Origin of the sequence: Inquilinus sp. CAU 1745, assembly GCF_039839375.1 — a bacterium.
In the GTDB taxonomy this organism is placed as follows: domain Bacteria; phylum Pseudomonadota; class Alphaproteobacteria; order DSM-16000; family Inquilinaceae; genus JBDOQU01.
Map to the genome: position 1 here is coordinate 112,494 of NZ_JBDOQU010000004.1, position 54,367 is coordinate 166,860.

Genomic DNA, 54,367 nt, shown 5'->3' on the forward strand with positions numbered 1-54,367 from the left:
CGTGCTGCGCGGCTACAAGGGGGCGGGGCTGCCGGCGGTCAATCCGAACATCAAATCGATCATCTGCCCGTTCACGGGGGAGGAACTGGCGGCCGTGCCGTCTGTACAACCGGACGTGACCTTCATCCACGCCCAGAAGGCCAGCCGGCGCGGCGACGTGCTGATCGAAGGCATCATCGGCGTCCAGAAGGAGGCGGCCCTGGCCGCCGCCCGCGCCGTCGTGACGGTGGAGGAGATGGCGGAGGATTTCGACGACGTTCACCCCAACGCCTGCGTGCTGCCGCACTGGGCGATTTCCGCCATCGCTGTCGTTCCGGGCGGCGCGCATCCCTCCTATGCCCATGGCTACTACTCGCGGGACAATGCCGATTACCTGGCATGGGACGAGATCGCGGCCGACCGCGACCGCTTTCAGGCCTGGATGAAGGAGAACGTGCTCGATGCCGGGCCGGAAACCTTCGCGGCTCGCGTGGAAAAGCTGAGGACCGCATAATGGCTGACTTCACGCCCGACGAGATGATGACTATCGCGGCCTCGCGCGCACTGAAGAACGACGATGTCTGTTTCGTCGGCATCGGCGCGCCGTCCGCCGCCTGCAACGTCGCGCGCCTAACCCATGCGCCGGACATCACGCTCATCTACGAAAGCGGCACCATCGGCACCGCGCCTTCCGTGCTGCCGCTCTCCATCGGCGACGGTGAGCTGTGCGAAACGGCGGCCACCACCGTCTCGGTGCCGGAGATGTTCCGCTACTGGCTCCAGGGCGGGCGGGTCACCGTCGGCTTCCTGGGCGCGGCGCAGCTCGACCGGTTTGGCAACATCAACACCACCGTCATCGGTCCCTATGACAGGCCGAAGGTGAGGCTGCCGGGCGGTGGCGGCGCGCCGGAGATCGCCTCCTCCTGCGGGGAAATTTTCATCACTATGAAGCAGAGCCGGCGCGGCATGGTGGAGAAGATCGACTTCTTCACCTCCTTCGGCCATGGCGACGGCGGCGCGGCGCGCGAACGGCTCGGCCTTCGGACCAAGGGGCCGACGCTCCTGATAACCGATCTCTGCCTCTGGAAGCCGGACCCGGAGACGAAGGAATTCACCGTCACCTCCCTCCATCCCGGCGTCACCGCCGATCAGGTGCGGGAAAGCTGCGGCTGGCCCGCCCGGTTCGCCGACCGGCTGGAGGAAACGCCGCCGCCGACGGAGCTGGAACTGACCACCTTGCGCGAGCTGAAGGCGCGGACGGCGGCGGCTCATGGAAGGGCGGAGGCGGCGGCATGACCGAAGCCTTCATCTGCGATTATGTCCGCACCCCGATAGGCCGCTTCGGCGGCGCGCTCGCGTCCGTCCGCACCGACGATCTGGCCGCCATCCCTTTGAAGGCGCTGATGGCGCGCAACGGGTCGGTCGATTGGGACGCGGTGGACGACGTGGCTCTGGGCTGCGCCAATCAGGCGGGGGAGGACAACCGGAACGTCGCCCGCATGGCCCTGCTGCTGGCCGGCCTGCCCGTCTCCGTTCCGGGGACCACCGTCAACCGGCTTTGCGGCTCCGGCATGGACGCCGTCATCGCCGCCGCCCGCGCCGTCAAGGCCGGCGAGGCCGACCTGATGATCGCCGGCGGCGTCGAATCCATGAGCCGCGCCCCCTTCGTCATGCCGAAGGCGGAAACCGCCTTCTCCCGTCATGCGGAGATCCATGACACCACGATAGGCTGGCGCTTCGTCAACCCGCTCTTGAAGAAGCAGTACGGCGTGGATTCCATGCCGGAGACGGGGGAGAATGTCGCCGGCGATTACGGCATTTCCCGCGAGGACCAGGACGCCTTCGCCCTGCGGTCCCAGCAGCGGGCGGCGGCGGCCATCGCCTCTGGACGCATGGGCCAGGAGATCGTTCCCGTCTCCATCCCCCAGCGCCGGGGCGATCCGGTGACGGTCGACAGGGACGAACATCCGCGCGGCGACACGACGCTGGAGAAACTGGCCCGCCTGCCGACGCCCTTCCGGGCCGGCGGCAGCGTCACCGCCGGCAACGCGTCCGGCGTCAATGACGGCGCGGCGGCGCTGGTCGTGGCGTCGGAGGTGGCTGCCCGCCGGTATGGGCTGACGCCGGTCGCGCGCATTCTCGGCGGGGCTGCGGCAGGTGTGCCGCCCCGCGTGATGGGCGTCGGGCCCGCGCCTGCGACGCGGAAGCTCTGCGACAGGCTGGGGCTGGAGCCGTCGGATTTCGATGTCGTGGAACTGAACGAGGCCTTCGCCAGCCAGGGGCTGGCGGTGCTGCGCGATCTCGGCCTGCCGGACGATGCCGGCCATGTGAACCCGAACGGTGGAGCCATCGCGCTCGGCCACCCGCTCGGCATGTCGGGCGCGCGCATCGCCGGCACGGCGGCGCTGGAGCTGGCGCGGCGGAAGGGCCGGCTGGCGCTGGCGACCATGTGCGTCGGCGTCGGGCAGGGCATCTCCATCGCGCTGGAGCGGGTGTGATGCAAAGCGGCCTGCTGCGCGCCCTTACCGGCGACCCGGAGGCGGAGGCGCTGTTCGACGATTCCGCCGACATCGACGCGATGCTGTCCTTCGAAGCGGCGCTCGCGGTGGCGGAAGCCGATGCCGGGCTGATCGGGACGGACGCCGCCGCCGCCATTGCCGCCGCAATCGAGGGTTTCTCCCCGGACCTCCCGGCGCTCGAACGCGGGATGACCAGGGACGGCGTTGCGGTTCCCGAGCTGGTCCGGCAGTTGCGCCGCGCGGTCGGCGCGCCGCACGATTCCTCGGTCCATCTGGGTGCGACCAGCCAGGACGCGGTGGACACCAGCCTGACGCTGCGGCTGTCCCGGCTCATCCCTCTTCTCGATGCCAGGCTGGGCGACCTTCTGGCCGCTCTGCAAAGGCTGACCGACCGGCACGGCGCGCAGCCCCTTGTCGCGCATACGCGGATGCAGCGCGCCATACCCTTCACCGTGACCGACAAGATCGTCACCTGGTCGAAACCGCTGGAGCGCCATCGCGCCGCCCTCGCCGATCTCTCGCCGCGCCTGCTGGTCGTCCAGCTCGGCGGGCCAATTGGCACGCGTGACGGGTTCGACGGCAAGGGAGAGGAAGTTGCCCGCCGACTGGCGGAGCGGTTGGGGCTGGGCGTCGCGCCGCCCTGGCACAGCCAGCGGGACGGGATCGTGGCCTTCGGCTCGCTTCTCTCCGCCCTTTCCGGCTCGCTCGGCAAGATCGGGGCGGACGTGGCGCTGATGGCGCAGAATGAGGTCGGCGCGGTCGCGATCGAAGGCGGCGGCGGGTCCTCCTCCATGCCGCACAAATCCAACCCGGTGAATGCGGAGGCGCTGATCGGCCTCGCCCGCTTCAATGCCGGGCTCTGCGGCGCCCTGCACCAGGCGATGGTTCATGAGAACGAACGGTCGGGCGCGGCCTGGACGCTGGAATGGCTGACCCTGCCCCAAATGGCGATAGCGACGGCGGCCGGCCTGCGCCTCGCGCTCGCTCTCGCCGGCCAGCTATCCTTTCCCGCCGGGGATCGGCCGTGACCGCCAGACGGGTGCAGGTCGTCATCATCGGGGCCGGGCCGGCGGGCCTCACGCTGGGTCGCCTGCTGGAGCGGGCGGGGGTCGAGGCGGTGATCCTGGAACGGCGCAGCCCCGACTATGTGCTGGGCCGCATCCGCGCCGGCGTTCTGGAGCAGGGGACGGCCGACCTTCTGGAAGGTGCCGGTGTCGGCGACCGGATGCGCGCCGAGGGGCTGATCCATGACGGGATAGAGATCGGCTTCGACGGGGAGACCCGCAGGATCGATTTCGACGCGCTGATCGGCCGCCATGTCATCGTCTATGGGCAGACGGAGGTGACGCGCGACCTGATGGCGGCGCGGGCGGAATCGGGCGCGGAGACGGTCTATGAGGCGGCGGACGTGTCGATCGCGGGGTTCGACACGGTCCGCCCGATCGTGCGCTACCGCAAGGACGGCGTCGCCCATGAGATCACGTGCGACTTCATCGCCGGCTGCGACGGGTTTCATGGCGTCTCCCGCGCCAGCGTCCCGCCCTCGGCCCTCCGCACGTTTGAACGGATTTACCCCTTCGGCTGGCTCGGCGTGCTGGTCGACCGACCGCCGGTCGCCGAGGAACTGATCTACGCCCACCATGAGCGCGGCTTCGCCCTATGCTCCATGCGCTCCCCGCGGCGCAGCCGCTATTACGTGCAGGTGCCGGCGGAGGAGAAAGCAGACGCCTGGTCGGACGACCGCTTTTGGGATGAGTTGCGCGCGCGCCTCGACCCCGTCACGGCGGAAAAGCTGGCGACCGGCCCGTCCATTGAGAAATCCATCGCGCCGCTGCGCAGCTTCGTCGCGGAGCCGCTGCGGTTCGGGCGGCTGTTCCTGGCCGGCGACGCGGCCCATATCGTGCCGCCGACCGGCGCGAAGGGGCTGAATCTCGCCATGGCCGACGTCCGTGCGCTGGCGCCCGCCCTGATCGAATTCTACGATGACCGGTCGGAAGCCGGCATCGACGCCTATTCCGCCAAGGCGCTCAGCCGGATCTGGAAGGCGGAGAGGTTCTCCTGGTGGATGACCTCCCTGCTTCACGTCTTCCCCGAAACCGGCGATTTCGGCCGCCGCATACAGCGCGCCGAATTCGACTACCTCTCCGGCTCCCGCGCCGCGCAGGAAAGCCTGGCGGAGAACTATACCGGCCTTCCCTGAAGCGGGCGGGAGGGTGAGCGGAGCGAGCATCCTCTACAATCGCATCCGATATCGGTTGTATATCGATTCCGGATGCGCTAACTGTCCCCATCCCATCACCAATCAGAGTCACATCCGATGAAGCCGAACGGAATGGATATCCGCGCCTGCTCCTCCCCCTTCATCGGATGCCCCCGCCATGACCGCCTCTTCCGGCAGCCTGATCGTCGCCGACGGGATTTCCGCCACCCTGCCTGACGGCCGGGTCCTTTTCTCCGGCGTCACCCTTTCCTTCGGACGGGAACGAACCGGTCTTGTCGGCCCGAACGGCGTCGGCAAGACGACGCTGGCGCGGCTGCTCACCGGCCTCCAGCCGCCATCCGCCGGCAGCGTCCGCCGCAACGGCGCTATATTCCATCTGGCGCAGGAGATCCCGCACGACCCGTCGGCGACCCTGGCGGGCCTGTTGGGCGCGGAGGAGCGGCTGGCCGCGCTGGACCGCGCTGAGGCTGGCCGCGCCACGGTCGCGGACATCGCCGTGATCGGGGAGGATTGGGACCTCCGGGATCGCGCCCTGACGGCGCTTCGGGCTGTCGGCCTCGACCATCTACCCCTCGACCGGCCGGTCCCGGGCTTGAGCGGCGGCGAGGCGACGCGGGCGGCGCTCGCCCGGGCGCGGCTGGAAGCGCCGGACTTCCTGGTGCTGGACGAGCCGACCAACCATCTGGACGCCGAAAGCCGCGACGCGCTCTACCGCTTCCTGGAAGGCTGGGAAGGCGGCTGTCTCGCCATCAGCCATGATCGCGCCCTGTTGCGCCGGATGGACCGCATCCTGGAACTGACGACGCTGGGCCTCGCCACCTATGGCGGCGGCTACGACGCCTATATGGAGCAGCGGACGGCGGAGGCCGAAGCCGCCGCCCGCGACCTGGCCGCCGCCGAGGGGCAGTTGCGGCGCACCCGCCGGACGATGCAGGAGGACAAGGAGAAGAGCCAGCGGCGCGACGCGCGTGGCCGGCGCGAGCGGGCGTCGGGCAGCCAGGCAAAAATCCTGCTGGACGCGAAGAAGGAGCGGGCCGGACAGACGCGGAAGCGCACCGCCGCCGCCGCGGACCGGCGGCTGGAGGAGGCGGCGGCGACGGTCGCCGAGGCGCAGGAGCGGATCGAACGACGGCGCGTCCCCGCCTTCCATCTGCCGCCCACCGGCCTGCCGGGGGGCAGGCTGGTGCTGGAACTCGACCGGGTGACCTATACCCCGCCGGGCGTGGCAACGTCCCTGATCGACAATTTCAGCCTGACCGTCACCGGGCCCGAACGCCTCGCCATCACCGGCCCCAACGGCAGCGGCAAGACGACGCTTCTGAGGCTGATCGCCGGGCATCTTCACCCCAAGGCCGGCGTCGTCCGGCGGGCGGGAGAAGCGGCCTGGCTCGACCAGCAGGGCGGCGGCCTCGACCCCTCCGCCAGCGTGCTGGAGAATTTCCGCCGCGCCCATCCCGATATCCGGGAAGAGGCGGCGCGGGGCCTGCTGGCGCGCTTCCTCTTCCGGAACGACGCGGCACTCGCCACTGTCGGGACGCTCAGCGGCGGCCAGAAGCTGCGGGCGGCGCTGGCCTGCGCGATCGGCGCCGGGCATCCGCCGTCGCTCCTTCTGCTGGACGAGCCGACCAACCATCTGGATTTGGACAGCCTCGCGGCGGTTGAAACCGCTCTCTCCTTCTATGACGGCGCGCTGATCGTCGTCTCGCACGATCGGGACTTCCTGAACGCCATCGGCATCGAACGGGAGGTGCGCCTTCCGCCGGATGCACACCCCGATCCGCCGTACGCGGACACACATGGTTCGACAGGCTCACCATGAGGGTTTCCCCTTATTCGTCATTCCCGACTTGATCGAGAATCCATAGGCCGTCACCGCTTCACCGGCGGCGAAAGACCGAGTCCGCCATCCTCGGCATCCCGGCTTTCACAAATTGTTAAGCAGGCAAGCGCCTCTATCTTGGAGCGAGTGACCTGTTGGCGCACCTCGCGCGGGGAAGGTGGCGGAGTTTGGAATGTGATCCCGAAGGTCGCAGTAAGTCTGTTCCTGGGCGTACTGACGCTTCATGTCGAGGCGAGAGCCCAGACCGTCACAGCTTGTGACGAACTGGCATCCCACCCTGCCGATTCGGGCTCCGTCGGATCGGGCATTGAATTCTCGGAAATCGACGCCCCGTCAGCTATTTCCGCTTGCGAACAAGCAAGGCGGGAATATCCCGATCAGCCCAGATTCACCTATCTCCTTGGCCGGTCGACGCATGCCTCGGGTGATGTTGCCGAAGCCGTCAGGCTTTATAAGGTCGCGGCCCGCGAACATTATCCATTCGCAGTATTCACGATGGCGAAAATCTACGCCGGCGGCGCCACTGGCTACGACGATCCGGAAGAGGCATTCCATTGGAATCTCAGGGCGGCGAACCTGGGTTTTCTGGAACCGAAAGGATATGTCGGGATAGCCCTTATCGAGGGGCGTGGCGTCGGGAAAGATGAGGAAGAAGGGATTCAGTGGATAAAAGAGGCTGCGGAAGAAGGCTACGCCGATGCGCAACTGTTTCTCTCCACGGTTTTCGCGAACGGTGAACTGCTTCCCAAAGATTTGGATGAATCAGTGCGTTGGCTTGAAGAGGCTGCGGAGAGCGGACATCCAGTCGCGATCGACATCCTGAATGCCTTTGGTGACTAGCCGTCGCCCCTTGTCCGCCAGGCATCCCAGCTTTCCCCGATGACGGCGCCGGAGCCGACATAGCCCTGCAGGGCCGCTGTGACGGCGGCGACATCTCCCCGCAGCGTGTCCGGGTCGATCCGTTCTCCCACCGTCAGGCGCAGCGTCCGGCCGCGCTTGTTCAGCATCTCGTTGAAGAGGGTGATGTCCCGAAGCTCCGTGCTGAGGCGCGAGGCGGCGTAGAAGAAGGCGGAGTTGCGGGCCTTGAGGTGCAGCGGGATCACCGGCAGCTTGAACTTGGTCGCCAGCTTGACGATGGTCGGCAGCCATTCCCGCTCCTTGAGGCCGCCCATGGTCAGGTAGGAGATCCGGCCCGACGGGAAGACCGTGATCGCCCGCCCGGCCTTGACCGCCTGCTGGATCGCGACCAGGGCGTCGCGTGTCCTGGCGGCGCTCCTGATGTCCTTGTTCCATTCCACCGGCAGTACGATCTCGTTCAGGCGCGGGGAGACGCGCAGCGCGTCCCGGTTGGCGAGGAAGCAGAGATCCGGCCTCTTCTCCCTCAGCGCCTGCCATAGCGCGACACCGTCGGCGATGCCGGTCGGATGGTTGCAGATCAGGAAATAGCTGCCGTCCGCCGGAATGCGGTCGAGGCCGGTGACCTCCACCTCCATCGCCAGCTCCCGCGCCACATGGTCCATCGTCTCCGCCCCCGGCAGGGCCTGGATGGCGTCGGCCAGGCACTTCGCCTCGCGGTAATGCAGCAGCGGGAACAGCACCTGCCGCACCGCCCGCCAGACCAGCGGGTTGCGGCACAGGCCGCCCGCCCGCTCCGCGATCAGGATGTCGACGATGTGCGGCGGCTGGGCCAGGCTGGTCGAGCCCTTCACGGCCTCTCCCTGGAAGGAGGTCGTCCGGTATCTCATGCTGTCGTGCGGAAAGGCTATGGTCGCTCTCCCGCCGCTAGTACAGCGTTTCCTTGAGGGTCGCGTCATGGTCCGCGTCGTAGGAGGCGGCCTCCACCGCGCCGCCGGTATGGGCGGCCAGGATCGTGCCGAAACTCGGCAGTTCGGAACGCTTCAGATGGCGGTCCGGGTTCCACAGCTCCGACCGCACCAGCGCGCGGGGGCATTGCATGAAAGCCTCAGAGACGGTGACGATCACGACCGTCCTGGGCAGGGCGCCTGAGGTCTCGAACCGGGCGCAGAGCGCGGGATCGCTGGATATCCTGGCTTCGCCGTTGATCCGCAGCGTCTCGTTGACGCCGGGGACGAGGAACAGCAGGCCGACTTGCGGATTGTCGATGAGGTTCCGCAGGCTGTCGATGCGGTTGTTCCCGCGCCGGTCGGGGATCAGCAGCGTCTTGTCGTCCGCCGCCTCCACGAATCCCGGCCGGTCGCCGCGCGGCGAGCAATCGACGCCGTCGCGTCCGGCCGTCGCCAGCATCAGGAAGGGCGACGCCGCCACGAAGGCACGGCAATGCTCGTCCAGCCGGTCGATCTGCTTCAGGATGGCCCGCTCGCTCGGCGCGGCGTAGAGCGCCTCGAATTGGTCGGCGGAGGTGAGGAGGAAGTCGGGATCGGGGGTCATGACGTCCTGATGACGGTTCGGGATGGCGCAACGATAGCCGCATCGGCGATGCTTTGGCATCAACTGTCTTCCGCACGCCGCCCTACTCCAGCACCTTGCCCTCGAACGGATGCCGGCCCTGGCGGTCCTCGATCTCGATCACCCAGAGGTCCGGGTCGCGGGAGATGGCGCGGGCGATGTAGGCGTCGGCGTCGGCTTCGGGCATGAACGCGCCCTTGTTGGCCGGCATCCAGCCCAGCCTGCCGTCCAGGTCGCGGACCTGGCTCAGGATGCGGCACCCCTGTTCAAGCTGGTTCAGCTTCAGCAGGATGACCCCGCCATGGGCGTCGCCCTTATGGGCGACCGTGGCGGGGATGCCTTCGACGATGCAGCGCCTGATATGGGCGCGGATCACGAGTTCGGTGGGCAGGCGGTCGTCGGTCAAGCACGGATCCCGGTCGTTAGGGTAGGGGCGTCAGGGAAGGGGGACGAGCCACCGCACCAGGGCGACGACGGCCACGCCGAGCGCCAAACTTAGGGGAAGCGGCCCGCCAAGGCGAGCGATCAGGATCGTGGCCGCCGCCCCGCCCCAGAGCGCGGGTCCACCGGCGAACACCGTCGGCACCACCAGCGCCACGAACATCGCGCCGGGGATGTGCTTCAGCCATGCCTCCAGGAACGGCCCCGGCGTGGCGCGGGAAAGCAGGAACAGCCCGCCCGCGCGGATCGCGTAGGTCGCCGCGGCCATGCCCAGGATGGCCAGGAGGACGTCAGGGGCGATAGACATCGCGGATGCCTCCGACAAGGCTGCCGACCAGGCCGCCCAGCAGCAGATACCAGAAACCCGGCAGGAATTCGTGGCCCAGAATGCCGACGATTGCCGCCGCGGCCCAGGGCAGCAGGTCCCGACGGTCGCGCCACATATTGGCCAGCAGCGCTGCGAAGACGGCCGTGGCGACGAAATCCAGCCCGAAGCGTTCGGGCGATCCCACATAGGCCAGGATCAGTTCCCCCGACGTGCGGCCGAGGATCGTGGAGGAAACCCAGAAGGTCCAGAGCGCCAGCCCCGTGCCCAGAAGGAAGCCGGCGTCCCGGCCGCCGGACCGGAACTCGGCGATCGACATCGCCCAGTTCTCGTCAGCGGTCAGGAATATGCTGCCATAGGCGCGCAGTGGCCCGACAGGCTTCAGCCAGGGCGCCAGCGCGGCCGTCATCAGCAGGTAGCGCATGTTGATGACCAGCGCGGCCAGCGATGCGGCGACGATCGGCGCGGGGCTGGTCCATAGGTCCATCGCCATGATCTGGCTCGCTCCGGCGAAGACCAGCGCGCTCATCAGCGCAGATTCCAGGAGCGACAGGCCCTTCTGGCCGGCCACGAGGCCGAACACGATGCCGAAGATCGCGACGCCCGCGGCCAGCGGAACCGTGCGGCGATAGCCGGCGCACACGCCGGCGAAGGTGAAGACGATGGGGGCGTTGGCCTTCATGGGACCCGCTCTGATCGATGAACGGGTGAATCGTTACAGCCGATCGGGTCCGCCCGTCTTGTACGATCCTGACCTGTAGCGCCCCGGCGTCACGCCGGTCAGCCGCTTGAAGGCGCGGGTGAAATGGCTCTGGTCGGCGAAACCGCAATCGATCGCGACATCGGCGATCGGCCGCCCCTGGCGCAGCAGGCCCTGGGCGTGGCGCAGGCGGCGCTGGCCCTGCCAGGCGTGCGGCGGCAGGCCGGTCGCCTGCCGGAACGCGCGGATGAGATAGAGAGGCGCGACGCCCGCCGCCTCCGCCAGATCGTCGAGTTGCACCGGATGGGGGAACGCCGCCTCCAGCGCCTCCCTCGCACGCGCCACCGCGCGCGGTTCCCGCCGTCGCGGCGCCGGCGTCGCGGGGCCGGAGGAATGCCGTCGGACCAGATCGTCCGCCGCCAGCTTCATGAGGCTCTGCCGGCCCAGCCCTTCCGGCGCGTCGCCCAGCGCGTCGTGAAGGCCGATGAGGCGGCGGGCGAGTTCCGGGTCGCGGATGACCGGCGATGGGAAGAAGGGCAGGGGCGCGGTCGGGGAAGCGTCCTCCGGCGTCAGTACGCCGGGCGGCAGGTAGAGCATCTTGTAGCTCCATCCCTCATCGATAGCGGCCTCGCCATCATGGATCTCGCCGGGATGGACGACGACGATGTCGCCCTTCCCCGCGACATGGACGCCGCCGCGATAGGCGAATCGCTCGCTCCCGCGGGTGATGACGCCGATCGCGTAGCAATCATGGTCGTGACGGCCATAGCAGTGGGTGAAGAAGTCGGCGTCCAGCAGGTCGGTTCCGCCGCCTTCGGGCGCCGTCCAGAACCGCGCCCGCTCGCGCCTGTTTTCCAGAAGGAGGGGGCCGCTCACGCCGGCTCGTCGCCATCATCGTCGCGACGATGGCTTTCCAGAATCCGGTCCCGCCGCTCGACCTCGTCCGAATCGCGCCGCTTCTCGTCCTTGCCGCGGCCGAAGCGGGCGCGGTTGGCCTTGGCCTCGCGCTCCTTCTCAAGGCGGGCGCGCTCCTTGCGGAATTTCTTCAGGTTGACGATGTCGCCCATGGCGTTCCGCGTCCCATCGTTCACATCATAAGACCGACAGAGGCACGGCCTGTTTGCACCGATCCCGTCCTGTCGTTAGCTTCCCACGTGAAGCATATTGCCGTCCGTTAGCCGAATCACAAGTCGCCGCGGGCCCGACGAAACGGAAAGACCGGTTTCACCAGTGAAAAAAATCCTCATCGGTCTCGCGGCCCTGCTCGCCCTGCTGGCAGTCGCGCTGGTCGCGGCGCCAAGCCTGATCGACTGGACCAGCTATCGGGAGACGATCGCCCGCCAGGTCTCGGCGCTTACCGGCCGGACGGTGACGATCGAAGGGCCGGTGGATTTCTCGCTCCTGCCGACGCCAACCCTGTCGGCGGGCAGGGTGACGGTGGCGAACGCGCCGGGCGGGTCCGCGCCCCACATGTTGACGCTGGAGGCGCTGGATCTGCGTCTGGCCGCGCTGCCGCTGCTGACCGGAACCATAAGGGCCGAACGGATCGCGCTGGTCGAACCGACCCTGCTGCTGGAAATCCTGCCCGACGGTACGGCCAATTGGGAAGGCGACGGGCTGGAAACCGTCGGCGCGCGCGACATAAGGCTGGATCGTGTCAGCATAGAGAACGGGACGATCATCTGGCGCGACGCCGTCGCCGACCGTGAGGTGCGGGTCGATTCCATCTTCGCCCAGCTTTCCGCCGCCAGCCTGGAAGGCCCCTACCAGCTTATCGGCAGCGCCGGGTTGCACGGCCGGTCGGTGACTGTCGATTTGACAGCCGGGCGGCTGGGCCAGGCGGGGAACGCGCAGGTCAACATGGTGCTGGGTATGGACGGCGTGGCCGGCGAAGCGCGGTTCGCCGGCACCGTTTTCCCCGGCCTGTTTCGCGCCCAGGGCGACGTGACCGCCAGCGGCGGCGATCTCGCCTCCGCGCTCGGCACGCTCTATTCCGGCTGGTCTCCACCGCCCGCCGCCCGTGCGCCCTTCAACATTTCCGCCGCGCTGACGGCCGCGCCGGAGGGCATAGACCTCAACGATCTGGCGCTGACGGTGGGCGACGCCCGCGCCGCCGGCGCGCTCAACATTGTCCTGGGGCCGTCGCCGCGCGTCGATCTGGCGCTGACCGCCAACCGGCTGGATCTCGATGGCTGGCTGCCGGACGCCGTCAGGGAATTCGATTTCCTCGCCTGGCTCCGCACGGAAGGGGCGGGATTCCCGCGCGACGCCGTCGCCACGGTCGATTTGTCGGTGGAGGCGCTGACCTGGCGCGGCGACCTGATCCGCGACCTGCAATTGATCGGGATGATGGAGGATGGCGTCGTCGCCATCAGCCGGCTGACCGGCCAGCTTCCCGGCGGCACGCAGGCGTCGGCGGTGGGCACTGTCCGGACGGAGGAAGGACTCCCGTTTGCCGATCTGACGCTGGACGCGACCTCCAGCGATCTGCGCCGGCTGCTCACCTGGGCCGGATGGAATCTGGAACAGGTGCCCAGCAACCGCCTGCGCGGCTTCGACGGCAAAGCGACCGTGACCGGCACCGCGCGGGAGTTTCAGGTTACCGGAGTCGATTTGCGGATCGACGGCGCTGCCGTCACCGGCGGGCTCGCCTTCATCGACCGGGGGCGTCCCGGATTGGGATTGCGGGTCGAAATCGACCGGCTGGATCTGGACGGCTATCTGGGAACCGGCGCGTCGGACGCGACTCTTGGGACGCTCCTGGAATCCGGAATCCTCCCGCGATGGATCGAGGCGGCGGGGACCTTCGACGCCAATGTCGACGCCGCGATCGGCCGCCTGACCGTCGGCGGCCGGACCTTCTCCGGCCTCCGGCTCGACGGGACGCTCCAGGGCGGCGGCCTCACCCTGCGCCATGCGGGGGTGGAAGATGCCGCGGGCGCGTCGCTTGCGGTGACGGGAACCCTGCCGTCGCTGGACCCGGTGTCGAACGCGGACCTCTCCCTCAATCTATCCACCGAAGCGCCCGCCGACCTGTTCGAACTGCTGGGCTGGGCGCCGCCCGTCGCCGCCGGAGAACTGGGCGACATCGATTTGACCGGGCGTGTCAGGGGCGGCGTCGACCGGCTGGAGCTTCAACTCGACGCCGACATCGCCGGCGGCGCGCTGGCGCTGGGCGGCGCGGTGACGGAACCGGCGGGGGAGCAGCCGGCCTACGATCTGGCGGTCCGCGCCACCCATCCGGACGCCGCCCGGTTGCTGGGGCTGCTGGGCGGCGGCTACCGGCCCCAAGGGCTGGAGGGCGGCCTGGACATCTATGCGGAGATTGCCGGAACGCCGCGCGACCTCGCCTTCCGGAACCTCCAGGGGACGATCGGGGCCATGACGGTCGCGGGCACGGTCGATTGGCGGGCGGGGGAGGAACGGCCGTTCATCGCCGCAGATCTCAGGGCCGACAGCGTCGATCTTGCCGCCCTGCTGCCGGCCGGATCGGCCCGGCCGCCGCGGCCCGGCGCGTTCTGGTCCGACGCGCCCCTGCCGCTCCACGGGCTGGCCGCGATCGACGGCACGCTGGCGCTGACCGCGAACACGCTCACCGCCGGCGGGCTGACCATCGCCGACCCGACCCTCCGGGCGTCGCTCGACGATTCCCGGCTGACGCTCGACCGCCTCACCGGCCAGATCCATGGCGGCGCGCTGGGGCTGGAAGGCGCGATCGTCGCGCGGGAGGGGCAGCCCCCGGAGATGAACGCCACCATCGACCTCGTGGGCGCGGATCTCGCCGCCGTCCTCGGCGGGCTGGCGGAGGAGCCGGGGCTGGACGGAACGCTCGATTTCGGCGCTGCACTGAGCGGCCAGGGGACGACTCCGGCCCGCATCGCGGCCACCCTCTCCGGCGAGGGGCTGGTCGCGGTCCGCGACGGGACGGCGCGCGGCTTCGATCTCACCGCCATGTCGGCGGCGCTGGAGGAGCCGGCGGGCCCGACCGAATTCCTCGCCCTTGTCAGGGAGGCGCTCTCGGGTGGCCGGACACCCTTCGCGGCGCTGAACGCCACCTTCGAGGTGGAGGAAGGGATGGCGCGGACGGACGATTTCCGCCTGGTCGCGGAGGCCGGGGTGGGAGAGGGCGAAGGCGAGATCGACCTGGCGCGCGGCCGGATGGATATGGCGGTCAGCTACAGCCTGCACGCCCACCCCGACGCCCCGCCCTTCACAATCCACTATGTCGGCTCGCTGGACGCTCCCCGTTCCCGGCCGGAGATCGACGCGTTGCAGAGCTACATGGCCGACCGGCTGGCGGAGGCCATAACGGAGCCGGCCGCTCCGGAAAACGATCCGGAAACGCCCCCCGCCCCGGCCGGGACGGAGGGCGCCGTTCCGGAACCGGCTGACGGCTAGTCGGCCGCGCCGACCGCGGGCCGTCCGGCGGTGGCCTTGGTCTCCTGCTCCAGCGCGAATTCCTCTTCCGGCGACAGGACCAGCTTGTGCCGTCCGGCGATCGCGAAATAGGCGACCCCCGCCGCGTACCAGATGGCGGCGCCGTAGACGCCGTTGCGGTAGACCGGGTCCTGGAGCTGGTAGTAGATGGTCACGGCCGCGATCACGATCGTCACCACCGCTCCCGGAATTCCCAGCGGCGACCGGTAGGGCCGCTCGATATGTGGGTAGCGGGTCCGCAGGCGGATGAAGGACGCCGCCTGCATGATGTAGGACAGCATCGCCCCGAACACCGCCATGTTCAGCAGCGTGCCGCCGATCAGCGCCGAACCGGCCTCCGAACCCCGCACGATCCAGATGATCATCATGACCGTGAAGCCCATGACCGCGCCGGTGATCAGCGCGATATGCGGCGTCTTCCGGGTGCCATGGGTGACCGACAGGACATGCGGGAAATAGCCCGCGCGGGACAGCGAATAGATCTGCCGCCCATAGGCGAAGATGATGGTGTGGAAGCTGGCGATCAGCCCGATGACGGCGGCCAGGGCCAGCAGCTTGGCGATATCCGCCCCGTAGATGGTCCTGAATCCGTCCAGCAGCGGTTCGCCGGAGGTCGACAGGCCGTAGGCGCCGGGGCCGATGCCGGTGTTCAGGAACAGGATCATGTAGGCTGAGAAGATCAGCGTGGCGATGCCCAGCAGCAGCCCCCTGGGCATGTCGCGCTTCGGGTCGTGGCTTTCCTCCGCCGCCAGCGGAAGCTGCTCGATCGCCAGGAACAGCCAGACCGCGAAGGGCAGGGCGGCCAGCGCGCCCGACCAGCCGAACGGGAACAGCGGTCCGCCGCCTTCCGGCAGTTCCACGGCCGCCCCGTCCGGGCCGACGCCGATATTGAGCGCCCAGCGGCTGAAGTCGAAGCTGGGGATCGCGCTGACCCAGAAGATCGCCAGCACCGCCAGCGCCGCCAGCGTGACGATCACTGAGAAGCGGAACGACATCTCCACGCCGATCAGGTTCAGCCCCACGAACACGATATAACCGGCGATCCACCAGATCGGCATGAAGGCTGTTCCCGTCTCGAATATCCCGCCCAGATATGAGCTGATGAAGAAGACGATGACGGCGGGCGTCAGCACATACTCGATGTTCTCCGCCAGGCCGGTGACGAAGCCGCCCCACGGCCCCATCGCGGTGCGGGCGAAGGAATAGGCGCCGCCCGTATGGGGCAGGGCCGGGGACATCTCCGCCAGGCTGAAGCAGAGGCCCAGATACATGGTCATGATCAGAAGCGTGGCGACGAACATGCCGCCGAATCCGCCGGCCCCCAGCCCGAAATTCCAGCCGGAGAAATGGCCGGAGATGACGGCGCCGACGCCCAGCGCCCAAAGCGACCAGACGCGGGCATGCTTGCGCAGGCTCCGGCCCTCGAAATAGGTGGCGTCCACCTTCCGGTACTGGACGCCAGAACCCTTATCCGCCTGACTCATCCTTCGTCCCCCTTGTTGGTGGGACCCAAGATCAAGGCCGCTCCGGCGCGAAAGCCCTGCTGGCCGGGGGCGGCAGGCCCCGTTTCCGCGAAAACGCTGGCCTTCCGCCGGATCGGCGTCAATCGCAATTATGGAATATTATGAGTTATCAGGAGGTTGGATCGAAAGATCGCTAGGCCGCTGTTGCGCCTCCAGCAGCACGAAGACGCGAATCGCGCTGGAAAGGTTGCGGTCCCGGTCGGCGTCGATCGCCTCGACAAGCTGGTTCAGCGACTGCCCCCGCCGCTCCGCGATCGCCCTCAGCGCGGCCCAGAACTCCGGCTCCAGCGATATGCTGGTCCGATGCCCCGCAATGGTGACGGATCGTTTGACGGAGGCGTCAACCACCCATTGCTCCCCCTGTTAGCCCTCTCCCCTCGTGGGAGAGGGTTGGGTGAGGGGGAGTTGGTTTTTAAGTCCCCTCACCCTCCCGCTTCGCGGGCCCCTCCCTCTCCCACAAGGGGAGAGGGTGAACTTACGCCCTCGGCCCGACCATGTTCTCCGGCCGGACCCATTCGTCGAACTGCTCTTCGGTCAGCAGGCCCAGCGACAGGGCCGCCTGCTTCAGGGTCGTGCCCTCGGCATGGGCCTTCTTGGCCGCCTTGGCGGCGTTGTCGTAGCCGATATGCGGATTCAGCGCGGTCACCAGCATCAGGCTTTCATGCAGAAGCTGGTCGATGCGCGGCCGGTTGGCCTTGATGCCGACGACGCAATTGTCGGCGAAGCTGCGGGCGGAATCGGCCAGCAGGCGGATCGATTGCAGCAGATTGTAGATCATCACCGGCTTGAACACGTTCAGCTCGAAATGGCCGGTCGCGCCGGCCACGGTGACGGCGGTGTGGTTGCCGATCACCTGGGCGGCCACCATCGTCATAGCCTCCGACTGGGTCGGGTTGACCTTGCCCGGCATGATCGACGATCCGGGCTCGTTCTCCGGCAGCAGCAACTCCCCGATCCCGCAGCGCGGGCCGGAGCCCAGCATGCGGATGTCGTTAGCGATCTTCATGAAGCTGGCGGCGATCGTGTTGGTCGCGCCGGACGCCTCCACGATGGCGTCATGGGCGGCCAGCGCCTCGAACTTGTTCTCCGCCGTGACGAAGGGGAAGCCGGTGATGTCGGCGACCTCCGCCGCGAACTTCTCCGCGAAGCCCACCTTGGCGTTCAGCCCCGTGCCGACGGCCGTACCGCCCTGCGCCAGTTGCAGAAGACGGGGCAAGGCGGTCCGCACGCGCTCGATGCCGTACTTCACCTGCGTGGCGTAGCCGGAGAATTCCTGCCCCAGCGTCAGCGGCGTCGCGTCCTGGAGATGGGTGCGGCCGATCTTCACGATCTCCGCGAACTCCTCTGCCTTGGCGTCCAGCGCCGCATGCAGGTGCTCCAGCGACGGCACCAGCTCGTGCTCGATTTGCTCCACCGCCGCGATGTGCATCACCGTCGGGAACGTGTCGTTGGACGACTGGCCCATATTGACATGGTCGTTGGGATGGACCGGCGACTTCGACCCGATCTCCCCCTCCAGCATCTCGATCGCGCGGTTGGAGATGACCTCGTTGGCGTTCATGTTGGTCTGGGTGCCCGATCCGGTCTGCCAGACGACCAGCGGGAAATGATCGGCCAGCGTGCCGTCGATCACCTCCTCCGCCGCCGCGACCATGGCGTTGCCCAGGCGCGGGTCCAGCACGCCCAACGCCATGTTGACCCGCGCCGCCGCCTTCTTCTGGATGCCCAGCGCGCGCACCAGCGGCTGGGGCATCCGCTCGCCCCCGATCCTGAAATTCTGCAGCGACCGCTGGGTCTGCGCGCCCCAATAGCGGTCGCCGGGGACTTCCATCTCCCCCAGACTGTCGGTTTCGATGCGGACGGACGGCTTGTCGGCCATGGGTGCTGGTTCTCCGGCGGACTGATGAATGGGCGCGCTCGCGCGCGTGGGGCTAGTAGCATATCGGCGGCCGATTGGGCAGCCCGGATTGTCCCGGCACAATCCCGGCGAAGACAGGGCTGCACGCTTCGCGCTAGATGGCGGGATGATCGCACGATGGCTTTCCGCGCCGCTGGCGCGCCTGTGGGCGTCGCCCTACATCCTCCTGTTCCTGCCGCCGCTCTTCTGGTCGGGGAACTTTGTGCTGGGGCGCGGGCTCAACGATGTCTTTCCGCCGGTCTCGCTGGCCTTCTGGCGCTGGGTGCTGGCGCTTATCATCCTCGCGCCCTTCGTTGCCCGGCCGCTCTGGCGGCAGCGGTCCGTGCTGGCGCGGGACTGGAAACTGCTGCTGCTGTTCGGCGCGCTCGGCGTCGCGGGCTACAACGCCTTCATCTATATCGCGCTCCAGACCACGCCCACGGTCAATGCCGCCGTCGTCAATTCCGCCATCCCGATCCTGATCCCGCTCTTCGTCTGGGCGGTGGCGCGGGAACGCGTGGCGAAGGCGCAGATTGCCGGCATCGCCCTGTCGGTCGCCGGCGTCCTCTGGATCGTCGCGCGCGGCGATCTGGCGACCTTCCGGACGCTCGCCTTCCAGCCGGGCGATCTGTGGATCCTGGCCGCCGTCTTCGACTGGGCGCTCTATTCCGCGATCCTGCGCTTCAAGCCGAAGGAGCTGGAGCCGCCGGTGTTCCTCGCCGCGACCATCATCTTCGGTCTCGTGGTTCTGACGCCGTTCTGGCTGTGGGAATGGCGCTCGGGCGCGGTGATGCCGACCGATCCGATGGCGCTCGTGGTGGTGTTCTATATCGGGCTGTTCGCCAGCGTGCTGGCCTTCATCTGCTGGAACCGCTGCGTGCAGTTGATCGGCGCGACAACGACCGGGCTTTCCATCCATCTGATGCCGGTCTTCGCCACGACGCTGGCGCTCCTCTTCCTGGGGGAGCGCATCTTCGCCTACCATTTGCTGGGGGCGGGCCTGATCCTTGTCGGGATAATCCTTTCCGCCCTCGGCGGCCGGCGGGCCGTCAGGATGCCCGCGGGATCAGCCGATTGACATGGCCCATCTTCCGGCCGGGGCGGGCCTCCGCCTTGCCGTAGAGATGCAGCCGCGCCCCCGGCTCCGCCAGGATCGCCGGGACCTCCAGCACATCGTCGCCGATCAAATTGGTCATCACGGCGTCGGCAACCCGTTCCGTGCCGCCCAGCGGCAGGCCGCAGATCGCGCGGACGAACTGCTCGAACTGGTCGGTCGCGCAGGCGTCCATCGTCCAGTGGCCTGAATTGTGCGGCCGGGGGGCCAGTTCGTTGACCAGCACGCGGCCGTCCAGCGTGACGAACATCTCCACCGCCAGAAGCCCCACCAGATCCAGCGCCTCGGCCAGCGTCCGGGCGATCCGCTCCGCCTCCGCCGCCAAAGCGGGCGTGATCGGGGCCGGGGCGATGGTCTGGGAAAGGATATGGTCGCGGTGCCGGTTCTCGACCGCCGGATAGCATACGACCGCGCCGTCCGCGCCGCGCGCCGCGATGACGGAGACCTCCATCGCGAAATCGACGAATCCCTCCAGCACCGCCGGCTTGCCGCCGATCTTCTCCCATGCGCCGCCGGAATCCCTCATCTGGTCCAGCCGGGTCTGGGCCTTGCCGTCATAGCCGTCGCGCGTGGTTTTTAGAATCGCGGGCAGCCCGATCGCCATCACCGCCGCTTCCAGCGCCGCCTCGGTCGGAACGGCGCTGTAGGGCGCGGTCCCGATGCCCTGCGCTGTGACGAAATCCTTCTCCGCCAGCCGGTCCTGGCACACCGCCAGCGCCTTCGCCCCCGGCCGTACCGTCGCACGCTCCGCCAGGAAGGCGACGGTGTCGTGGGGGATGTTCTCGAATTCGAAGCTGATCACGTCGACCGACCGGGCGAAGGCTTCCAGCGCCGCCTCGTCGCCATAGGAGGAAAGGGTCGCCCGGTCGGTGACCTGCGCGCAGGGGCTGTCCTGATCGGGGCAGAAGACATGGGTGCGGTAGCCCAGCTTTGCTGCGGCCAGCGCCGTCATGCGGCCAAGCTGCCCGCCGCCCAGCATCCCGATGACGCTTCCAGGAGGCAGGGGGCCGGCCGGTAGCGGGCGGTTCGCGGCGTCAGTCATTCTTCGGGACCTCCGCCACGCTTTCGGTCTGGCGGGCCCGGTAAGAATCCAGCGCTCCGGCCACGGCCGGATCGCCCAGCGCCAGGATGGAGCCGGCGAGAAGCGCCGCGTTCACCGCGCCGGCGCGGCCGATGGCGAGCGTGCCTACCGGCACACCGGCCGGCATCTGGACGATGGACAGCAGGCTGTCCTGCCCCTTCAGCGCCCGGCTTTCCACCGGCACGCCCAGCACCGGCAACGGCGTCATGGCGGCGGCCATGCCGGGAAGGTGCGCGGCCCCGCCGGCCCCGGCGATGACGATCTTCAGCCCGCGCTCGCGCGCCGTGCGGGCGTAGTCATAGAGCCTCTCTGGCGTCCGGTGGGCGGAGACGATGCGGGCCTCGAAGCCGATCCCCAGCGTCTCCAGCGTCTCGGCCGCGTGGCGCATGGTTTCCCAGTCCGACTGGCTGCCCATGATGAGGCCGACGGAGACGGGAGGCTCTGGGGAAATAGATGACATGAACAGCTTCCGCAGTATCGTCCGGCGCCTGCCGGCTCATAGGAAAGCGCGGAGTATAGGCACGGCGGCCGCGCAGGCAAGACGGGCGACCTTTCCGCGTTAGCAAGTTTTTGATCTTTTTGCGATGTACTTCCCTCGCGTCTCCGCTATTGGGAAGGCGCGAACGCCATGCAGGGATAGTTCGGGACCATCATGAAGATCACCAACGACAGGAAGTCGACGGTCGCCGTCCGCGCCCGGAACGGCGTCGCCGCCAGGGTGGCGAAGCAGGTCGACGGGCCCCTCCCGCGCCGGACCGTCGCCGACGTCGCGCAATTCCTGGGCATCACCGACGGGGAACTGACGGAAAACGTGAAGCGCGGCCTGTCGAAGCTGATCGAGGAGGTCGACCGCCTCAATACGGACAACGCCGGCAAGGACCAGCGCATCGCCTACCTGGAGCGGCTGGCCGACGAGGATTCGCTGACGCCGGTGCTGAACCGCCGTGCCTTCGTGCGCGAGCTGTCGCGTATGATGGCCTTCGCCCAGCGTTACGGCTCGCCCTCCAGCGTGCTGTTCCTCGACGTGAACGGCATGAAGGAGATCAATGACGGCCTCGGCCACGGCGCGGGCGACGCCGCGCTCAGCCATGTCGCGCAAGTGCTGGTCGACAATGTCCGCGCGACCGACGTGGTCGGGCGGCTCGGCGGCGACGAATTCGGCGTCCTGCTGGCCCAGGCGGATCAGGAGAACGCGGTGGCGAAGGGGGAGAAGCTGCGCTCGCTGATCGAAGCCGCTCCCGCCACCTATGAAGGTCAGCCGATAAGCGTGTCCGTTTCCATCGGCGCCTACGCCTTCCAGGGGCCGGGCGAACCGCAGGCGGTCCTCCAGGCGGCCGACGCCGCGATGTATCAGCAGAAGCGAAGCGCGCGGACCGGCTGAAGGCGCGGCAACGTCAGGCGATGATGTCCGGCAACAGCCGGCTCTCCAGCCGCGTGATCTGGTCCTTCAGCGCCAGCTTGCGCTTCTTCAGCCGCTGGATTTGAAGCTGGTTGACCGGACCGCCCTCGGCCAGCCGGTCGATGACGTCGTCCAGGTCGCGATGCTCCTCCCGCAGGCTCGTCAGTCGCTCGCGCAGGCTTTCGGTGTCGTCGTTCAGGCTGGTGTCCAAGGATGCCCCTCCAGATCGGGCGGGAGTATAGCAACTTTGCCGCCGGGGCAAAAACGTCCCGTGCGCGGGTGGTCCGCGCATCGCGCGGGTTGCGGGAGATTTCCGATCTGGTAACACTACGCGCCGTTTTGTTCTCCCCCCAACATCGAGACGAAAATAATATGGCAGGCGAGAAGCGAATCGGCATCCTGACCAGCGGCGGCGACTGCGCGGGTCTCAACGCCGCGATCAGGGCCGTGGTGTTCCGGGCGGCGGAGCTGGGGTGGACGGTGATCGGGATCAAGGAGGGGACCATGGGTCTCCTCTCCCGTCCGCTCCAGTACGAGGTGCTGAGGCCGGAGGATTATACCGGCAACGTGCTGCGGCAGGGCGGCACCATCCTGGGCACGACCAACAAGGGCAACCCCTTCGCCTTCCCGATGGCCGACGGCTCGATCAAGGACCGGTCGGAGGAGATCATCGGCGGCTGCCGCGAGCTGGGGCTGGACGCGCTGATCGGCATCGGCGGCGACGGCAGCTTCGCCATCCTGCGCAAGCTGGCCCAGCAGGGCGGCATCAACCTCGTCGGCATCCCGAAGACCATCGACAATGACGTCGGCCTGACGGAGGTCGCGGTCGGCTTCGACACGGCGGTCGCCGTCGCGACGGAGGCGCTGGACCGCCTGCAGCCCACCGCCGCCAGCCACGCCCGCGTGATGGTGCTTGAGGTGATGGGCCGCGATGCGGGCCATATCGCGCTGCATGCCGGCATCGCCGGCGGCGCCGACGTGATCCTGATCCCCGAACTCACCTATTCCATCGAAGGCATCGCGGCCAAGATCAGCAGGGTCCGCCAGGACGGCCGCAACTTCGCGCTGGTCGTCGTCTCCGAAGCCGTGAAGACGCTGGAAGGGTCGGCCCGCCAGAAGGAATATCATGGCGGGGAGAAGCGGTTCGGCGGCATCGGCGACTATCTCAGCGAGAAGATCGCCGGCGCGACCAACGCCGAAACGCGGGTGACGGTGCTGGGCCATGTCCAGCGCGGATCGATGCCCACCTGGCGCGATCGCCTCGTCGCCTCGGCCTTCGGCGTCCACGCCGTGGATTTGATCCGGGACGGCAAGTACGACCGGATGGTCGCCTGGTCCAACCGCCAGGTCATCGACGTGCCGATCGAAAAGGCGATCAAGGAATACCAGCAAGTCCAGATCAGCGATCCCCTGGTCACCACCGCCAAGGGCCTCGGCATCTATCTGGGCGATTGAGGGGGCGCTTCCGCCGCCGCCGTCACGGCATCTTCCGCGCCGCGTGCTTCACCGCGATGATCTCCACAATGCGGGCCGTGCTTTGCACGCGGTAGAAGATGACGTAATTCCGGTGCGCGATCAGGACACGCACATGATCCGGCATCCCCGGTCCACCGGCGCGGCCAAGTTCGGGGTGCCGGGCGAGGGGTTCGGTCTTCGCGCGCAACTCTTCGCCGAATGATCGCGCCCTGGAAGGATTGTCCCTGCCGATATGGCGGATGATGGCGCGCAGATCCTCGCGCGCTTTCGGCCGCCATTCGATCCGATAGGGCGGTTTTTCTCCGGCCACGAATCAGCCGGCCCTAGACAGCCGGATCATGCCCGTTTCTTCCGCCCCGGCCCTTGGCGGGTTGTCAGCGCGGCCAGGTCGGCTTCCATCTCCGCCATGACATCGTCGTGCGAAAGGTTCGGCCGGGCGTCGTCGACGGCATCCTGGAGTTCCGCCACCAGCCATTCGGAATAGGCGGCGGCCCTGTGCGCCTTGCGCATCGCCTCGGCGCGGCCCCTGTTGCCGGCACTCTCCTCTTTGTTGGCCGGATCCCATTCGGTAGCGTCGAACCGGCCGACTGTGATGCCGATATCGCGCAGCACGTTCAATGCCGCAGCCGGATTGCCGAAGCGGCGCGGCTCGGTGCTGCGAGCCTTCGCCAGCACGGCGTCCGAGCCGCTGCGGGTGGCGATCAGGACGAGGAAGGCTCCGCCGCAGCCCTTCAAGGTCACGCCGGTCACGCCCCCGGCGTTGCTGGCAGCGCGAAGCTGTTCAAGGGTTATGCTTTGCATGCCGCGGTCCTTGATAGTCCGGAAGACCAACAAGGTGGATTGTGCATGATTTATAGGATGCCTGAAAGCTGATTCCAGCCGCCTCGGCATCTGGGGAGTTGAGGGGTCAAAAACCCAGCTTTGCGGCCATCTTCATTGGGAGGATGAGGCGGCTGCTGTTGGGCAGTTGCCGGAAATCGTATCGTCCGTACCAGTCCGCCAGCCTCTGGTTCTTCGGGTCCACGACGACGGCGAACGAGGCGACCTGTCGCGACGCCTGCAAGGACCGGCTGAGCGCGTCCATCAGCAGGATTTCTCCCGATCCTCGCGCGGCCGTTTTCGAACGCGCCATCCGGCCCAGCAAGGTGACGGGAAGGCGTGGATAGCTTGGCAGTCTTTTCGACAGGTCCGAAGTCAGCGCTGTCAATTCGATGGAGAGGCTGGAAAGTGTGTAGTAGCCGAGGATGCTCTCCGGAGTTTCCGGCCTGGCCATGACCCAGACGACGGCGATATTGGCGCGGACATCCTGCCCCGCCCGTTGCCGCAGATAGATGTTCAGTTCCTCGACTTCGCAGGAAAACCCCGCCCGATCATGGTTGGGACCGAGAGGCGAAAACGCGTACTCCGCCGTCATCGGTCTTTGTTGCTCGTGACCTTCCTGTAGCGGGCGGCGGCCTCGTTCAGCTTTTGCCCGGGTTGCCCGTCGTCGAGCATGGCTTCCGCGAAAAGGCGGCTTTGAGCGCGGCTCAGTGTCCAGATGGCATTCTCGGAGATAATTTTCCGGGCTGCTTCATGGGCGCTGGAGATCACGAAATCCGACATCGACCGGCCGGTAAGCCGCGCCGCCGTCTCGATGATTTCCTTTGTCTCACCGGAAATGCGAGCATCGAATCGTTGATTCGAAGCCCTGCCGGAAAGAGCGTTCCCGGGCATGATTTCCCCCATCTGTTTCTGTGGACGAGAATGATATCGTACGGTTGATTTCCGTACAAGCATCTGTAACGCCAGTTCCAATTTACCTAAAATTGCCGGACCGAAGATTGCTTTTTGACAGGGGTCGGCGTTTGTCGCTTGAACCCCCATGCCGGCATCAGCAACTCTGGTAAGGTAGCTGATGACAGCTTGATGACGGACCAACGATGGGGGTACGCATGTCGCTGAAAGAGCGTATGGACTCTTTGAAATCCAAGCACGCCTTCCTGGACACCCAACTTCATCAGGAAGGCCTACGCCCTTCTCCCAGCGCAGAAGAAATCGGTAGGCTCAAACGCGAGAAACTCAAGATCAAGGATGAGATCGCCCGCCTGGACGGCAATGGCGGGAGCGCGACAATCCATTGAGCACGGAAATCCGGAACCGGAAATAAAAACGGCGCGGCCTTTGAAGGGCCGCGCCGTTTAATTTTCAGGGATTGCCCCGTCAGTTGAATGTGCCCGTCAGTTGAATGTGAAAGCGGGCAATTCGTCCTCGACCGGGCGATGCTCCGCGGTCGGGTCGTCGGCCAATGGCAGCGGCGTTACGGGCGCGCCGGCGGGACGCGCCTTCTTCAGCGCTTCGGTCAAATCGTTCTGGGTGCAGAGGCCCAGAAGGACCGGGTTGCGTGTCTTTATGTTGGTCGCGTTCCAGTGGGTCTTCTCGCGGATCGCGTTGATCGTCGGCTTGGTCGTGCCGATCAGGCGGGAGATGGCGGCGTCGCTCAGCTCCGGCGCGTGCTTCAGCAGCCAGGCGATGCCGTCGGGCTTGTCGCCGCGCTTGGTCACCGGCGTATAGCGGGGGCCCTTCTGGCGCGATGTCGGCGCCGGCAGGTCGGACTTCGCCATCTTCAGCCGCGCGGCCGGGTCGCCGGAGCAGCGGTCGATCTCCTCCTGCGTCAACTGGCCGTTGGCGATCGGGTCCATGCCGACCATGCCGACCGCGACCTCCTGGTCAGCGATCGCCTTCACCTCCAACTCGTGCAGGCCGCAGAACTCCGCGATCTGGCGGAAGGTGAGGGCCGTGTTCTCGACCAGCCACACGGCGGTAGCCTTGGGCATGAGGGGCTGGGCCATGGTCTTCTCCTACGAAAAATAGACGCGACGCCGCTTCGCCCTCGCGTCTCTCCGGAACACCGGTTCCAGGAGCGCGGCGCCTGATGGCGTCTTCAGGTTGTCAGCTTATCCCTCCGTATATAGGGAAAACCCGCACCGGCGCAAACGGTAAAGCCCTTCGATAGTGTCTCAGTTTGAATTTCGGCTTTCGACGCGAACAGCTCAAACCGAGAATAATTCGAACTCATGTCGTGAGATCCGTCGGTCGTTCGTCCTCTGAGGCGAAACAAGTGAACCTGGAGAGAAACGATGGCTAAAGTCATCATCGAAATGAGCATGTCGCTCGACGGTTTCTGCGCAGGGCCGGATGACGGAGAAGAGTTTCCCAACGGCCGGGACGGCATCAAGCATGTCTTCGGCTGGCTTTCGAGAGCCAGGGAGGAAGGCGGCGCCAACAAGGCTGAGGTCGACCGCATGTATGCCCAGTCCGGCGCCTACATTTTTGGCCGGCGAACCTACGACATCACCAATGGCTGGGGCGGCTCGCATCCGCTGAAGGGCGTTCCGCTCTTCATCCTCACCCACGAACCGCCGGCGCCTGAAACGGTACCGAAGGGCGATTCCAGGATTACCTTCGTCACCGACGGCATCGAGAGCGCCGTCTGCCAGGCGAAGGCGGCGGCCGGAGACAAGGACGTCGTCATCAGCGGCGCATCGCCCTCCCAGCAGGCATTGGACGCCGGTGTGGTCGACGAAGTTGTGGTTCATCTCGCACCGAGCCTTATCGGCAGCGGAATTCGACTGTTCGATAACTTCAAAGGGCCGATCTTGCTCGAGAAGATCTACTCGACCGATGGGCCGATGGCGACCCATGTCCGCTACCGCGTCTCCAAACACTAATTCGGAAAATAAACATGGCGTCCGGAGCGTCACGTTAGAAGATCGCTTCGGATTTGCGCCAGTAATGGGCGGCAATCTTGCTCGCGGATGACCAGAGCAACGGGTTGTCGCGTAACTCCTCACTCATTCAGCCGGTCGGCTAGTCGCGTTATCAAGTCCATACGCTCATGAAAAATCGCCACGATCAACGCGGGCGCACCTTCACGCGGCAGGCAAAACACGTAGTGACGTTCACAATGCGCCATGCGCAGCGCCGGGAAGAGCGCGCTCATGTCCTTGAAAGGGCCTTGACCGGCGGCGAGGTGCGCAATGCCTTGTTCCAGCGTGGTGATGTAGCTGCGCACCTGTGTAAGGCCCCATTGCTTGCGCGTGTAGCGGATAATCCCTCGCAAATCGGCTTCGGCCGCATCCGTCAGTACATAGTCGATCAAGGACGACCGCCCTCGGTAAGTTCTTCGCCGAGAATTTCGCCGATGCTCTTACCGGACACCTTCCCCGCCATCCCCTCATTGATACGCGTACCCAACAGGGTTTTCAGTTCCTGCCATGCCTGATCGCTATCGGGAACGTCGGGGAACAACCGTTCGAGTGTGTATTGTTTGATCGTCTTGCCTTGCAAGGCGGCCAACGCCTTCAGGCTTTGATGCTGCTGATCGGTTATGTCGATGGTTAGGCGGCTCATGTGACAACTCCCTCAGATTCCCACAAACCCACATTAGCACATATGATGTTTTGTAGCTACTTGCCGGGCTTGGATTGCTCATCCAAACGGACGCCAGGCGCTCGTGAGTTTCGCAAAAATCCTGACATTCGCGTCAGTCGGAGCGTTCTTGAATATCCAACGGAAATGCGGTCGCGAAAGTCGCTCGCGAAAGATCGCGGGTCGCTGCCGACTTTTGCGACAAGCGGCGAGGTGGGGAGGACTCTGAAGGTCAGCCTTCGCTGAGTTTTCTCCGGAAGCGGACCGACCTCTTCCCAGCCACTTCAGAAATTTAAACCGAGAGACTACCAGCCCTTCAACGGGGCATCGTCAGCACGATCTTTCCGACATGCGTGCTGGATTCCATCAGCGCCTGGGCGTCCGCCGCCTGTTCCAGCGGGAAGGTCTGGTGGATCAGCGGCCGGACCTTCCGGCTCTCCAGCAGCGGCCAGACCTTCTGCTGCAGCGTCTGTGCGATCGCGCCCTTCTGCGCGACGGTGCGCGCCCGCAGCGTGGTGCCGGTCAGCGTCAGCCGCTTGGCCATGATCTTCTGGATGTTGATCTCCGCCTTCGGCCCCCTCATGAAGGCGATGGAGACATGCCGCCCCTCGGTCGCCAGCGCCTCGATATTGCGCGGCAGGTAGTCGCCGCCGACCATGTCCAGGATCAGATCGACGCCCCTGTCGCCGGTTGCTGCCTTGACAGCCTGGACGAAATCCTCCGCCTTGTAGTCGATGGCGCGGTCGGCCCCCAGCTCCTCGCAGGCCCGGCATTTCGCCGGCCCGCCGGCGGTGGCGAAGACGGTCGCCCCGAAGGTCTTGGCGAGCTGGATCGCCGTGGTGCCGATGCCGCTCGTCCCGCCATGGACCAGGAAACTCTCCCCCTCCTTCAGCCGCCCCCGGTCGAACACGTTCGCCCAGACGGTGAAGTAGGTCTCTGGCACCGCCGCGGCCTCGACCATGGAAAGGCCCTTCGGGACGGGCAGGGTCTGCGGCGCGGGGGCGACGCAATAGGGCGCGTAGCCGCCGCCGGACACCAGCGCGCAGACCTCCTGCCCCTCCTTCAGGTGCCGGACGCCCATGCCCAGCCTGACGATCCGCCCGGCGACCTCCAGCCCCGGCAGAGGGCTGGCGCCCGGCGGCGGCGGGTAGAGGCCCTTGCGCTGCAGCACGTCCGGCCGGTTGATGCCAGCGGCCTCCACCTCGATCAGCACCTCGTTCTCCCCCGGCTCGGGCACCGGCGCTTCGGTCGGGCGGAGGGCTTCCGGACCGCCATATTCGGCGATCTCGATCGCGGTCATCGTGGAGGGGAGGGGAGAGGCCATGGCGTCGGACTCCGGCGTCGGAGGGCGGAAAGACCCTTGAAGGTGTAGCGGCCGTCGCCCAGACTGACAAGGAAGCCGGAGCAGGACCCATGGATTTCGACGATCTGGAGCCGCGCCAGAAGCCTAAGGCGCCCAAGCCGCTCGACCGCCATTCGGTGGAGGAGCTGAACGACTATATCGCCGCCCTGGAGGCGGAGATCGAACGGGCGCGGGCGGAGATCGCGAAGAAGCAAGGGCACCGATCGGCCGCCGACGCGTTCTTCAAATCCTGACCCGCTTCGCCCTCTCTTCCGACTCCCCCGACATCAAGGAATCCCCATGCTCAAAGGCAAGGTCGCCCTCGTCACCGGCTCGACCAGCGGCATCGGTCTCGGCATCGCCCGATCGCTTGCGGAAGCCGGGGCCGACATTATCCTGAACGGCTTCGGCGACGCCACGGAGATCGATGACGCCAAGCGCGCGATCGAATCGGAGTTCGGCGTGAAGGCGCGCTACAACGGCGCGGACATGACCCAGCCGGAAGCGATCGCCTCGATGATCTCGGCGGCGGAGGAGATGGGCGGCGTCGACATACTGGTCAACAATGCCGGCATCCAGCACACCGCGCCGGTGGAGGAATTCCCGCCCTCCAAATGGGACGCGATCATCGCCATCAACCTATCCTCCGTCTTCCACGCCTCGCGGGCTGTCCTGCCGTCGATGCGCAAGAAAGGCTGGGGCCGGATCATCAACACCGCCTCGGCTCACGGGTTGGTCGCCAGCCCCGAGAAATCGGCCTATGTGGCCGCGAAGCACGGCGTGATCGGGCTGACCAAGGTGATCGCGCTGGAGACGGCGGGCAGCGGCATCACCTGTAACGCCATCTGCCCCGGCTGGGTGCGCACCCCGCTGGTCGAGAAGCAGATCGAGAAGATCGCCGAGGAGGAGGGCATCTCCATCGACGAGGCCGCCGGCCGCCTGCTGGGCGGCAAGCAGCCGTCCAAGGCGTTCGCCACGCCGGAACAGATCGGCGCCTTCGCCGTCTTCCTCTCCGGCAGCGCCGCCGACCAGATCACCGGCGCCTCCCTCCCCATCGACGGCGGCTGGACGGCGCAATAGGGAAACCACCCTCACCCCCAACCCCCTCTCCCGCAAGGCAGGAGAGGGGGCTATTTGGCTCCGCTGAACTCCCTCTCCCGCTTGCGGGGGAGGGCCGGGGTGGGGGTAACCCCCCTGGACGACGCAGTCGTCGCTACCGGTCGTCCATTCCACCCGTGAAGGCCGGTGCGGCCAGCGCCCGCGCGTGATCGCGGACGTCCGTTGGCCACGCCGCCAACAGCTCATCGAACCTCATCCCGTCGCCGGCATAGAGCGCGCGGGCCGCTTCTTCGTAACCGGGTCGGTTGCCGGCCATCGCGGACATGAAACGGTCGGAGGCTTCCATGGCCCGCCTCGCCCTGTCCTGGCCGCCGCCGGCCGCGCGTGCGGTTTCGACCAGCCGACGAAGGGTCGCGGACGCGCCGCCGGGTTGGCTGGCCAGCCAGTCCCAATGGCGGGGCAGCAACGTGACTTCCCGTGCAACGACGCCCAATTTCGGGCGACCCGGCGAACGGGGCGGCGGCTCCTTGCCGCCGGCCTGGGAGAATCTCTCGATCACCTCTTCGTCCGTGCCGCGCAGATCGAAATCGACCGACCGGCCGGTGTTGTCATCGAACGTCAGCACCGCGCCGTGGTCTGCGCGCTCCATGACTTTCCTTAACGCCAGGGCGACATCCTGAAGGCGGCCGGCGACGATCCGGCGGTCGCCTTCAAAGGCCGTATATGTCGATGAAAGATCCATGGCTCCGCTTTCCTTCATATTTCGTCGGACCGACTTTTACCCGGGTAAATATAAAACGTCAATATCGTCCGGGTAAAATTTGCGGAGTCGAGCTCCTTCGAAATATTTGCCGCCCTGTCGGCACCGGGCATACTCGTTCGTCCTTGGGAAAGATCGGGAACGAACGAACATGCTCTACGCCATCCTCTGCTACGATTCCGAAGACGTCGTTGGCTCCTGGACGAAGGAGGAGGACGCGGCCGTCATGGAAAGGCTGGGCGCGGTCCAGCGGAAGCTGGCGGACCAGGGCCGACTGGGCCCGGTCGCGCGGCTGCTGCCGACGACCGCGGCGACCACCGTCCGGAAGGGCCGGGAGCCGCTGGTGATCGACGGCCCGTTCGCCGAGACCAAGGAACAGCTTCTGGGCTTCTACGTGATCGACTGCGATTCGCTCGAACATGCCATCGAGGTCGCGAGCGAGCTTGGACAGGCGAGCGGCTCGGCCGGCGCTCACGAGGTTCGTCCGCTCGCTGTCTTCCGGCCCGGAGAAGTCGCCACATGACGGACATCGCCTGGATCGACGCGGCTCTGACCTCCGCCCGCCCCCAGGCGGTCGGCGCGCTCCTGCGCTACTTCCGCGACCTGGACATAGCGGAGGAAGCCTTCCAGGACGCCTGCCTACGGGCCTTGAAAAACTGGCCCCGCAACGGTCCGCCGCGCGATCCGGCAGCCTGGCTGATCATGGTCGGGCGGAATGCCGCCATCGATTCCGTCCGGCGCCGGGGCCGGCAGGAGGCGCTGCCGGCGGAGGAACTGCTGTCGGATCTGGAGGATGCGGAGGCCGCGCTGGCCGAAAGCCTGGACGGGGCGGATTACCGGGACGACGTGCTGCGCCTGCTGTTCATCTGCTGCCATCCCGAACTGCCGGCCACCCAGCAGATCGCGCTGGCGCTGCGCATCGTTTCCGGCCTGTCGGTGAAGCAGATAGCGCGCGCCTTCCTCGTCGGTGAAAGCGCGATGGAGCAGCGCATCACCCGCGCCAAGGGCCGCATCGCCGGCGCGGAAGTCGCTTTCGAGACGCCGGGGCCGGTCGAACGGTCCGAACGGCTGGGCGTGGTCGCGGCGATGATCTATCTCGTCTTCAACGAGGGCTATTCCGCGACCGGCGACGCGGCCGAGGTGCGCGGCCGGCTCTGCGATGAGGCGATCCGGCTGGCCCGCCTGCTGCTGCGGCTTTTCCAGACGGAGCCGGAGATCATGGGCCTGGCCGCCCTGATGCTGCTCCAGCACGCCCGCATGGCAGCGCGGTTCGACGCCGGCGGCCAGATCGTGCTGCTGGACGATCAGGACCGGACGCTCTGGGACCGGAAGATGATCGTCGAGGGGATGGCCCTGATCGACAAGGCGATGCGCCATCGCCGCCCCGGTCCCTATCAGGTGCAGGCGGCAATCGCCGCGCTGCATGCCCGCGCCGCCCGGCCGGAGGACACCGACTGGGCGCAGATCGACCTGCTCTACGCGACGCTGGAACGCCTGCAGCCCTCGCCGGTCGTCACGCTCAACCGCGCGGTGGCCGTCTCGAAGCTCCAGGGCCCTGCCGTGGCGCTTGAGATGATAGAGCCGCTGGCCCCGCGCCTGTCGGGCTATTTCAACTTCTTCGGCGTCAAGGGCGCGCTGCTGATGCAGCTCGACCGCCCGAGAGAGGCGCGGAACGCCTTCGACCGCGCCATCGCGCTGGCGAACAATGCGGCGGAGGCCGCCCATATCCGCCAGCATCTCGATCGGCTGTCCCGGGATTGTGGGACGGCCGTCGCTGACAGCGCGAGATAAAAACGCTACGCCCCCTTGTCGGTCTTCCGCTCCCTTGTTCGTCCTCTGGGCATAACCAAGGGAGAAAGCCATGAACATCGCCGCTTCCGATGAATTGCGGATTCGCGAGATCATCGATGACCGTATCGTCGCCATCCGCGCCAAGGACGCCGATGGCGTTCTCAGCCATTACGCGCCGGATCTGGTGACGTTCGACCTGGCGCCGCCCCTGGCCTATGCCGGCGAAGCGGCGCTCGACCGGCAGGGGCTTGAAGGCTGGTTTGCCACCTGGCAAGGCCCGATCGGGCTGGAGGCGCGGGACGTGTATGTCAGGGTCGGCGGCGATATCGCCTTCGCCCGCGGCTTCTACAGGATCAGCGGGACGAAGACGGACGGCGAACGGCCCGATATCTGGGTCCGCGGCACCCTCTGCTTCGCCAAGGCGGATGGGGGATGGAAGATCGTGCATGAGCACATGTCCGTGCCGTTCTACATGGACGGCAGCTATCGGGCGGCGATCGACCTCAAGCCCTGATTTCCGCTATCCCGTCGCGCGCCGGAGCATCTCGTCCAGCCGGCGGACGCGGACATAGAGCCGGAGCGACCGGTCCAGCAGGCTGGCGACGGCGGCGGGCAGGTCGCTCCGGGCGCTCCAGGTCTCGTCCATGCAGACTTCCTCGCCGCCGATCGCGAATTCGTCGGACAGCGCCCGTTCGCGAGTCATCTCGCCGGTCTGCACCGCCCGCTGGCACAGCATCCAGGCCATCACCTGGGTCAGCCGGCAGGTGACGCGCATGTTCTCCTGGCTGACGATCAGGCGCAAATCGGAGGACAGGTCGCGCATGTCCGCCGCCTCCTGATAGGCGATGTAGTTCCGCGCCTCGATCAGCAGGCCGAGCGCCTCCTCGTAGGTCTTGTTGAAGAACGCCGTCGTGGCGACGAGTTCGGTCACATTCTGGGCTCCCCTTTCGGGAGAGGATCGGGCGCGAGAGCGAACGCGGTGCTTGTTATGAGCCGACGCTACCTCCGGCTGATTAACGAAGGATGGAGGGGACCGGTTTCAGCGGCGACCCTTCTTTCATTCCGAAAGCGGGCCTCTTGACGCCGATATGGGGGTTCACCAAATGAGATCAGCCGGACGCCGATGACGGGTCCGGCATGACGAAACGGGGGCTTGGCCATGGTGGCGGGCCCCTCCAGCGACGGTATCGCTCAAAGGAGGATATCCATGCGTACGTTCGACCTGACTCCGCTTTTCCGCTCGTCCGTCGGCTTCGACCGGATGACGCGTCTTCTGGACACCGCCTCGCGCCTTGACGACGGCTCGCTGTCCTACCCGCCCTACAATATCGAGAAGCGAGGCGACGACCTCTACCGGATCAGCATGGCGGTCGCCGGCTTCGGCGAATCCGACCTGGAGCTGACCCAGACCGAGAACACGCTTGTCGTGAAGGGCAAGGCCGAGAAATCTGAAGCTGAGGGCTCGTTCCTCTACCGCGGCATCGCCGGCCGGGCGTTCGAGCGGCGCTTCCAGCTCGCGGACTATATCCGCGTGACGGACGCCAGCCTTGAGAATGGCCTGCTCCACATCGACCTGGAGCGCGAGGTGCCTGAGGCGCTGAAACCCCGCACCATCCAGATCGCCGGCGGTTCGGCGAAGCGTCTGGAAAAGAAGGCGGCCTGATTGGCCAATAGGCGCGGCGGCGACGGTTTCCGTCGCCGCGCTGCCTTTATGAAGGGGTTCAAAAGCCCTTTAAAAGAAACGAGGGCCGCTTTTACGCGGCCCTCTTTTTCTTTGATGCCTCACCTGCTCAACCCGAGCGTGGGCGGCAGGGTATGCACTGCGCCATTATCCGTCAAGGCGAATCCTGAAGGTGATTCCAGGAACTGCAACTGTCTGACAATAAAAGAAAAAGAGCCGTCCAAAGGACGGCTCAGGTTCAACAGGGAGGCATCAACAATGGACCACAAAGATCGACGGCGACACGAAATCCACCGCCGATGTAACCATCCTAAAGGACGGCCTATTAAATAATGGTTAACGGCATTAGTCGATCCCATTTCTTTTTGATTTGTTTCTGACCGATTATCGCACCAATACGGATCAAATCCCGATCATCCGGCACGATTACCATAGCCGACCTTCGCCAGCGCTTCCTCGACCTCTCCCAATATCGCCGGATCGTCGATGGTCGCGGGGGCGGTGTAGTTCTCCCGGTCGGCGATCTTCTTCATGGTGCCGCGCAGCACCTTGCCCGACCGCGTCTTGGGCAGCCGATCCACGACCACGGCGGACTTGAAGGCCGCGACCGGGCCGATCTTGTCGCGGACCGACTGGACCACCTCCGCCACGATCTCCCCGTGCGGCCGGTCGACGCCGCTCTTCAGCACCAGCAGCCCGACGGGAAGCTGTCCCTTCAGATCGTCGGCCGCGCCGATGACGGCGCATTCCGCGACGGCGGGATGGGCGGCCAGGATCTCCTCCATCGCGCCGGTCGACAGGCGATGGCCGGCGACATTGATGACATCGTCGACCCTGGCCATGATGTGGACATAGCCGTCCTCGTCCACGAAACCGGCGTCGCCGGTCTTGTAGTAGCCCGGGAACTCCGTGAGATAGGCCTGCCGGTAGCGTTCGTCCGCCTGCCACAGGGTGGGGAAGGCGCCCGGCGGCAGCGGCAGCTTGCAGACCAGCGATCCCACGTCGCCGCGGCTGACCTCCTTTCCGTCCGGGGCCAGCGCCTTGATGTCCCACCCCGGCAGCGCCTTGGTGGCCGATCCGGGCTTGATCGGGAAGCGTTCGATGCCCAGCGGATTGCCGGTCATCGGCCAGCCCGTCTCCGTCTGCCACCAATGGTCGATCACGGGCACGCCCAGCATCTCCTCCGCCCAGGCGATGGTCGCCGGGTCCGACCGTTCGCCGGCCAGGAACAGGGCGCGGAAGCCGCCAAGGTCGTAGCTCTTCAGCAGCGCGCCGTCGGGGTCTTCCTTCTTGATCGCGCGGAAGGCGGTGGGCGCGGTGAACAGGGTCACCGCCTTGTGGTCGCGGATCACTCGCCAGAATGCGCCGGCGTCCGGCGTCCCGACCGGCTTGCCTTCATAGAGGACCGTGGTGCAGCCGGCCATCAGCGGCGCGTAGACGATATAGGAATGGCCGACCACCCAGCCCACGTCCGAAGCGGTCCAGAAGACCTCCCCCGGCTTGATGTCGAAGAAATATTTCATGGTCCAGGTCAGCGCCACGGCATGGCCGCCATTGTCGCGGACCACGCCCTTGGGCTGCCCCGTCGTGCCGGAGGTGTAGAGGATATAGAGCGGATCGGTCGCCGCCACCGGGACGCAAGGGTGCGGTTCGGCGTGCGCCGTCAGAGCCTCCCAGTCATGGTCGCGGCCGGGCGTCAGCGCCGCCTCCTGCTGCGGCCGCTGGGCGATGACGCAGGCTTCCGGCTTGTGCGTCGCCTGGGCTATGGCGGCATCCAGCATCGGCTTGTAGGGGATCACCCGCTTGCCCTCGATCCCGCAGGAGGCCGACACGATCGCCTTGGGCTTGGCGTCGTCGATCCGCGTCGCCAGCTCATTGGCCGCGAAACCGCCGAAGACGACCGAATGGATCGCGCCCAGCCGCGCGCAGGCCAGCATCGCGATCACCGCCTGGGGGATCATCGGCATATAGAGGACGACCCGGTCGCCCTTCGCGACCCCCAGCCCGGCCAGCGCGCCGGCGAAGCGGGCGACCTTGTCGGTCAGTTCGGCATAGGTGAAGTGCTCCACCGCGCCGGTTACCGCGCTGTCGTAGATCAGCGCGGTGCGCCCGCCGTTCCCGGCCTCGACATGCCGGTCCAGCGCGTTGTGGCAGGTGTTCAGTTCCCCGCCGGCGAACCAGCGGTAGAAGGGCGCGCGGCTGTCGTCCAGCACGCGATCCCATTTTCGGGTCCAGTCGATCGCCTCGGCCGCCTCGGCCCAGAATCCTTCCGGGTCGGCCAGCGACCGGCCATGCATCTCGTCGTAACGCCCCATTGCTCTGGTTCTTCCTCCCGGTTTGGCGGGCCCTCTGAAAGGCCTCTTCTCTTCCGGATCGAGTGTGCGACAGCGGGGGCAGGGTTGGCAAACTCCGCCGATTGACGCCGGGATGTAGCGCGCTACGCTCTGGCGGCGAAAGAAGGGAAGGGGAGGACGATCAGCCGATGACAGAGGGCAGCGCCTATGACCGCGATCTCGACCGCAATCCGGCGAACCATGTCCCGCTGAGCCCGCTTTCCTTCCTGCCCCGGACGGCCTCCGTCTTCCCGGACCGGACGGCAGTGATCCACGGGTCCGTCCGGCGAAGCTGGGCCGAAACTTATGCGCGGTGCCGGCGGCTGGCTTCGGCCCTGGCGGCGCGGGGGATCGGCGTCGGCGACACCGTCACGGTGATGGCGCCCAACATCCCGGCGCTGTTCGAGTCGCATTTCGGCGTGCCGATGGCCGGCGCGGTGCTGAACGCGCTCAACATCCGTCTGGACCCGGCCGGCATCGCCTTCATCCTCGACCATAGCGAGACGCGGGTGCTGATCGTCGACGGGGAGTTCGCCGACACGGTCGAACGGGCGCTCGACCTGGCGACCGTCAGGCCGCTGGTCGTCGACATCGACGACCAGCTGTTCCCCGAGGGGAGGCGCATCGGCGCCCTGACCTATGACGATCTGCTGGCGGAAGGCGACCCGGAGGCCGGCTGGGCGCCGCCGGACGATGAATGGCGCGCGATCTCGCTCAACTACACCTCCGGCACCACCGGCGATCCCAAGGGCGTCGTCTACCATCATCGCGGCGCTTATCTGAACGCGGTCGGCAATTCGATGGTCTGGGCGATGCCGCACCACCCGGTCTATCTCTGGACCCTGCCGATGTTCCACTGCAACGGCTGGTGCTTCCCCTGGACCGTGACGGCGATGGCGGGAACCCATGTCTGTCTTCGCCGGGTGGAGGCCGGCGCGATCTACGATGCGATCGCCGACCACAAGGTCACCCATCTCTGCGGCGCGCCGATCGTGATGGGGCTGATCCTGAACGCGGCCGATGACAAGCGCCGGATCTTCGACCACAAGGTGGCGATGATGACCGCCGCCTCCGCCCCACCGGCGGCGGTGATCGAGGGCATGGAGGCTCTGGGCTTCTCCATCACCCATGTCTACGGACTGACGGAAGTCTACGGCCCCGCCGTCGTCTGCGCCTGGCATGAGGAATGGGACGCGCTGCCGATGGCGGAGCAGGCGCGTTTCAAGGCCCGGCAGGGCGTGCCCTATCCGGTGCAGGAAGGGCTGATGGTCGCGGACGCGGAGACGATGGAACCCGTGCCGCCGGACGGCGAGACGATGGGCGAGGTCTTCATGCGCGGCAATATCGTCATGAAGGGCTACCTGAAGAACCCGACGGCGACGAAGGCCGCCTTCAGGGGCGGCTGGTTCCGCACCGGCGATCTCGGAATCGCCCATCCCAACGGCTATATCGAACTGAAGGACCGGTCGAAGGACATCATCATCTCCGGCGGGGAGAACATCTCGACGATCGAGGTCGAAGGCGCGCTCTACCGTCATCCGGCGGTGATGGAGGCGGCGGTGGTCGCCCGGCCGGATGAGAAATGGGGCGAAAGCCCGTGCGCCTTCGTCACCCTGAAGCCGGGCCGCACGGCGACGGAGGAAGAACTGATCGCCTTCTGTCGCGAAAACCTGGCCCACTACAAATGCCCCAGGACCATCGTCTTCGGCGATCTGCCCAAGACCTCCACCGGCAAGGTCCAGAAATTCATCCTGAGGGAGCAGGCGAAGGGGCTTTGAAACCGCCTTCCTTCCTCATGGTGAGCCCGTCGAACTATTCGGGCAGAGACCCTTCGACGGGCTCGCCATGAGGGGAAGAAGCGAAGACTTTCCCTTCTTCGTCATTCCGGACTTGATCCGGAATCCATGGGCCGTCGCCGCTTCACCGGCGGCGAAGGACCGGGCGCGGTCCCGAATTCCATCGACATCCTATGGATGCTGGATCAAGTCCAGCATGACGATAATTCCACCCGACTTCCTGAACGCAATCGGCATCGAACGGGAAGTCTGTTTCCGCAGGACATCCGCGCAAAACAAAAGGACGCCGAAAGGCGTCCTTTGTCCGTATCGCGCGGGAGTGCGCGGTTACTTGATGCCGAAGCCCTTGAAGCGCTGGTTGAACTTCGCGACCTGGCCGCCCCGATCCGACAGGCGGTGGACACCGGTCCAGGCCGGGTGGGACTTCGGGTCGATGTCCAGGCGCATGCTGTCGCCCTCCGCGCCCCAGGTGGTGCGCGTCTTGAACTCCGTGCCATCGGTCATGATGACCGTGATCTCATGGTACTCGGGGTGGATGTCGGCTTTCATGGCGCTCACGCTCCGGAAAATCAGGCGCGGTGTATAGCGAAGGCCGCCAGCGGATGCAACCCCGTTCTCCGCTTCGGGACGGGTGAGTCTCGCACCCGCGACGATGCGCCCCGCCCGCAGGGTGGCGGGTCGCTTGTTGGGGAAGATGACCGTTGCTATACCACGCCCGGCCGCTGGAACGGCCGGCAGGTCCGCAACCGGGTTGGCGCAAAGCTCTTGTTCCGTGAAAGCACCTATATGGAGGGCGATGCCCGGAAGCGCCGCCAGGACGGCGATGCGGGCCCGCGGCCCGGCCGCGCCGACCTGAAGCCACTGCGCCGCATCCTGCCCTATCTCGCGCCCTACAAGGCCGCCGTGGCGGGCGCGGTCGTGGCGCTGTCGGTCGCCGCCGGAACCGTTCTCGGCCTGGGGGCGGGCCTGCGCCTCCTGGTCGATCGCGGCTTCGCGGCCGGCGACGCCTCGCTGCTGAACGGCGCGCTCCTGGTGTTGCTCGGCGTGATCGTGGTGCTGGCCGCCTCCAGCTATGCGCGGTTCTACCTCGTCTCCTGGATCGGGGAACGGGTGATCGCCGATCTGCGCCGCGACGTCTACGACCATGTCGTGCGGCTGCATACCGGCTTCTTCGAGACGAACCGGACGGCAGAGATCATCTCCCGGCTGACGGCCGACACCACGGTCCTCCAGGTTGTGATCGGGTCTTCCGCGTCGGTCTTCCTGCGCAATCTGCTGATGTTCCTCGGCGGCACCGTGCTGCTGGTCGTGACCAGCCCGAAGCTGACCGGCCTCGTCGCGCTCGTGGTGCCGCTGGTGGTCGTGCCCATCATCGTCTTCGGCCGGCAGGTGCGCGGGCTCAGCCGCGACAGCCAGGACCGTATCGCCGATATGGGCGCGACGGTGGACGAGACGCTCTACGGCATCCGCACCGTCCAGGCCTTCGGGCGGGAGGGGCTGGAGCGAGACCGCTTCGCCGACAGGGTGGAGACCGCCTTCGCCACCTCCGTCCGCCGTATCCGGGCCCGCGCGCTCCTGACCGCGATCGTCATCCTGATGGTGTTCGGCGCGGTCGGGATCATCCTCTGGATCGGCGGCCATGACGTGCTGTCCGGCCGGATCACGCCGGGAGAGCTTTCCGCCTTCGTCTTCTATGCCGTGCTGGTCGCCGGCTCCGTCGGCGCGCTGTCGGAGGTGGTGGGCGACCTGCAACGGGCGGCGGGCGCGACAGAGCGGCTGTTCGGCCTGATGGAGACGCCGTCCGACATCACCGCGCCGGCAAGTCCGACGCGGCTGCCGACGCCGCCGCGCGGCGCGATCGGTTTCGACGGCGTGTCCTTCCACTACCCTTCCCGGCCCGACCAGTCGGCGCTGGAGGATTTCACGCTGGATATCGCGCCGGGGGAAAGCGTCGCCCTGGTCGGCCCTTCCGGCGCCGGGAAGACCACCGTCTTCCAGCTCCTGCTCCGGTTCTACGATCCCCAGGCCGGATCGATCCGTATGGATGGGATCGACATCCGCGACGCCGATCCGGCCGATCTCCGCTCCCGCATCGGGCTCGTTCCGCAGGACCCGACCATCTTCTCGACCAGCGCGTGGGAGAACATCCGCTACGGCCGGCCAGACGCCAGCGATGCCGAGGTCAGCAAGGCGGCGGAGGCGGCGCACGCGCTGGAGTTCATCGAGGCGCTGCCCGAAGGCTTCTCCACATATCTGGGGGAGAGGGGGGTGCGCCTCTCCGGCGGCCAGCGGCAGCGGATCGCCATCGCCCGCGCGATCCTCCGCGACCCGGTGGTGCTGCTGCTGGACGAGGCGACCAGCGCACTGGACGCCGAAAGCGAGCGGCTGGTGCAGGACGCGCTGACCCGCCTGATGGCCGACCGCACGACGCTGGTCATCGCCCACCGGCTGGCGACCGTCCAGAATGTCGACCGCATCGCCGTGCTGGATCAGGGCCGGCTGGTAGCGGCCGGCGCCCATGACGCCCTGATGGCCGAAGGCGGCCTCTACGCCCGCCTCGCCGCCCTCCAGTTCGATGCAGCCAGAGGCGCGCACCCTCCCTCGTACGTCATTCCGGACTTGATCCGGAATCCATAGGCCCTTGCCGCCTCGCCGATGGTGAGGAAACGGGCGCGATCTGTCGTTCACCGACGCCGCACGGATACTGGATCAAGTCCAGCATGACGGTTGTGAGAAGGAAGCCTCGGCCCCACCCCCTCAGTGCAGCGCGGCTTCTTCCTGCGTTGATTGCGCGCCCGGCTGCTTGCCCAGGATAATCATGCCCAGCACCTCGTCCTTGGTCACGTCCTGGGTCCGGCAGGTGCCGACCAGCTTGCCGTTCTTCATGACGCTGACCCGGTCGGAGAGGTCGAACACGTCGTGCAGATCGTGGCTGATGAGGAAGATGCCGATGCCTTCCTTCTTCAACTGGAGGATCAGCTCCGCCACCTGCTGGGTTTCCTGCGGGCCGAGCGCGGCCGTCGGCTCGTCCATGATCAGGATCTTGGCGTTGAAATGGATCGCGCGGGCGATGGCGACGGACTGGCGCTGGCCGCCGGACAGCGCGCTGACCGGGGCCTTGAACTTCTTGAAGTTGGGGTTGAGGCGATTCATCACCTCCCGCGTCGCCGCCTCCATCGCGCCGTCGTCGAGCGTGCCCATCGGGCCCATGATCTCGCGACCCAGGAACAGGTTCCCGGCGGCGTCGATATTGTCCGCCAGCGCCAGCGTCTGATAGATCGTCTCGATCCCGTACTTCTTGGCGTCGCGCGGATTCTCGATGGTCGCGGGTTCGCCATTGATGAAGATCTGGCCGGCATCGGGGCGGTAGGCCCCCGACAGCATCTTGATCAGCGTCGACTTGCCCGCGCCATTGTGGCCCAGCAGGCCCACGACCTCGCCCGGATGCAGGTCGACAGACACCTTTTCGACCGCGTGGACGCCGCCGAAGCTGATCGACATGTCGCGCATTTCGACGAGGGGAGTGGTCATCGCTTTCCCGTCCTTGTCTGGATCAGCGGGAACGGCCGGCGGATCACCGGCGCTTCCGCTGATAGACCGTATCGATATAGACCGCCGCGATCAGCACCAGCCCGATGACGATCTGCTGCAGCGGCGTGTCGATGTTCATGAGCAGCATGCCGCTCTGCAGGCTCTGCATCACCAGCGCGCCCAGCAGCGCCCCGACGATCGTGCCGACCCCGCCGGCCAGCGACGTGCCGCCGATCACCGCCGCCGCGATGGCGCTCAGCTCCAGAAGCGCGCCGGTGGCGTTCGCGCCGGCGTTCAGCCTCGCGGTCTGCACCGCACCGGCGATCGCCGCCAGCACGCCCATCAGCATGAAGACGTAGAGGATCACCCGCCGCGTGTTGACGCCGGCCAAGAGCGCCGCGTCCGGGTTGCCGCCGATGGCGAAGACGTAGCGGCCGAATTTCGTCCGTCCCGCCAGGAAGTTCATCGCCAGCGCGACGCCCAGCATGATCAGCACCGGGATCGGGATGCCCTGCGGAATGTCAGGCAGCCCTTCCCAATCCTGCAGCAGGCGGACCAGGTCGGCGCGGGAATCGGGAAGCTGGGCGATCATGCCCTCGGCTTCCGCCGGGAAGGTGGCGGCCAGGTCCTGGACCTTCGCCGAAACCTCGCCATCGCCCTCCGCGCCCTGAACCAGCTCCGCCACGATCTCCATCGCCACCGTGCGCTCCGGCCGGTATTGGGAGTTCATAACCAGGACGAATCCGACCACGGCGACGATCCCCGCGCCGACCACCAGCAGTTCCGCCCAGACCGGCTTGGTCGGGAAGCCGTAGCGGCCGCGTAGCTGGCGCGCGCGCAGGGTGGAGGCCAGGAGGTAGAGGATAGCGATGGCGCCGACGGCCCAACTCCAGAACGCGCCGATCGACCCGTCGATGCCGCCGCCCAGAAGCTGGAACGTGTCGTCCATCGGCGCCACCGTCCGGCCGGAGGTGATCCACCATGCCGCGCCGCGCCAGATCAGCAGACCGCCCAGCGTCACGATGAAGGACGGCACCTTGCCGTAGGAGATCCAGAAGCCCTGCAACGCCCCGATCAGCGCGCCGCCGACGATGCCCGCGACCAGCGCCGCGATCCAGATGATCGGATGGCCGTAGCCCAGATAGTTCGGCAGCCATTCGGTCTGGACCACCGCCATGACCATGCCCAGCACGCCCAGCACAGAGCCTACGGAAAGGTCGATGTTGCGGGTAACGATCACCAGCACCATGCCGGTCGCCACGATGGCGGTGACGGCGGTCTGGACCGACAGGTTCCAGAGGTTCCGGGCGGTCAGGAAGGTGCCGCCGGACAGGAAGTGGAACCCGATCCAGATCACGATCAGCGCCGCGGCCATGCCCAGCAGACGGGTGTCGATTTCAAGCGCGCCGATGAGATCGGCCGGCCGGCGGGAACCCCTGCCCAGGGATCGTCCGTTCCGGGGGCGGGCGGTGTCATTGCTGGTCATATTCGCGTCAACTCTCGTCCCGAAGGCGGAAGGACGCTCCCGCCGGAGGGCATGGAAGCCGCCCGGCGGGACGCATCTTCAGTGAGACGACCTCAGGGGCAGGCATCCACCCGGCCCGAGGGAACACCCTGGCAGAGCGCTTCCTCGGTGATCCAGCCGGCATCCACCACCACGCCCAGATTCTCTGCCGTGATCGGAATCGGCTCCAGGAAAATTGAGTGCAGCTCCACGCCACTGGGGCTGGTCCACATCTCCGCGCCCTCGATCTCTTCCATCGTCGCGCCTTCGGCCATGGCGATCGCGATCTCCGCCGCCTTGGCGCCCAGGTCGCGGGCGTCCTTCCAGACGCTAACGGTCTGGGTGCCCAGCGCGATGCGGTTGAGCGCCGCATGGTCGCCGTCCTGGCCGGAAACCGGCACGGTGCCTTCCATGCCCTGCGCGGTCAACGCCGCGATGACGCCGCCGGCGGTGCCGTCGTTGGAGGCGACGACCGCGTCGACCTCATTGTTGTTGGCGGTCAGGATCTGCTCCATGTTCCGCTGCGCATTCTCCGGCAGCCAGCCGTCGGTATAGGCTTCGCCGACGACGGTGATGTCGCCGGAATCGATCGCCGGCTGGAGGACCTCTAGCTGCCCGTCATGCAGGAAGTCGGCGTTGGGGTCGGCTGAGGAGCCCTTGATGAACACGTAGTTGCCCGTGGGCTGGACGTCATAGACGGCCTGCGCCTGCATCCGGCCGACCTCGACATTGTCGAAGGTCAGGTAGAAGGCGTTGGGATTGTCGATCAGCCGGTCGTAGCCGACCACGGGGATGCCGTTGGCCACCGCTTCCTCGACCGCCGGGCCGATCGCCGCGGCGTCCTGGGCCAGGATGATCAGCGCGTCCGCGCCCTGGGAGATCAGGGCCTCGACGTCGGAAAGCTGCTTGGCGGCCGAACTCTGCGCGTCGGCGCTGATATAGGTGCCGCCGGCTTCCTCGATCGCCGCCTGCATCGCCGCCTCGTCGGTCTTCCAGCGTTCTTCCTGGAAGTTGGACCAGCTCACGCCGATCACCGGGCCGTCCTGGGCAAGAGCCGGGGATACGGCCGCCACGCTCATCGCCAGGCAGGTACCCAGCAGAGCGGTCTTTACCATTTTCATAGAGTTACCTCCCTTGTTCGAACGCGCCTGACACCACGTTAGGCGCGCAGCGCACGGCCCGCAATCGGCCGAGGCGTCTCTTTTGGACTTTCATTGCCGCCAGTATCGCATAATCGCAACACGGTTCAAGAATTTGTTCGACTGTCAAACAAAACTTGTCTCAAAAACCGCGGCGGCCTGTGGAGGTTCCGAAAGTTCCCGGGGGAGTTCGATGAATTGACCCGCGCGCGCCGCTCAACGAGGATGGGGCCCTGTTTCATCGGGGCGGCCGGGGCATGAGCGGGGAAGATCGGCAGAAGGACATCGTGGAGCTGGTCCACCGGGAAGGTTTCGCGACCATCGATTCCCTGGCCGGCCGATTCGGCGTGACCCCCCAGACCATCCGCCGCGACATCAACCGGCTGTCGGCCGAAGGGCTCCTGGCCCGCTACCATGGCGGCGCGGGCGCATCGCCGGGCGGCCGCAACGCGGACTACGCCGCCCGGCGGGACAGCCTGGCGCGGGAGAAGACGTCGATCGCGGAGCTTGCCGCCGCCCATATCCCCGACGACGCCTCCCTATTCATCAATATCGGCACGACGACGGAGGCCGTTGCCCGCGCGCTGGTCCGCCATTCGGGCCTGCGCATCATCACCAACAATCTGAACGTCGCCGCCACCCTGGCCGGCCGGACGGATTTCGAGGTCATCATCGCCGGCGGGCTGGTGCGCAACAGCGATGGCGGCGTGGTGGGGGAGGCGGCGATCGACTTCATCAACCAGTTCAAGGTCGATTACGGGATCATGGGCATCAGCGGCATCGACCTGGACGGCACGCTCCTGGATTTCGACTATCGGGAGGTGCGGGTGGCGCAGGCCATCCTGAGGAACAGCCGTCGGGCCTTCCTGGTCGCCGACCACACCAAATTCGGCCGCGCCGCGATGGTGCGGCTGGGTTCGGTCGGCCAGCTCTCCGCCCTGTTCACCGACCGGCGTCCGCCGCAGCCGCTGGAAAAGGCCCTGGCGGCCGGAAAAGTGGCGCTCCACATCGCCGATCGGGACGAAAACGGAGCGGCGCCGGAACCCTCCTCGAATTGATCGCGAGGGTGCTCCGCCCAGCTAAAACGCCACAAATTGTCTCGACACGCCGCCTGGAACGCGGCTATCAACCGCTTGCTCTTTGCAGGGGCTAAGAATATTCACAGGGCTTTTCAAGGCCCGGACGCAGGGTACGGGGAACAGCGGAACCGCCACGCCGACGGCGGCCGCCAGGGGAGCGTGAATGGAATATTTCGTCCAACAGCTCATCAACGGGCTGACGCTGGGGGCTATCTACGGGCTGATCGCGATCGGCTACACGATGGTCTACGGCATCATCGGCATGATCAACTTCGCCCATGGCGACATCTACATGATCGGGGCGTTCATCTCGCTCATCACCTTCCTGGTGCTGGGCTTCGGGGGCGCGCCGCTGGTCGCCGTGCCGGTCGCCATCATGATCGTGCTGCTCGTCTCCATGGTGCTGACCAGCGTCTATGGCTGGGCGGTCGAACGGGTCGCCTACCGGCCGCTGCGCGGGTCGTTCCGCCTGGCGCCGCTGATCTCCGCGCTCGGCATGTCGATCTTCCTCCAGAATTATGTCCAGCTCGTCCAGGGCGCGCGGGTGAAGCCGCTGCCGCCGGTCGTCACGGGCGGGTTCACGGTCATGGAGCGGGCGGACGGTTTCACGGTCTCGCTCTCCTATCTCCAGATCATCATCATGGTGCTGACGGTGGTGCTGATGGTCATCTTCAGCCTCCTGATCGCCAAGACGCCGCTGGGCCGCCAGCAGCGTGCGTGTGAGCAGGACAAGACGATGGCGGCGCTTCTCGGCGTCAATGTCGACCGGACCATCTCGATGACCTTCGTCATCGGCGCGGCGCTGGCCGCCGTCGCCGGCCTGATGGTGACGATGTATTACGGCGTGGTTCACTTCTATATCGGCTTCCTGGCTGGCGTTAAGGCGTTCACGGCGGCGGTTCTGGGCGGCATCGGATCGGTCCCCGGCGCCATGCTGGGCGGCGTGCTGATCGGCCTGATCGAAGCGTTCTGGTCGGGCTATTTCTCGGTCGAATACAAGGACGTGGCGGCGTTCAGCATCCTCGTGCTGGTGCTGATCTTCCGGCCGAGCGGCCTGCTCGGCAAACCCGAGATCGAGAAGGTCTGATCCGATGAGCAGCAACGCCGCCACCGCCCCCGCCCGCTCGATCCCGTGGGGCGCGGTGTTCAAGGAAGCGCTGATCGCCGCCGGCATCGCCTTCCTCCTGACCGTCGTCATGGTCGGCCTGTTCGCGGCCGACGATGTCGGCGGTCTCCAGATCGTCACCCGCTACGATTCGGTCGCGGTCGCCGTCTTCCTGGTGTTCGTCGGCCGGCTGGGCCTCGCGCTCACGCGGGAGGGCATGCCCCTGCCGGTGCTGGTCGGTGGCATCGTCGTCGCGGCGGCCGGATACTTCCTCGACCTGCCCAGTGAGGCGCTTCGGGTCATCACCATCGCCGGCGGCCTGCTGCTGTCGATTCGCGCCGCCGTCACCTTGTGGACCCATCGCGCCTCGATCGACCGGGAGGAACGGGACCGCGCGATGGACCGGATGGGCGCGCGCGTCCAGCGGGCCACGATCTATATCGGCCCGGTCGCGATCGTGCTGGCGCTGGTCCTGCCGTTCCTGCCCTTCTCCGACCGGACGACGGTCGACACCGCGACGCTCATCCTCACCTACATCATGCTGGGCTGGGGGCTGAACATCATCGTCGGGCTGGCCGGGCTGCTGGACCTCGGCTACGTCGCCTTCTACGCCATCGGCGCCTATTCCTATGCGCTGCTGGCCTTCTATTTCGACCTCAGCTTCTGGGTCTGCCTGCCGCTCGCCGGCATCCTGGCGGCCTGCGGCGGCCTGATCCTTGGCTTCCCGGTCCTGCGCCTCCGCGGCGACTATTTCGCCATCGTCACGCTGGGTTTCGGAGAGATCGTCAGGGTCATCCTGCTGAACTGGTACGAATTCACCGGCGGCCCCAATGGCGTCGGCGGCATCCCGGAACCCAGCTTCTTCGGCTTCGCGGTGTTCACCCGCCGGCCACAGGAGGGGGAGACGGCGTTCCACCAGCTCTTCGGGCTGGAATATGATTCCATGCACGAGATGATCTTCCTCTACTACCTGATCCTCGCGCTGGCGCTGGTCGTGAACCTGTTCACCATGCGCATCCGCCGGCTGCCGATCGGACGGTCGTGGGAGGCGCTCAGGGAAGACGACATCGCCTGCCAGTCTCTCGGCATCAACCGCCGGAACATCAAGCTGGCGGCCTTCACCATGAGCGCGATGTTCGGCGGCTTCGCCGGGTCCTTCTTCGCCACCCGCCAGGGCTTCGTTAGCCCGGAGAGCTTCACCTTCATCGAATCCGCCATCATCCTGGCGATCGTGGTGCTGGGCGGCATGGGCAGTCAGGCCGGCGTGGTGCTGGCGGCGATCCTGGTCATCGGCCTGCCGGAGATCTTCCGCGAACTGGCTGAATACCGGATGCTGACCTTCGGCGGCGCCATGGTGCTGATCATGGTCTGGCGGCCGCGCGGCCTCTTGGCCCATCGCGACCCGACGATCCGGCTCGACGATCCCAAGATCAGGAAACGAACGTTGGGCGAAGCGCCCTCCGGCGGGGAGGCGCGCGCGTGATGACGGCGAACCCGCTTCTCAAGGTCGAACATCTGACCATGCGCTTCGGCGGCCTGGTCGCCGTCGACGACGTTTCCTTCGAAGCCGAACACGGCTCCATCACCGCGGTCATCGGCCCCAACGGCGCCGGCAAGACCACGATGTTCAACTGCCTGACCGGCTTCTACAAGCCGACCGAGGGCCGGCTGACGCTCGATCGCCATGGCGACTCCTTCCTCCTTGAGAGGATGGAGGGACATGAGATCAGCCAGAAGGCCAGCGTCGCCCGCACCTTCCAGAACATCCGCCTGTTCGGCCGGATGAGCGTGCTGGAGAACCTGATGGTGGCCCAGCACAACAAGCTGATGAAGGCTTCGGGCTTCTCCATCGCCGGCCTCTTCGGTCTGCCGTCCTTTCACAGGGCGGAGGCAGGGGCGCTCGATCTCGCGCGCTATTGGCTGGACAAGGTCAACCTGACCTCGCTGGCGGACACGGAGGCGGCCAACCTGCCCTATGGCGCGCAGCGCAGGCTGGAGATCGCCCGCGCCATGTGCTCCGAACCCGTGCTCCTGTGCCTGGACGAGCCAGCCGCCGGGCTCAACCCTAGGGAGACGGCGGAACTCAACGAGCTGCTGCTGACGATCAGGGAGGAGCACAAGTGCGGCGTCCTCCTGATCGAGCACGATATGAGCGTGGTGATGAAGATTTCCGACCATGTGATCGTCCTGGACTACGGCAGGAAGATCTCCGACGGCACGCCCGCCTTCGTGCGGGACGACCCGAATGTCATCCGCGCCTATCTGGGCGAGGAGGAGGACGAGGAACTGCCGCCGGAGGTGGCGTCCGACGTGGGGCTCGACCCCGCCGCCGGAACGGAGGGCCGCAACTGATGCTGTCGGTTCAGAAAGCCCATACCTTCTACGGCTCCATCGAAGCGCTGAAAGGCGTGGACGTGGAGGTCGCGCAGGGCGAGATCGTCACCCTGATCGGCGCCAACGGGGCCGGAAAGTCCACCCTTCTCATGACCATCTGCGCCAATCCGCAGGCGCGGCAGGGCCGGGTCGTCTTCGAGGGCGAGGACATCACCCGCACGCCGACCTTCGAGATCAGCCGCAAGGGTATCGCCCATTCGCCCGAGGGGCGGCGGATCTTCCCGCGCATGACGGTGATGGAGAACCTCCAGATGGGGGCCATCACCACCGATGAGAAGAATTTCGACGACGACCTCAAGAGGGTCTTCGACCTGTTCCCCCGCATGAAGGAGCGGCAGGGGCAGCGCGGCGGCACGCTCTCGGGCGGCGAACAGCAGATGCTGGCGATCGGCCGGGCGCTGATGAGCCGGCCTCGCCTGTTGCTGCTGGACGAACCGTCCCTCGGCCTGGCGCCGCTGGTCGTCAAGCAGATATTCGAGGTCATCCGGGAGATCAACGAGCAGCAGGGCGTGACGGTCTTCCTGGTGGAGCAGAACGCCTACCATGCGCTGAAGCTGGCCCATCGCGGCTATGTCATGGTCACCGGCAATATCAGGATGTCCGGGACGGGCGAGGAACTGCTGGCCAACAGCGAGGTCCGCGCGGCCTATCTGGAGGGAGGTCACTGATGTTCACCGATTTCTATGCCGGCTATATCGGCGTCTTCATCGGCCTCACTGTCGTCATCTCCGGCGGTGCTGCATGGCTTTCCGGACAGGCGCTGGCGAAGAACTGGAAGACTTTCGAGCGGACGGGGATCTTCTATTCCCTCCTGCTGGCGGCGGGGAACCGCTTCCTGGTCTTCGCGCTGTTCGGCGGGCCGCTTCTGTCGATCCCGGGATTCCTGATCGATTTCGCGGTGATCGTGACCTTCGCCTTCGTCTCCTTCCGGATGACCAAGGCGCGAACGATGGTCGCCCAGTATCCGTGGCTCTACGAACGGTCCGGCCTCTTCTCCTGGAACGAGAAGAATCAGCCGGTCTGAGACTTAAGGCCGCCGAAGAAATCCTCGATATTGTCGCCGGACAATGCGGGGTTCGGTCGCCGCGACGGTATCGTGATATCGTCGGGACGATCTCGCGGGGGAAGGGTGGCATCGCCGCCCGCCCTGCCTGAGGCCGCGTCCCGGTCGGGGGCGAAGCCTGGTCACTTTGAACAGGGAGCTGACTAGATTATGAAAACGCTGAAAACCACGCTGGTTGCCGCGGCCGCCGTTCTGGCGCTGGGCGCGACCGCGGCGCAGGCGGAAATTCCGATCGCGACGGCCGGTCCGATGACCGGCCAGTACGCGTCGTTCGGCGAACAGATGCGGCGCGGCGCGGAAGCTGCCGTCGCGGACATCAACGAGGCCGGCGGCGTGCTGGGCGAACAGCTTGTCCTCTCCGTCGGCGATGACGCCTGCGATCCTCGCCAGGCCGTCTCCGTCGCCAACAACTTCATCAATGAAGGCATCGTCTTCGTCGCCGGGCACTGGTGCTCCGGTTCGTCGATCCCGGCCAGCCAGGTCTACACCGACGAAGGCATCCTGATGATCTCGCCGGGCTCCACCAACCCGGCGCTGACCGATGATGGCGGCGACAACGTCTTCCGCATCTGCGGCCGCGACGATCAGCAGGGCGTCATCGCCGCTGCGTATCTGGCCGAGAATTACGGCGACGCGAACATCGCCATCATCCACGACAAGACCGCCTACGGCAAAGGTCTGGCCGATGCGACCAAGGCCGAGTTGAACGCGGCCGGGATCGAGGAGACGCTCTATGAGGCCTACACGGCCGGCGAGAGCGACTACACCGCGCTGGTCTCGCTGCTGAAGGAGAACGCCATCGACGTCCTCTATGTCGGCGGCTACCACACCGAGGCCGGCCTGATCGTCCGCCAGATGCGCCAGCAGGGCATGGACACCCAGATGGTCTCCGGCGACGCGATGGTGACCGACGAGTTCTGGTCGATCACCGGCGAAGCCGGCGAAGGCACGCTGATGACCTTCGGCCCCGACCCGCGCAATTTCGAAGCCGCCGCTGAGGTGGTCGCCGATTTCCGCGAAGCCGGCTATGAGCCTGAGGGCTACACCCTCTACACCTATGCGGCGATCCAGATCTTCGCCCAGGCGGCGGAGATCGCGGGCACCACCGACCTCGATCCCATGATGGACGTGCTGTACGGCGACAACACCTTCGACACGGTGCTGGGTGAAATCACCTTCAACGACAATGGCGATGTCGAGCAGCCCTCCTACGTTTGGTACCAGTGGAGCGACGGCACTTACGCCCAGCTGTAAGGCCCCGTTGTAACGACGACTAGTCCAGGGAAAGGCCCGGCGCTTCGGCTCCGGGCTTTTTCTTTCGTTAATGCTGTGGATTTAGTTGCTGGCCCGTGCGGTCGTGATAATATTGAGGCAGTCATTCAGGGATGAGGCGGCGCGGAACGCCGCCCGCCCTGCTTGAGGCGTCGCTCCCGTCGGGGCGGCGCTAATTACTTTGAACAGGGAGCTACTAAGAGATGAAAACGCTGAAATACACGCTGCTCGCCACGGCCGCCGGTCTGGCGATGGGCGCGACCGCCGCGCAGGCGGACATCCTGATCGCCACCGCGGGGCCGATGACCGGCCAGTACGCCTCGTTCGGCGAACAGATGCAGCGCGGCGCCGAACAGGCGGTCGCGGACATCAACGAAGCCGGCGGCGTGCTGGGCGAACAGCTCGTTCTCTCCGTCGGTGACGACGCCTGCGATCCGCGCCAGGCCGTCTCCGTCGCCAACAACTTCGTCAATGAAGGCGTGATCTTCGTCGCAGGCCACTTCTGCTCCGGCTCGTCGATCCCGGCCAGCCAGGTCTATACCGACGAAGGCCTCCTGATGATCTCGCCGGCGTCGACCAACCCGGCGCTGACCGACGATGGCGGCGAGAATGTCTTCCGCACCTGCGGCCGCGACGACCAGCAGGGCATCATCGCCGCCCAGTACCTGGTGGAGAATTTCCCCGACGCGAACATCGCGATCGTCCATGACAAGACCGCCTACGGCAAGGGTCTGGCCGACGCCACGCAGGCCGCGCTGCACGAGGCCGGCGCGCAGGAGACGCTCTACGAGGCCTATACGGCCGGCGAAAGCGACTACACCGCGCTGGTCTCGCTCTTGAAGGAGAACGCGATCGACGTCCTCTATGTCGGCGGCTACCACACCGAAGCCGGGCTCATGGTCCGCCAGATGCGCCAGCAGGGCATGGACACCCAGCTCATCTCCGGTGACGCGCTCGTCACCGATGAATTTTGGTCGATCACCGGAGAGGCCGGCGAGGGCACGCTGATGACCTTCGGCCCCGACCCGCGCAATTTCGAAGCCGCCGCCGACGTGGTCGCCGGCTTCCGCGAGGGAGGCTACGAGCCGGAGGGCTACACCCTCTACACCTACGCCTCCGTCCAGATGTTCGCCCAGGCGGCGGAGATCGCGGGATCGACCGACCTCGACGCCATGATCGAGGCATTGCACGGCAATTCGTTCCAGACGGTGCTGGGCGAGTTGTCCTTCGACGACAATGGCGACGTCGAGCAGCCGGCCTATGTCTGGTACCAGTGGAGCGACGGCACCTACGCCCAGATGTAAATCCGGCGCGTATCCGTAAGGCAATCCGGAAAGGCCCGGCGCTCAGGCGCCGGGTTTTTTCTTCGTTATTCGTCATTCCAGCGGAGGCTGGAATCCATAGGTCCTCGCCGTTTCACCGCCGGCGAAAGGCCGGACGCGGCCCCGGCATTCATCGCCACCGCATGGATGCTGGATCAAGTCCAGCATGACGAGAAAGTAGGGCGTGCCCGTGCGTCGCCGGCGGGCGCGATCCCAACACCGTTCCGCCTTTTCCTTGCCACGACATCCCGATAGGCGTATCCGCGAAAACCGGGTGACGGGGCCCTGGCGCAGGGGCGGCCGCCTCCCGCTGGCAGAACAGGGGCAGAAAGGCGTCCCCCATGGAACTCGGCTTCCATCCCCCCGGCATTGATCATCAGGGGCTCGACAAGGAGTCGCTGAAACGCTCCTTCCTGGAATGGCTGGTCTATTCGGTCGGCAAGGATCCCAAGCGGGCGACCAGGCGCGACTGGTTCGCCTCCGTCGCGCTGGCGGTGCGCGACCGCGTCGTCGACCGCTGGATGGAGACCTCCCGCGCGATGGACGCGGACGACCGCAAGCGGGTCTACTATCTCAGCCTGGAATTCTTGATCGGCCGGCTGCTGCACAACAACATGTCGAACCTCGGCATCGTCGATGTCTGCCGCGAGGCGCTGGAGGAGATCGGCATCGATATCGCGACCGTGATCCAGGCCGAACCCGACCAGGCGCTGGGCAATGGCGGCCTCGGGCGGCTCGCCGCCTGTTTCCTGGACAGCATGGCGACGCTGGGGATCGCCGGCTATGGCTACGGAATCCGCTATGAGTACGGCATGTTCGAACAGCGGTTCGACCATGGCTTCCAGGTGGAATCCCCCGAGAATTGGCTGGAGACCGGCAACCCCTGGGAATTCGAACGGCCTGAGGTCTCCTACCCGATCGATTTCTACGGCCATGTCGAGGAATACCGCGACAGCGACGGTGAGAAGCGCCATGGCTGGGTCAACACAGAGCGGGTCAAGGCCGTCGCCTACGATACGCCGGTGGTCGGCTGGCGCGGCCGGCGGATCAACACGCTGCGCCTCTGGTCGGCCAAGCCGACGAACGAATTCAATCTCGCCGACTTCAACAGCGGCAACTATCTGGGCGCGGTCGAACAGAAGGTGCTGTCTGAGAATCTGAGCCGCGTCCTCTACCCGAACGATTCCACGGAGGTCGGCCAGGAACTCCGGTTCAAGCAGGAATATTTCTTCACCTCCGCATCCCTCCAGGACATCCTGCGCCGCTACGTCCAGCAGCACCCGACATTCGACCGGCTGCCCGAGAAGGCAGCGATCCAGCTCAACGACACCCATCCGGCGATCGCGGTGCCGGAACTCATGCGGCTGCTGATCGATGCGCATCGCGTCTCATGGGCGAAGGCGTGGGAAC

General features: G+C 66.6%; 58 protein-coding genes (2 of these 58 only partly in view). 30 read left to right on the forward strand and 28 right to left on the reverse strand.

All coding sequences use genetic code 11. The features are described 5' to 3' along the window. The 7 genes from AAFN89_RS06785 to AAFN89_RS06815 form a co-directional block, all read left to right on the forward strand. A protein-coding gene (locus AAFN89_RS06785; RefSeq protein WP_347537273.1) for a CoA-transferase crosses the window boundary here: on the forward strand, positions 1–493 show its 3' portion. It extends 362 nt beyond the left edge of the window; 493 of the gene's 855 nt are visible here — the last part of the coding sequence; its start codon lies beyond the left edge, outside the window; its stop codon occupies positions 491–493. Further along, entirely contained in the window at positions 493–1,275 is a 783-nt protein-coding gene (locus AAFN89_RS06790; RefSeq protein ID WP_347537275.1) for a CoA-transferase subunit beta, read from the forward strand. Before AAFN89_RS06785 ends, AAFN89_RS06790 begins: the two co-directional genes overlap by 1 nt. After that, positions 1,272–2,477 (forward strand): 3-oxoadipyl-CoA thiolase, encoded by a 1,206-nt coding sequence (pcaF, locus tag AAFN89_RS06795; protein ID WP_347537277.1) that lies wholly within the window; start codon positions 1,272–1,274, stop codon positions 2,475–2,477. The genes AAFN89_RS06790 and pcaF overlap by 4 nt, the downstream gene beginning before the upstream one ends. After that, on the forward strand, positions 2,477–3,526 hold the full coding sequence (locus AAFN89_RS06800; RefSeq protein WP_347537280.1) for a 3-carboxy-cis,cis-muconate cycloisomerase: 1,050 nt from the start codon (positions 2,477–2,479) through the stop codon (positions 3,524–3,526). Before pcaF ends, AAFN89_RS06800 begins: the two co-directional genes overlap by 1 nt. Beyond that, positions 3,523–4,698 carry a 4-hydroxybenzoate 3-monooxygenase gene (gene pobA, locus AAFN89_RS06805; RefSeq protein ID WP_347537283.1) on the forward strand — a complete coding sequence of 392 codons (1,176 nt, stop codon included), beginning with the start codon at positions 3,523–3,525 and terminating at the stop codon, positions 4,696–4,698. Before AAFN89_RS06800 ends, pobA begins: the two co-directional genes overlap by 4 nt. 178 nt (positions 4,699–4,876) lie before the next feature. After that, positions 4,877–6,538: an ABC-F family ATP-binding cassette domain-containing protein gene (locus AAFN89_RS06810; RefSeq protein ID WP_347537285.1), complete on the forward strand. Its 1,662-nt coding sequence runs from the start codon at positions 4,877–4,879 to the stop codon at positions 6,536–6,538. Between the two features lie 195 nt (positions 6,539–6,733). Further along, a complete protein-coding gene (locus AAFN89_RS06815) occupies positions 6,734–7,399 on the forward strand; it encodes a tetratricopeptide repeat protein (RefSeq protein ID WP_347537287.1) in 666 nt (221 codons plus the stop codon). Here AAFN89_RS06815 and AAFN89_RS06820 read toward each other — a convergent pair. The 7 genes from AAFN89_RS06820 to AAFN89_RS06850 are packed head-to-tail and all read right to left on the reverse strand — an operon-like array spanning position 7,396 to position 11,519. Next, positions 7,396–8,304, reverse strand: coding sequence for a 1-acyl-sn-glycerol-3-phosphate acyltransferase (locus tag AAFN89_RS06820; protein WP_347537289.1), 909 nt, complete (start codon positions 8,302–8,304; stop codon positions 7,396–7,398). The genes AAFN89_RS06815 and AAFN89_RS06820 overlap by 4 nt on opposite strands. A gap of 37 nt (positions 8,305–8,341) precedes the next feature. Further along, a complete protein-coding gene (locus AAFN89_RS06825) occupies positions 8,342–9,028 on the reverse strand; it encodes a pyridoxamine 5'-phosphate oxidase family protein (protein ID WP_347537291.1) in 687 nt (228 codons plus the stop codon). A gap of 22 nt (positions 9,029–9,050) precedes the next feature. Then, the gene (locus tag AAFN89_RS06830) at positions 9,051–9,392 is read right to left on the reverse strand and encodes a DUF1491 family protein (protein WP_347537293.1); all 342 of its coding nucleotides are present in this window, start codon (positions 9,390–9,392) and stop codon (positions 9,051–9,053) included. Positions 9,393–9,422: 30 nt separating this feature from the next. After that, complete coding sequence (locus tag AAFN89_RS06835) at positions 9,423–9,734, reverse strand: AzlD domain-containing protein (RefSeq protein WP_347537295.1); 312 nt, start codon at positions 9,732–9,734, stop codon at positions 9,423–9,425. Then, the gene (locus tag AAFN89_RS06840; RefSeq protein WP_347537297.1) at positions 9,718–10,434 is read right to left on the reverse strand and encodes an AzlC family ABC transporter permease; all 717 of its coding nucleotides are present in this window, start codon (positions 10,432–10,434) and stop codon (positions 9,718–9,720) included. Before AAFN89_RS06840 ends, AAFN89_RS06835 begins: the two co-directional genes overlap by 17 nt. A 33-nt stretch (positions 10,435–10,467) precedes the next feature. Then, entirely contained in the window at positions 10,468–11,328 is an 861-nt protein-coding gene (locus AAFN89_RS06845) for an AraC family transcriptional regulator (protein WP_347537299.1), read from the reverse strand. After that, positions 11,325–11,519 carry a DUF4169 family protein gene (locus tag AAFN89_RS06850; RefSeq protein WP_347537301.1) on the reverse strand — a complete coding sequence of 65 codons (195 nt, stop codon included), beginning with the start codon at positions 11,517–11,519 and terminating at the stop codon, positions 11,325–11,327. Before AAFN89_RS06850 ends, AAFN89_RS06845 begins: the two co-directional genes overlap by 4 nt. Positions 11,520–11,682: 163 nt before the next feature. Here AAFN89_RS06850 and AAFN89_RS06855 point away from each other — a divergent pair, with 163 nt between their 5' ends. Next, positions 11,683–14,850, forward strand: a complete 3,168-nt coding sequence (locus AAFN89_RS06855; RefSeq protein ID WP_347537303.1) for an AsmA family protein — start codon at positions 11,683–11,685, stop codon at positions 14,848–14,850. On the opposite strand, the gene AAFN89_RS06860 is transcribed toward AAFN89_RS06855, so the two are convergent. From AAFN89_RS06860 to fumC, 3 genes are all read right to left on the reverse strand, one after another. Further along, a complete protein-coding gene (locus tag AAFN89_RS06860) occupies positions 14,847–16,373 on the reverse strand; it encodes an amino acid permease (protein ID WP_347537306.1) in 1,527 nt (508 codons plus the stop codon). The genes AAFN89_RS06855 and AAFN89_RS06860 overlap by 4 nt on opposite strands. Positions 16,374–16,511: 138 nt before the next feature. Then, a complete protein-coding gene (locus AAFN89_RS06865) occupies positions 16,512–16,760 on the reverse strand; it encodes a ribbon-helix-helix domain-containing protein (RefSeq protein ID WP_347537308.1) in 249 nt (82 codons plus the stop codon). 127 nt (positions 16,761–16,887) lie between these two features. Further along, a complete protein-coding gene (gene fumC, locus AAFN89_RS06870) occupies positions 16,888–18,291 on the reverse strand; it encodes a class II fumarate hydratase (RefSeq protein WP_347537310.1) in 1,404 nt (467 codons plus the stop codon). Between the two features lie 145 nt (positions 18,292–18,436). Here fumC and AAFN89_RS06875 point away from each other — a divergent pair, with 145 nt between their 5' ends. After that, positions 18,437–19,387 carry a DMT family transporter gene (locus AAFN89_RS06875; protein ID WP_347537313.1) on the forward strand — a complete coding sequence of 317 codons (951 nt, stop codon included), beginning with the start codon at positions 18,437–18,439 and terminating at the stop codon, positions 19,385–19,387. On the opposite strand, the gene AAFN89_RS06880 is transcribed toward AAFN89_RS06875, so the two are convergent. Continuing rightward, the gene (locus AAFN89_RS06880; RefSeq protein WP_347537315.1) at positions 19,359–20,465 is read right to left on the reverse strand and encodes a 5-(carboxyamino)imidazole ribonucleotide synthase; all 1,107 of its coding nucleotides are present in this window, start codon (positions 20,463–20,465) and stop codon (positions 19,359–19,361) included. The genes AAFN89_RS06875 and AAFN89_RS06880 overlap by 29 nt on opposite strands. Continuing rightward, positions 20,458–20,964 (reverse strand): 5-(carboxyamino)imidazole ribonucleotide mutase, encoded by a 507-nt coding sequence (purE, locus tag AAFN89_RS06885; protein ID WP_347537317.1) that lies wholly within the window; start codon positions 20,962–20,964, stop codon positions 20,458–20,460. Before purE ends, AAFN89_RS06880 begins: the two co-directional genes overlap by 8 nt. 192 nt (positions 20,965–21,156) lie before the next feature. Between purE and AAFN89_RS06890 the strand changes: the two genes are divergently transcribed. Next, entirely contained in the window at positions 21,157–21,885 is a 729-nt protein-coding gene (locus tag AAFN89_RS06890; RefSeq protein WP_347537319.1) for a GGDEF domain-containing protein, read from the forward strand. 13 nt (positions 21,886–21,898) lie between these two features. Here the strand turns inward: AAFN89_RS06890 and AAFN89_RS06895 are convergent, their stop codons facing one another. Continuing rightward, positions 21,899–22,102: a DUF465 domain-containing protein gene (locus tag AAFN89_RS06895; protein ID WP_347537598.1), complete on the reverse strand. Its 204-nt coding sequence runs from the start codon at positions 22,100–22,102 to the stop codon at positions 21,899–21,901. Positions 22,103–22,275: 173 nt separating this feature from the next. On the opposite strand from AAFN89_RS06895, the gene AAFN89_RS06900 reads away from it, so the two are divergent. After that, complete coding sequence (locus tag AAFN89_RS06900) at positions 22,276–23,358, forward strand: ATP-dependent 6-phosphofructokinase (RefSeq protein WP_347537322.1); 1,083 nt, start codon at positions 22,276–22,278, stop codon at positions 23,356–23,358. Positions 23,359–23,380: 22 nt separating this feature from the next. Here AAFN89_RS06900 and AAFN89_RS06905 read toward each other — a convergent pair whose 3' ends face one another. The 4 genes from AAFN89_RS06905 to AAFN89_RS06920 all read right to left on the reverse strand — a co-directional run bounded on the left by AAFN89_RS06905 (position 23,381) and on the right by AAFN89_RS06920 (position 25,242). Continuing rightward, positions 23,381–23,689: a type II toxin-antitoxin system RelE/ParE family toxin gene (locus AAFN89_RS06905; protein WP_347537324.1), complete on the reverse strand. Its 309-nt coding sequence runs from the start codon at positions 23,687–23,689 to the stop codon at positions 23,381–23,383. 26 nt (positions 23,690–23,715) lie between these two features. After that, entirely contained in the window at positions 23,716–24,180 is a 465-nt protein-coding gene (locus AAFN89_RS06910) for a hypothetical protein (RefSeq protein ID WP_347537326.1), read from the reverse strand. 106 nt (positions 24,181–24,286) lie between these two features. Next, positions 24,287–24,793 carry a GNAT family N-acetyltransferase gene (locus AAFN89_RS06915; RefSeq protein ID WP_347537328.1) on the reverse strand — a complete coding sequence of 169 codons (507 nt, stop codon included), beginning with the start codon at positions 24,791–24,793 and terminating at the stop codon, positions 24,287–24,289. Further along, the gene (locus AAFN89_RS06920; protein ID WP_347537330.1) at positions 24,790–25,242 is read right to left on the reverse strand and encodes a DUF1778 domain-containing protein; all 453 of its coding nucleotides are present in this window, start codon (positions 25,240–25,242) and stop codon (positions 24,790–24,792) included. The genes AAFN89_RS06915 and AAFN89_RS06920 overlap by 4 nt, the downstream gene beginning before the upstream one ends. 68 nt (positions 25,243–25,310) lie before the next feature. On the opposite strand from AAFN89_RS06920, the gene AAFN89_RS06925 reads away from it, so the two are divergent. Continuing rightward, the gene (locus AAFN89_RS06925; RefSeq protein ID WP_347537333.1) at positions 25,311–25,499 is read left to right on the forward strand and encodes a YdcH family protein; all 189 of its coding nucleotides are present in this window, start codon (positions 25,311–25,313) and stop codon (positions 25,497–25,499) included. Between the two features lie 96 nt (positions 25,500–25,595). Here AAFN89_RS06925 and AAFN89_RS06930 read toward each other — a convergent pair whose 3' ends face one another. Next, positions 25,596–26,207, reverse strand: a complete 612-nt coding sequence (locus tag AAFN89_RS06930) for a cell cycle transcriptional regulator TrcR (RefSeq protein ID WP_347537335.1) — start codon at positions 26,205–26,207, stop codon at positions 25,596–25,598. A 288-nt stretch (positions 26,208–26,495) separates the two neighbouring features. Between AAFN89_RS06930 and AAFN89_RS06935 the strand changes: the two genes are divergently transcribed. Beyond that, positions 26,496–27,086 carry a dihydrofolate reductase family protein gene (locus AAFN89_RS06935; protein ID WP_347537336.1) on the forward strand — a complete coding sequence of 197 codons (591 nt, stop codon included), beginning with the start codon at positions 26,496–26,498 and terminating at the stop codon, positions 27,084–27,086. Between the two features lie 119 nt (positions 27,087–27,205). Here AAFN89_RS06935 and AAFN89_RS06940 read toward each other — a convergent pair whose 3' ends face one another. The 3 genes from AAFN89_RS06940 to AAFN89_RS06950 form a co-directional block, all read right to left on the reverse strand. Beyond that, positions 27,206–27,517, reverse strand: a complete 312-nt coding sequence (locus tag AAFN89_RS06940; protein ID WP_347537337.1) for a type II toxin-antitoxin system RelE/ParE family toxin — start codon at positions 27,515–27,517, stop codon at positions 27,206–27,208. Next, positions 27,514–27,768 carry an antitoxin gene (locus AAFN89_RS06945; protein ID WP_347537338.1) on the reverse strand — a complete coding sequence of 85 codons (255 nt, stop codon included), beginning with the start codon at positions 27,766–27,768 and terminating at the stop codon, positions 27,514–27,516. Before AAFN89_RS06945 ends, AAFN89_RS06940 begins: the two co-directional genes overlap by 4 nt. A 334-nt stretch (positions 27,769–28,102) precedes the next feature. Next, complete coding sequence (locus tag AAFN89_RS06950; protein WP_347537339.1) at positions 28,103–29,110, reverse strand: NAD(P)H-quinone oxidoreductase; 1,008 nt, start codon at positions 29,108–29,110, stop codon at positions 28,103–28,105. A gap of 89 nt (positions 29,111–29,199) precedes the next feature. Between AAFN89_RS06950 and AAFN89_RS06955 the strand changes: the two genes are divergently transcribed. Together AAFN89_RS06955 and AAFN89_RS06960 are read left to right on the forward strand one after the other, a co-directional pair. Beyond that, positions 29,200–29,382, forward strand: coding sequence for a DUF1192 domain-containing protein (locus tag AAFN89_RS06955; protein ID WP_347537341.1), 183 nt, complete (start codon positions 29,200–29,202; stop codon positions 29,380–29,382). 46 nt (positions 29,383–29,428) lie between these two features. Then, positions 29,429–30,208 carry a 3-hydroxybutyrate dehydrogenase gene (locus AAFN89_RS06960; RefSeq protein ID WP_347537343.1) on the forward strand — a complete coding sequence of 260 codons (780 nt, stop codon included), beginning with the start codon at positions 29,429–29,431 and terminating at the stop codon, positions 30,206–30,208. Between the two features lie 133 nt (positions 30,209–30,341). Here the strand turns inward: AAFN89_RS06960 and AAFN89_RS06965 are convergent, their stop codons facing one another. Next, positions 30,342–30,929, reverse strand: a complete 588-nt coding sequence (locus tag AAFN89_RS06965; protein WP_347537345.1) for a DUF2239 family protein — start codon at positions 30,927–30,929, stop codon at positions 30,342–30,344. Positions 30,930–31,098: 169 nt separating this feature from the next. Here AAFN89_RS06965 and AAFN89_RS06970 point away from each other — a divergent pair, with 169 nt between their 5' ends. From AAFN89_RS06970 to AAFN89_RS06980, 3 genes are all read left to right on the forward strand, one after another. Then, positions 31,099–31,470 (forward strand): YciI family protein, encoded by a 372-nt coding sequence (locus tag AAFN89_RS06970; protein ID WP_347537348.1) that lies wholly within the window; start codon positions 31,099–31,101, stop codon positions 31,468–31,470. Then, positions 31,467–32,738, forward strand: coding sequence for an RNA polymerase sigma factor (locus AAFN89_RS06975; RefSeq protein WP_347537350.1), 1,272 nt, complete (start codon positions 31,467–31,469; stop codon positions 32,736–32,738). The genes AAFN89_RS06970 and AAFN89_RS06975 overlap by 4 nt, the downstream gene beginning before the upstream one ends. A 70-nt stretch (positions 32,739–32,808) precedes the next feature. Continuing rightward, positions 32,809–33,252, forward strand: coding sequence for a nuclear transport factor 2 family protein (locus AAFN89_RS06980; protein ID WP_347537352.1), 444 nt, complete (start codon positions 32,809–32,811; stop codon positions 33,250–33,252). 6 nt (positions 33,253–33,258) lie between these two features. On the opposite strand, the gene AAFN89_RS06985 is transcribed toward AAFN89_RS06980, so the two are convergent. After that, the gene (locus AAFN89_RS06985) at positions 33,259–33,669 is read right to left on the reverse strand and encodes a DUF1465 family protein (protein ID WP_347537354.1); all 411 of its coding nucleotides are present in this window, start codon (positions 33,667–33,669) and stop codon (positions 33,259–33,261) included. Between the two features lie 276 nt (positions 33,670–33,945). On the opposite strand from AAFN89_RS06985, the gene AAFN89_RS06990 reads away from it, so the two are divergent. Continuing rightward, a complete protein-coding gene (locus tag AAFN89_RS06990) occupies positions 33,946–34,401 on the forward strand; it encodes an Hsp20 family protein (RefSeq protein WP_347537356.1) in 456 nt (151 codons plus the stop codon). Positions 34,402–34,832: 431 nt separating this feature from the next. On the opposite strand, the gene AAFN89_RS06995 is transcribed toward AAFN89_RS06990, so the two are convergent. Further along, on the reverse strand, positions 34,833–36,734 hold the full coding sequence (locus AAFN89_RS06995) for a propionyl-CoA synthetase (RefSeq protein ID WP_347537358.1): 1,902 nt from the start codon (positions 36,732–36,734) through the stop codon (positions 34,833–34,835). A gap of 167 nt (positions 36,735–36,901) precedes the next feature. On the opposite strand from AAFN89_RS06995, the gene AAFN89_RS07000 reads away from it, so the two are divergent. Continuing rightward, positions 36,902–38,530 (forward strand): acyl-CoA synthetase, encoded by a 1,629-nt coding sequence (locus tag AAFN89_RS07000; protein ID WP_347537360.1) that lies wholly within the window; start codon positions 36,902–36,904, stop codon positions 38,528–38,530. 345 nt (positions 38,531–38,875) lie between these two features. Here the strand turns inward: AAFN89_RS07000 and rpmE are convergent, their stop codons facing one another. Next, the gene (rpmE, locus tag AAFN89_RS07005; RefSeq protein ID WP_347537362.1) at positions 38,876–39,097 is read right to left on the reverse strand and encodes a 50S ribosomal protein L31; all 222 of its coding nucleotides are present in this window, start codon (positions 39,095–39,097) and stop codon (positions 38,876–38,878) included. A gap of 237 nt (positions 39,098–39,334) precedes the next feature. On the opposite strand from rpmE, the gene AAFN89_RS07010 reads away from it, so the two are divergent. Further along, complete coding sequence (locus AAFN89_RS07010; RefSeq protein ID WP_347537600.1) at positions 39,335–41,185, forward strand: ABC transporter transmembrane domain-containing protein; 1,851 nt, start codon at positions 39,335–39,337, stop codon at positions 41,183–41,185. 120 nt (positions 41,186–41,305) lie between these two features. Here AAFN89_RS07010 and AAFN89_RS07015 read toward each other — a convergent pair whose 3' ends face one another. From AAFN89_RS07015 to xylF, 3 genes are all read right to left on the reverse strand, one after another. Next, entirely contained in the window at positions 41,306–42,079 is a 774-nt protein-coding gene (locus tag AAFN89_RS07015; RefSeq protein WP_347537364.1) for an ATP-binding cassette domain-containing protein, read from the reverse strand. Between the two features lie 43 nt (positions 42,080–42,122). Then, positions 42,123–43,565: a sugar ABC transporter permease gene (locus AAFN89_RS07020; RefSeq protein ID WP_347537366.1), complete on the reverse strand. Its 1,443-nt coding sequence runs from the start codon at positions 43,563–43,565 to the stop codon at positions 42,123–42,125. Positions 43,566–43,657: 92 nt separating this feature from the next. Continuing rightward, positions 43,658–44,704 carry a D-xylose ABC transporter substrate-binding protein gene (gene xylF / locus AAFN89_RS07025; protein WP_347537368.1) on the reverse strand — a complete coding sequence of 349 codons (1,047 nt, stop codon included), beginning with the start codon at positions 44,702–44,704 and terminating at the stop codon, positions 43,658–43,660. A gap of 275 nt (positions 44,705–44,979) precedes the next feature. On the opposite strand from xylF, the gene AAFN89_RS07030 reads away from it, so the two are divergent. The 9 genes from AAFN89_RS07030 to AAFN89_RS07070 form a co-directional block, all read left to right on the forward strand. Further along, positions 44,980–45,780: a DeoR family transcriptional regulator gene (locus AAFN89_RS07030; RefSeq protein ID WP_347537370.1), complete on the forward strand. Its 801-nt coding sequence runs from the start codon at positions 44,980–44,982 to the stop codon at positions 45,778–45,780. 184 nt (positions 45,781–45,964) lie between these two features. After that, complete coding sequence (locus AAFN89_RS07035) at positions 45,965–46,888, forward strand: branched-chain amino acid ABC transporter permease LivH (protein ID WP_347537372.1); 924 nt, start codon at positions 45,965–45,967, stop codon at positions 46,886–46,888. Positions 46,889–46,892: 4 nt separating this feature from the next. Beyond that, on the forward strand, positions 46,893–48,389 hold the full coding sequence (livM, locus tag AAFN89_RS07040) for a high-affinity branched-chain amino acid ABC transporter permease LivM (protein ID WP_347537374.1): 1,497 nt from the start codon (positions 46,893–46,895) through the stop codon (positions 48,387–48,389). Beyond that, positions 48,389–49,258, forward strand: coding sequence for an ATP-binding cassette domain-containing protein (locus AAFN89_RS07045; RefSeq protein ID WP_347537376.1), 870 nt, complete (start codon positions 48,389–48,391; stop codon positions 49,256–49,258). Before livM ends, AAFN89_RS07045 begins: the two co-directional genes overlap by 1 nt. Then, on the forward strand, positions 49,258–49,968 hold the full coding sequence (locus tag AAFN89_RS07050) for an ABC transporter ATP-binding protein (protein WP_347537378.1): 711 nt from the start codon (positions 49,258–49,260) through the stop codon (positions 49,966–49,968). Before AAFN89_RS07045 ends, AAFN89_RS07050 begins: the two co-directional genes overlap by 1 nt. Next, positions 49,968–50,324, forward strand: a complete 357-nt coding sequence (locus AAFN89_RS07055; RefSeq protein WP_347537380.1) for a DUF6867 family protein — start codon at positions 49,968–49,970, stop codon at positions 50,322–50,324. Before AAFN89_RS07050 ends, AAFN89_RS07055 begins: the two co-directional genes overlap by 1 nt. Before the next feature lie 189 nt (positions 50,325–50,513). Next, positions 50,514–51,617 carry a branched-chain amino acid ABC transporter substrate-binding protein gene (locus AAFN89_RS07060; RefSeq protein ID WP_347537382.1) on the forward strand — a complete coding sequence of 368 codons (1,104 nt, stop codon included), beginning with the start codon at positions 50,514–50,516 and terminating at the stop codon, positions 51,615–51,617. Positions 51,618–51,838: 221 nt separating this feature from the next. Beyond that, positions 51,839–52,939: a branched-chain amino acid ABC transporter substrate-binding protein gene (locus AAFN89_RS07065; protein ID WP_347537384.1), complete on the forward strand. Its 1,101-nt coding sequence runs from the start codon at positions 51,839–51,841 to the stop codon at positions 52,937–52,939. 359 nt (positions 52,940–53,298) lie between these two features. After that, positions 53,299–54,367 carry the start of a glycogen/starch/alpha-glucan phosphorylase gene (locus AAFN89_RS07070; protein ID WP_347537386.1) on the forward strand. 1,415 nt of this gene lie beyond the right edge of the window, so 1,069 of the gene's 2,484 nt are visible here — the first part of the coding sequence; it begins with the start codon at positions 53,299–53,301; its stop codon lies off the right edge, out of view.

Excerpts from the sequence above, each read along its gene's own strand:
- AAFN89_RS06790 (WP_347537275.1), top strand. The coding sequence starts at position 493 with ATGGCTGACTTCACGCCCGACGAGATGATGACTATCGCGGCCTCGCGC.
- pcaF (WP_347537277.1), top strand. The coding sequence starts at position 1,272 with ATGACCGAAGCCTTCATCTGCGATTATGTCCGCACCCCGATAGGCCGC.
- AAFN89_RS06800 (WP_347537280.1), top strand. The coding sequence starts at position 2,477 with ATGCAAAGCGGCCTGCTGCGCGCCCTTACCGGCGACCCGGAGGCGGAG.
- AAFN89_RS06810 (WP_347537285.1), top strand. The coding sequence starts at position 4,877 with ATGACCGCCTCTTCCGGCAGCCTGATCGTCGCCGACGGGATTTCCGCC.
- AAFN89_RS06820 (WP_347537289.1), bottom strand. The coding sequence starts at position 8,304 with ATGAGATACCGGACGACCTCCTTCCAGGGAGAGGCCGTGAAGGGCTCG.
- AAFN89_RS06825 (WP_347537291.1), bottom strand. The coding sequence starts at position 9,028 with ATGCCAAAGCATCGCCGATGCGGCTATCGTTGCGCCATCCCGAACCGT.
- AAFN89_RS06835 (WP_347537295.1), bottom strand. The coding sequence starts at position 9,734 with ATGTCTATCGCCCCTGACGTCCTCCTGGCCATCCTGGGCATGGCCGCG.
- AAFN89_RS06840 (WP_347537297.1), bottom strand. The coding sequence starts at position 10,434 with ATGAAGGCCAACGCCCCCATCGTCTTCACCTTCGCCGGCGTGTGCGCC.
- AAFN89_RS06850 (WP_347537301.1), bottom strand. The coding sequence starts at position 11,519 with ATGGGCGACATCGTCAACCTGAAGAAATTCCGCAAGGAGCGCGCCCGC.
- AAFN89_RS06860 (WP_347537306.1), bottom strand. The coding sequence starts at position 16,373 with ATGAGTCAGGCGGATAAGGGTTCTGGCGTCCAGTACCGGAAGGTGGAC.
- fumC (WP_347537310.1), bottom strand. The coding sequence starts at position 18,291 with ATGGCCGACAAGCCGTCCGTCCGCATCGAAACCGACAGTCTGGGGGAG.
- AAFN89_RS06875 (WP_347537313.1), top strand. The coding sequence starts at position 18,437 with ATGATCGCACGATGGCTTTCCGCGCCGCTGGCGCGCCTGTGGGCGTCG.
- AAFN89_RS06880 (WP_347537315.1), bottom strand. The coding sequence starts at position 20,465 with ATGACTGACGCCGCGAACCGCCCGCTACCGGCCGGCCCCCTGCCTCCT.
- purE (WP_347537317.1), bottom strand. The coding sequence starts at position 20,964 with ATGTCATCTATTTCCCCAGAGCCTCCCGTCTCCGTCGGCCTCATCATG.
- AAFN89_RS06890 (WP_347537319.1), top strand. The coding sequence starts at position 21,157 with ATGAAGATCACCAACGACAGGAAGTCGACGGTCGCCGTCCGCGCCCGG.
- AAFN89_RS06900 (WP_347537322.1), top strand. The coding sequence starts at position 22,276 with ATGGCAGGCGAGAAGCGAATCGGCATCCTGACCAGCGGCGGCGACTGC.
- AAFN89_RS06910 (WP_347537326.1), bottom strand. The coding sequence starts at position 24,180 with ATGCAAAGCATAACCCTTGAACAGCTTCGCGCTGCCAGCAACGCCGGG.
- AAFN89_RS06915 (WP_347537328.1), bottom strand. The coding sequence starts at position 24,793 with ATGACGGCGGAGTACGCGTTTTCGCCTCTCGGTCCCAACCATGATCGG.
- AAFN89_RS06920 (WP_347537330.1), bottom strand. The coding sequence starts at position 25,242 with ATGGGGGTTCAAGCGACAAACGCCGACCCCTGTCAAAAAGCAATCTTC.
- AAFN89_RS06925 (WP_347537333.1), top strand. The coding sequence starts at position 25,311 with ATGTCGCTGAAAGAGCGTATGGACTCTTTGAAATCCAAGCACGCCTTC.
- AAFN89_RS06930 (WP_347537335.1), bottom strand. The coding sequence starts at position 26,207 with ATGGCCCAGCCCCTCATGCCCAAGGCTACCGCCGTGTGGCTGGTCGAG.
- AAFN89_RS06935 (WP_347537336.1), top strand. The coding sequence starts at position 26,496 with ATGGCTAAAGTCATCATCGAAATGAGCATGTCGCTCGACGGTTTCTGC.
- AAFN89_RS06945 (WP_347537338.1), bottom strand. The coding sequence starts at position 27,768 with ATGAGCCGCCTAACCATCGACATAACCGATCAGCAGCATCAAAGCCTG.
- AAFN89_RS06950 (WP_347537339.1), bottom strand. The coding sequence starts at position 29,110 with ATGGCCTCTCCCCTCCCCTCCACGATGACCGCGATCGAGATCGCCGAA.
- AAFN89_RS06955 (WP_347537341.1), top strand. The coding sequence starts at position 29,200 with ATGGATTTCGACGATCTGGAGCCGCGCCAGAAGCCTAAGGCGCCCAAG.
- AAFN89_RS06960 (WP_347537343.1), top strand. The coding sequence starts at position 29,429 with ATGCTCAAAGGCAAGGTCGCCCTCGTCACCGGCTCGACCAGCGGCATC.
- AAFN89_RS06965 (WP_347537345.1), bottom strand. The coding sequence starts at position 30,929 with ATGGATCTTTCATCGACATATACGGCCTTTGAAGGCGACCGCCGGATC.
- AAFN89_RS06970 (WP_347537348.1), top strand. The coding sequence starts at position 31,099 with ATGCTCTACGCCATCCTCTGCTACGATTCCGAAGACGTCGTTGGCTCC.
- AAFN89_RS06975 (WP_347537350.1), top strand. The coding sequence starts at position 31,467 with ATGACGGACATCGCCTGGATCGACGCGGCTCTGACCTCCGCCCGCCCC.
- AAFN89_RS06980 (WP_347537352.1), top strand. The coding sequence starts at position 32,809 with ATGAACATCGCCGCTTCCGATGAATTGCGGATTCGCGAGATCATCGAT.
- AAFN89_RS06990 (WP_347537356.1), top strand. The coding sequence starts at position 33,946 with ATGCGTACGTTCGACCTGACTCCGCTTTTCCGCTCGTCCGTCGGCTTC.
- AAFN89_RS06995 (WP_347537358.1), bottom strand. The coding sequence starts at position 36,734 with ATGGGGCGTTACGACGAGATGCATGGCCGGTCGCTGGCCGACCCGGAA.
- AAFN89_RS07000 (WP_347537360.1), top strand. The coding sequence starts at position 36,902 with ATGACAGAGGGCAGCGCCTATGACCGCGATCTCGACCGCAATCCGGCG.
- rpmE (WP_347537362.1), bottom strand. The coding sequence starts at position 39,097 with ATGAAAGCCGACATCCACCCCGAGTACCATGAGATCACGGTCATCATG.
- AAFN89_RS07010 (WP_347537600.1), top strand. The coding sequence starts at position 39,335 with ATGGAGGGCGATGCCCGGAAGCGCCGCCAGGACGGCGATGCGGGCCCG.
- AAFN89_RS07015 (WP_347537364.1), bottom strand. The coding sequence starts at position 42,079 with ATGACCACTCCCCTCGTCGAAATGCGCGACATGTCGATCAGCTTCGGC.
- AAFN89_RS07020 (WP_347537366.1), bottom strand. The coding sequence starts at position 43,565 with ATGACCAGCAATGACACCGCCCGCCCCCGGAACGGACGATCCCTGGGC.
- xylF (WP_347537368.1), bottom strand. The coding sequence starts at position 44,704 with ATGAAAATGGTAAAGACCGCTCTGCTGGGTACCTGCCTGGCGATGAGC.
- AAFN89_RS07030 (WP_347537370.1), top strand. The coding sequence starts at position 44,980 with ATGAGCGGGGAAGATCGGCAGAAGGACATCGTGGAGCTGGTCCACCGG.
- AAFN89_RS07035 (WP_347537372.1), top strand. The coding sequence starts at position 45,965 with ATGGAATATTTCGTCCAACAGCTCATCAACGGGCTGACGCTGGGGGCT.
- livM (WP_347537374.1), top strand. The coding sequence starts at position 46,893 with ATGAGCAGCAACGCCGCCACCGCCCCCGCCCGCTCGATCCCGTGGGGC.
- AAFN89_RS07045 (WP_347537376.1), top strand. The coding sequence starts at position 48,389 with ATGACGGCGAACCCGCTTCTCAAGGTCGAACATCTGACCATGCGCTTC.
- AAFN89_RS07050 (WP_347537378.1), top strand. The coding sequence starts at position 49,258 with ATGCTGTCGGTTCAGAAAGCCCATACCTTCTACGGCTCCATCGAAGCG.
- AAFN89_RS07055 (WP_347537380.1), top strand. The coding sequence starts at position 49,968 with ATGTTCACCGATTTCTATGCCGGCTATATCGGCGTCTTCATCGGCCTC.
- AAFN89_RS07060 (WP_347537382.1), top strand. The coding sequence starts at position 50,514 with ATGAAAACGCTGAAAACCACGCTGGTTGCCGCGGCCGCCGTTCTGGCG.
- AAFN89_RS07065 (WP_347537384.1), top strand. The coding sequence starts at position 51,839 with ATGAAAACGCTGAAATACACGCTGCTCGCCACGGCCGCCGGTCTGGCG.